This window comes from Streptomyces sp. 71268 (assembly GCF_029392895.1).
Lineage (GTDB): Bacteria > Actinomycetota > Actinomycetes > Streptomycetales > Streptomycetaceae > Streptomyces.
Genome location: NZ_CP114200.1, coordinates 5,054,337 through 5,111,471, shown reverse-complemented (window position 1 = coordinate 5,111,471; position 57,135 = coordinate 5,054,337). Strand labels below are relative to the sequence as shown.

The window sequence follows — 57,135 nt, the reverse complement described above, 5'->3', positions numbered from 1 at the left end:
GCGGCACCTCGCCGAGCGGCTCGGCACCAGCCCCGACGAGCTGGCCACCGGCCGCTCCCCACGGGCCGCCACCGAGCTGCGGATGGGGCTGACCGACGCCCGCCGCACGCTGGCGACCGGCGCCGCCCGCGACGCGGCCGACGCGTTCGCGTCTCTGCTCGACCGGGCCAGAGACCTCGTTCTCCCCGCCGAGCAGGCCACGGCCCTGCTCGGGCTCGGCGACTGCGCCCTGGAGAGCGGTGAACTCGCCACCGCGCGACAGCGGTTCGAGGAGGCCGAGCGGCTGTTGGCGGACGAGCCGCTGCCGCGCCGGGTGCCGGCCATCCGGGGCCGGGCCACCGCGCACCTGCTCGCGGGCGAACTGCGCTACTCCTGCTACCTGTTGGAGAGCGCGCTGGACGAGCTGAACGCCGCCGGGCTGCACGACCCGGACGCGCTGCTCCTCCTGTACACCGCCGCCATCGCCCCGTACATGGACATGGGCGCGCACGCGCGGGCCGCGCAGGCCGCCGAGCTGGCGCTCGCGCTGGCCCCGCGCGTCGCCGACCCGGTGCTGGTCGCCGGCATGCACCGGGGCGTGGCCCGCACCCTCATCGCGGAGGGGCGCACGGCCGAGGCGGACGCCTCGCTCGCCAAGGCGCAGGAGCTGTACCAGCAGTTGCGCATCCACACCGACCTCGCGCACTGCCACTGGATGCGCGGCTACGTACACGCCCAGGACGGCGACCTGCCGCGCGCCGAGGAGGAGTTGCGCACCGCGCGCTCGATGCTGGCGTCCAAGCGCGCCGCGCTGTACACCGTGCAGGTGGAGGTGGAGCTGGCGGACGTGCTGCGGCGGCGGGGCAAGACGGACGAGGCCCGGGACCTGCTGCGCCCCCTGCTCGCCACCCCGGGCCCGACCGACACCGCACCGGCGACCGGCCCGGGCGGCCCGGCGGCCGAACCGGACGGCGCGGCGACCGGCCCGGCGACCGAGGCCACCGGCGGGCTGACCGCGGAGCGGGGCGCCGTGCACGCGGGCGGCGCGCACCGGCTGCTCGGGCTGATCGCGGAGGAGCGCGGCGACCTGGAGGCGGCCGAGGAGCACTACTGCGCCGCCCTGTCCCTGCTTGAGCGCTCCGGCGCGGCCGGCGACCTGGCCGACCTGTGCCGACTCCTCGGCGACCTGCTGCGCCGCACGGGCCGGGTGGAGGCGGCGCTCGACGCCTACCGCACCGGCCTCGGCCACCGCGCCGCCCCCGGCACCACCACCCTCGGCCCCGCCCCCGCCGGCCCCCGACCCCCCCACTGACCGACCACGAGCGCCGCCGGAGGCGACGGGGAGCGGGGCGCGGGAGGGGCAGGCGCGGGGCACGGGAGGGGCAGGCGCGCCGGGCACGGCAGGGGCGGACGGCCGGCACACGGTACGTACGGGGCACGGGAAACGCACGAGGCGCGGGAGACGTTCAGGCCGCGTACGGGCCGTACGGGGCGTTCAGGGCGCCGGGAGCGGGGGCCGGGCCCCGGCGTCCGCGCGGCCGGGGCGGGCTCCCCCGGGCGGGGAGCCGTCGCGCGGAACCGTCACGCGGAGAGCGGCTCGGCGCTCTCGTCGGTCGCGGTGTGCAGGTCGGGGTAGACCTCGAAGAGGCGGCGTACGCCGAGGGCGGCGAGCACGCGGTTCACGTGGGAGCCGTCGACGGCGCCCTGGGCGGGGAGGATCAGCCGCAGCCGGCCGGAGCACGAGCGCATCAGGCGACGGGCGGCGATGAGCACGCCCACGCCGCTGGAGTCGCAGAACCGCACCTCGCCCAGGTCGAGCACCAGACTTCGGCGCCCCTCGGCCACGGCATCGTGCACGTGCTGCCGGACGGCGGGCGAGGTCACCAGGTCCATCTCGCCGGCGACCCGCAGCACGGCCCACTCCCCCTGCTCGACCTCCAACACCTTCAACGTCACGCGCCCGAAGCCCTTCGCTCGTCCGCCCACCGGAAATCCGTGAACCGGAATTAGCTGCTCCTGAAAGCGGCTGCCCGAGCGCCGCGCCACGAAACCCGGAACCCATGCCAAACCGGCCAACCCTCTCGACCCTATGCCCCGCTACGGCACATCAGCCCCAAAGATCCGGTCACACGCCCATAACACATCGACACATTCGGACGTGAGCATTCGACACCGATCGAAGTCCCCCACCCTTCGTTGGCCCAAAGTGACCGTCCCCATACCATCCGCCACCATCCCGCCGACGGAGCTTGCGGCAAACCCCCGTTGCCACCGAAGCTCCGGACTACATTCGAGGGAGCAGTGGCAATACGACCGGAAGATCGGCACGGGAACGGGAACGTTGGGGGCCCGCATGACGCAGCAAGCACCGCTTCGCTGGGACCGCAAGATGCAACAGCGGCTGGCCCGTGGAGAGGCGGCGGCGCTCGGCGAGCTGTACGACCGCTTCGCGTCCCTGGTGCACCACCTCGCCTACCGGGTGCTCGGCGAGGAGGAGGCCGCCGACCGCGTCACCCGCGACGTCTTCGCCCACGTCTGGGAGAACCCGGACTCCTTCAACCCGAAGCAGAGTTCGCTGCGGTCCTGGATCGCCGCCCTCACCCACCGGCAGGCGGTGCACCGGCTGCGCCAGTCCACGGAGGCCGGCGTGGACGAGGGCGCCGGCGAGGTCAGCCCGGCGGACGTCGAGTCGAAGATCCGACACGCCTCCGCCGCCGCCCGCGCGGACTACATCGTGACCGCCATGCCCGCGCCGCTGCGCGACGCCCTCGAACTCGCCTACCGCGAGCGGCGGGACTACCGGGAGGCCGCCGCCGCGCTCGGGGTCACCGAGGACGAGGCCAGACGGCGACTCCGGCTCGGCCTGCAACTGCTCTCCACGGCGCACGACGCCGCGCCGCGGGTCAGTGCGCCCCCGAAACCCAGGCGCGCCCGGTGAGCGGGCCCGGTGAACCGGGCCGTACCGGCCCCGACGACAGCGACGCCCCCGGCCCCGCCGGGCGGCCGCGCATACCCGCGCCGCGCCCGCCCGCCGAGGACGGCGGGCACTGGCCCGGGCCGGCCCCGACCCGGCCGCGCGGGGTGCCGGCGCAGGGCCGGTCGCCCGAGGCCGCGGAGGCCGAGAAACGACACACGGAGTCCGAGACCGATGCACTTAACCCCACGACAGCGCGACCAGACGAGGAGCCGGCGGCGGCCGACGCCCCTCCCGAACCCGGCGCGCGAGGGGAGGGCGGCGGCGTGAGCGCGGACTCCGACGTGATCGGCGCGCCCGACGCGCCCGCCCCGTCGCACCACGTACTCAAGTCGATGCTCGGCGCCTGGGCGCTGGCCGCCTGCTCGGCCGAGGAGATCGCGGTCGTCGACCACCACCTGGGCCAGTGCCCGACCTGCGCCGAGGAGGCCGTCCGGCTGCGCAGGGCGGTCGGGTTGCTGCACGTCGAGGAGAACCTCGACCTCAACCCGCAGCTCAGATCCCGGGTCCTGGCCGGCTGCCTCGGCCGCCGCCCGGCCCGCATCCCGGTGCCCGAGTGGGCCGCGCCGTACGACGCGGAGGCCGCCCGACTCGACGCGCTGATCGGCGACATGGGCGAGGCCGAGTGGCGCGCCCCGGTGGCGCTGCGCTGGTTCGACGGCGAGCGGGCCCGGCTGCGTGACACCACCGTGGCCGGCGTCATCGGCCACCTGCTGACCGTGGACGGCGTCGTCGCCACCGCCGTCGGGCTGCCCGACCCGCTCGGCCCCGGCGCGCCCACCGGGCCGCTGGCGCGCACCGAGGCGTACTGGCGCGCCGAGCCCGCCCACGTCGCCCAGCTCACCCGGTACGGCGAGCGCCCGCACGGCGTCCGGCCGCCACGCGCCGCCTCCCGGTCGGCCGCCCCACGGCCGCCGGAGTCCCCGCGGGCCGGGCCGGGGCCGGAAGCGATCCGTGGCCCGTGGCGCGACCAAGGGCACGCGCTGCTGCGGACCGTGTCGTTCGCCGGCCGCGGCATCAGCCAACTCTCCGTACCGTACGGCGAGTTCGCGCTGCCGCTGCGGGACGCGCTGCTCGACCGCGCCTTCGAGTGCTGGGTGCACGGCGTGGACATCGCGGAGGCGGTCAGCTACCCGTACCGGCCGCCCGCCGCCGCGCACCTCAACCTGATGATCGACCTGTGCGCGCGGCTGCTGCCCCGGGCGCTCGCCGAGCGGCGGCAGGCCGGGCTCGCGAGCCCGCCGCGCCACCTCGGGCGGACCGGAGTGCCGAGCCGCGCGCTGCACCTGGAGGTCGAGGGGCACGGCGGCGGCCACTGGTACATCGCGCTCGACTCGCCGACCGCGACGGCGTCCCCCGACGAGCAGGTGGCGCACCTCGCGCTGGACCGGGAGGAGTTCTGCCGGTTGGTGGCCGGACACGTACCGCCGCTGGACGTGGTGGCCGGGCAGCTCGGCGACCCCGAGGCCATCCGCGACGTGCTCTACGCGACCGCCTCGCTCTCCCGGCTGTGACCGGCCGGCGCCCGGGCCGCCCGCATGCGGGGCGCCGCGAGCCGCGACCGGCCCCCGGCCCCCGGCCAACGGCCCCCGGCTACCGGCCCCGGCTACGCGAAGACGACCGTGCGCCGCCCGTTGAGCAGGACGCGGTGCTCGCTGTGCCACTTCACGGCGCGGGCCAGCGCCTGGCACTCCACGTCCCGGCCCACCGCCACCAACTGGTCCGGGGTGACCTCGTGGCCGACCCGCTCGACCTCCTGCTCGATGATCGGGCCCTCGTCGAGGTCGGCCGTGACGTAGTGCGCCGTCGCGCCGATCAGCTTCACGCCGCGCGCGTGCGCCTGGTGGTAGGGCTTGGCGCCCTTGAAGCTCGGCAGGAAGGAGTGGTGGATGTTGATGATCCGCCCGGAGAGCCGCTTGCACAGGTCGTCCGAGAGCACCTGCATGTACCGAGCGAGCACCACGAGTTCGACCTCCTCGTCCCGTACGAGTTCCAGGAGTCGCGCCTCCGCCTCGGCCTTGGTGTCGGCGGTGACCGGGATGTGGTGGAGGGGGACGCCGTACGAGGCGGCGAGTTCGGCGAAGGTGGGGTGGTTGGAGACGACGGCCGCGACCTCGATCGGCAGGGCGCCGATGCTGGAGCGGAAGAGCAGGTCGTTCAGGCAGTGCCCGAAGCGGCTCACCATCAGCACGACGCGCATCTTCTCGTCGGCCCGGTGGATCTGCCAGTCCATCGCGAACGAGTCGCCCACCGCGGCGAAGCTCGCCCGCAGCTTCTCCACCGTGACCGGCGGCTGCGCCGGCGCGGACCCGTCGGCGCCCTCGCCGCGGCGGCCGCCGGTGAAGTGCACCCGCATGAAGAACAGGCCCGTGTCGCGGTCGCCGAACTGCTGGCTGTCCTCGATGTTGCAACCGGTCATGAAGAGGAAGCTGGAGACGGCGTGCACGATGCCCTGTTTGTCGGGGCACGAGAGCGTGAGCACGAACTGCTCGGGGGCGTGCCCCGCGGCGTGCTCGGGGGCGGGCGGCGGCGCGGGCTGCGAGGCGTTCATAACCCAATAGCCTCGCACACCGTGAGCGCGGCGGCTCAGGCCGTCTGCGTGAGCCGCGCCAGCGCCTGGAGCGAGTGGGGCGGCACGTCCGGGTCCTCGCCGTCGGCCGCGGCCAGGTGGACGTGGGCCTCGCGCGCCGCGTGCACCGCCTCTGGCCAGCCGGGGTGGCCCATGTACGTGGAGACCGGCGCGTCCGCCCCGACCTCGTGCATGATCCGCAGCACCCGGAGCACGGCCGCGTCCACGAGCGCCGCCTCCTGCGCGTCCCGGAAGATCGTCCCGACGTACTTCTCGGCCGACCAGTTGTCCAGCCAGGTGTCCTCGACCAGCCGGTAGACGGCGTCGGTCACGTCCCCGTAACCGTCCTGGCCCGCGAGCCAGCAGTCCCGCTGGAAGGCGGGGTCGGAAAGCATGTGCAGCGCCGAGCGCACGTTGCTGCGCCAGCGCCACCACGGCATGTCAGTGAGCGGCATAGCGCCCATGGTGGTCGAGCGGCGACCGCGACGGGAAGTCTTCTCCGAACCTTGCACAGTAATCGATCATACGTTCCGCACATCAGGCCCTCCCCACACCCCCGTAATTCACCTCCAATACACCTTTCGTTACGCAGACAACTCTCAGGCGTTCCGGGCGGGACGCAAGGGTCTGTGCCTATGAACGGTCGGCGACGTCCCTTCCTCCGTCCTACCCCTACCGCGCGAGTGGCGGCTTGTGCGGCGGCCGGCACGCTGCTGATCAGCGGCTGCGGCATCCTCTCCGGGTCCTCGAACGGCTCCCGCGACGAACCCATCACCATCATGACCTGGGCCCCCGACGACACCAACGCCACCAACATGCCGGGCATGCCGGCCATGGCGCAGGCGTACGCCCGCTGGGTCAACGACAAGGGCGGCATCCACGGCCGCGAGCTCCGCGTCCTCACCTGCAACGAACGCAACGACGCCATCGCCGCCGCCCAGTGCGCGCGGCGCGCCGCCGACGAGAAGGCCGTGGCCGTCGTCGGCTCCTACAGTCAGCACGGTCGCTCCTTCATGTCCCCCCTGGAAGCGGCCGGCATCCCCTACATCGGTGGTTACGGCCTCTCCGAGGAGGAGTTCACCAGCCCCTTCTCGTACCCGGTCAACGGCGGCCAGGCCGCCCTCCTCGCGGGCAACGGCCGCCAGTTGGCGAGCGTGTGCGGCGCGGTGTCGCTGGTACGCCCCGACACCATCGCCGGCGACGAACTGCCCGAACTCCTCGACGCCGGCCTCGCCGAGGGCAACCGCAGCCCGGCCGCCGACATCCGCGCCCCGGAGGACGCGAGCGACTACACGCGCCAGGCCCAGCAGGCGCTGTCCGGCGCCGGCAGCGGCGGGGGCACGTCCTCCGACGCCAGCACCGGCACGGGCGTGAGCGACGGCACGGTGGCGGACACGACGGGCGGCGGCCCGGGATGCGTGACCGCGGCCCTCGGCAAGCGCACCAACACCTTCTTCGACTCCTTCCGCCGCGTGCAGGAGGACGACTCGCGGGTGCGCATCGCCTCGATCCTGGGCAGCGTGCGGCAGTCGCTGGTGGACAGCACCGGCGGGCGCGACAGCGCCCTGGAGGGGACGTACGCCACCGGCTGGTACCCGGTCGCCGAGGATCCGCGCTGGAAGCCGATGCAGAAGATCGTTCACGACTACGCCTTCGACGACAACCGCATCGACATCGCCGACCCCGGCGTGCAGACCACGTGGATCGCGTACACCGTGCTCAGGTCGGTGCTCACCTCGCTCGACCCGGGCAAGATCAGCGCCCACGCGGTCCGCACCACGCTCGACCGCGGCCACGCCACGGACACCGGCGGCCTGACCCCCAAGCTCCGCTGGCGCTTCCAGGACCTGCTGCCGATCCGCGACTACCCGCGCATCGTCAACGCCAACGTGACCTACCAGGTGGTGAAGGAGGGCAAGTTGGTGGCGGTCCGCCAGGGCTTCGTCGACGTGGGCCAGACGCTGGTCAACCGCAAGGCGGCCTAGCGCTCCCCGGCTCCCCCGGTCGGCCGGTGCCCGCGCGGGCGCCGGCCGACCGGGTGCGGGCCGGTCAGAGCTGCGCGGCCTGGCGCTCCGTCAGCCTGAACTTGCGCGCGACCGGGTTCCACAGGTCGGCCGCCTGCTTCTTGGCCGCGCTCGCCTCGCCGCTGGCCCGGTTGCCGGAGGCCGTGTGGCCGGTGGCGCGGGCCTTGCCCTTGACGCAGCCCTTCTTCTTGGCCGCCTGGTCGGCCCATGCCGCGTAGTGGTTGTCCGCCGACGCGGAGGAGCGCCACGCCTTGGTCAACGCCCGGATGAGTTCGGTGTGTTGCGGGATCTTGTCCAGCTTCAGCTCGCCGAGCCGGGTCACCAGGGCGTTGCGCTGCTGTGCCGCCGACCGCAGGTCGGCGGCGGCCTTGGGGAGCGCCTTGCAGGTCTTGATGTTGTTGACCGAGGCGATCACGCTGGCGCGGCTGTTGCCGCTGTCCTTGAGCAGCGCGTCGAGCGCCTTGGCCTGCGGCTCGGCGGGGTCCGTCGTCTTGGTCGGCGTCGGGGACGGGGACGCCGAGGGCGCCGCCGACTCGCTGGCCACGACCTCCTTGCCGGGGTCGGTGGACTTGTCGCCCTTGTCCTTCTTGTCGTCGTCGCCCATGCTCATCGCGGCACCCGCCGCGAGCCCGGCCACGGCACAGGCCGCGACCACGGCGCCGATCACCACGCCGCGCCGGGAGCGCCGCCGCCCCCCGTCGTCACCGGCGTAGCCGACGGCACCGGGCCCGTCGTAGCCGGCCGACCCGTCGTGGCCCGGGCCGTGCCCGTACGAGCCGTGCGACGGGGCCTGTTGCGGGAGGTGCGGGCCCGGGTCCTGCTGGTAGAGCGGCATCTGCTGGGTGGAGTCCGGGCCGTCGGCCGCCCCGTCCGCCCGGAACAGCCCGTCGAACTCCGCGGGCGGCTGGCGGTCGCCGGGCGCCCCCGGGCGCACCCCGTACGGCGCGCCGCCCGGGTGCGGCGGCTGGCCGGCGGCCGGGATCGGGCCCGGCAGCACCTGCGTCTCCTCGCCCGCGCCCGGACGCGGCGGGCCGGCGTCGAAGTTCGGCCGGCGCAGCATCGTGGTGGACTCGGCAGGCGACTCGGGGGGCTTGCGCAGCTCGGGCTGCGGCTGCCGGTGGCCCGACCGCGGCTGCTCCCCCGGGGCCGGCGGCTGCGGGCGCAGGATCTGGGTGTGGCCGCCCTGCTCGGCCGCGGGGGCCGGCGGCTGCGGGCGCAGAATCTGGGTGTGGCCGCCCTGCTCCGCCACGGGGGCCGGCTGCTGCGCGCGCAGGATCTGGGTCTGCGGCTGCGCCTCGGGCTGCTGGTACGGCGCGCTTGGGCCCCCCGGGCCGTTCTGGCCGGGCTGGCCACCGTGCCCGCCCTGGCCGTTCTCGCCCGACTGGCCCGGCTGGCCGCCGTACGGGCTGAACTGTCCCGACTGGGCTGGGTAGCCGGGGGCCTGGCCGGGTTGCTGGGGCTGGTCGGGGTACGGGCCCGGGTGGCCGGGCTGCTGGGTGTGGCCGGTGGGCTGGCCGGACGGCTGCGGGTAGCCGTAGCCCTGCTGGGGGTAGCCGTAGCCCTGTTGTTGGGCCGGGTAGCCGGGGGCCTGGCCGGACTGCGGGTAGCCGTAGCCCTGCTGCGGCTGCGGCTGCGGGTAGCCGTAGCCCTGTTGCGGCTGGCCCGGCTGGTGGGCCTGCTGCGGCGGGAGCGCGGGGAACGCCTCGCCCTCGGCCGGCAGCGGGGTCCTGGAGCCGCCGTAACCCTGCGCAGGCGCGGCCTCCGGCGCGGCGCCGGACGCGCTCTCGGCGGGCAGCGGCAGCGCGCCACCGGGCAGCGGGGCGCCCGGCATCGGCCCGGGCAGCGCGCCGGGCGGGGGTCCGCCCGGTATGGAGCCGCCGACCGGCGGGATGAGCTGGGTCGCGTCGGAGTCGTGACCGGGGGCCTGCCCGTGCCCCACGGGTGCGGCGGGCGGCAGCGGCTGCCCCGCCTCCGGCTCCCGGGGCATCAGCGTCCCGGCCTGCCCGGCGGGGGCGCCGCCGGGCGGCGGGCCCTGCGGCGGGCGCTGCGCGTCGGGGCCCCAGGGGTCACCCCACGGCTGGCCTTCGGCCGGGGCCGCCTGCTCGGGCGAGGGCCAGTTGTACGGAGCGCCCTGCCCTCCACCGTGGCGGAGGCCAGCGGAGGGCAGGACCACGCCCTCGTGCGCGGGCGGGGCCGCAGGAGGCTGCGGCTCGTTTCCCTGTCCGCTCTGCGTCACCGGGACTCCTATGCGTTATGCGGAAGTACGGAACCGCCCGTCACGCTACCGGGTCCCCGCGCCTCACGGGCCGCGGGCAGCGCTCCAGGGCCCGCCCCGTGGGGGCCGCTGGGGGCGCGGACCGGTACGGATGGGGGCGGGCCCCGACAGCCCACGCAGCACGCCACAAGATCCCGCACAACGCCCATGGCGCCAGGGGTGACCGCGCCCCCGGCGAGCGCCGCGACGAGGCGGGGTCGCCGAGGTCACGGACCTCCCGGTGGGCACCGGAGGGCGTCGGCGGGGGCCCGCACGCGCGCGGTGCCGGGCCCCCGCCGGCCCCGTGCCGGCAGCGCCATCCCCCGCCTCCCCCCGGTGCGGCGCCGCGCCCTCCCCGCACGGGTCCGGGCCCCTCCGCCCCGGCTCATCACCCCCCGTCCACCGCTCACGCGGCCGCTGGTCCCGCTGTTACCGCCGCCTCCGCTGTTCCTGGTCGTGTCGCGCCGCCCGCCGGGGGCCGCGCCCGCTGCTCCCCCCGCTCCCCCTGTCCGGTCGCTCCCGGGCGCGCGCCGGGGCGCGGGGGCGGCGGCCGGCCGCCGGGTCCGCTACGCCGCCGCCACCTCAAGCCGGGCGCCGAACTCGCGGACCACGGGCTCCTCCCGGAAGGGCTCGAGCCGCTGCTGGAGGTCGTCCAGGTACTCCGCGCCACGGTGTGAGCGCAGTTGGCCGAGGAGTTCCAGGGCGCGGGTCCCGGTCTGGCACGCCTCCTCGACCTCGCGCTGCTGCACGTGCGCCGCGGCCATCAGCAGCAGGCCGATCGCGCGCCGCCTGGCGCGCGTGTCGGGGTGGCCCTCGACCGCCTCCCTGGCGCGCTGCCCGGCCGCCTCGCCCTGCCCCAGGTCGCGGTGGCAGTGGGCGAGTTCGTCGGCGAGGTAGGCGTGGTCGAAGTACTGGATCCAGGGTGGGTCATCCCCGGAGTCCGGGGCGGCGTCGGCCTGTTCCAGGGCGGTGCTGGCCTGGTGGGCGGAGGTCTGGCAGGCCCTTGCGTCGCCGAGCAGCGCGTGCCCGCGGGCCTCCGCCGCGTGGAACATGGCCCGGGCCCGCGGCGTGACCTGCCCCCGCGCCCCCTCCTGCGCGGCCCGCGCCAACTGGGCGATCTCGCGCGGGTTGCCCAGCGCCGCGGCGAGATGGCTCATGCTCGCGGCCAGCACGTACCCGCCGTACGCCCGGTCGCCCGCGGCCTGGGCCAGCCGTAGCGCCTGGATGTAGTAGCGCTGGGCGAGCCCGGGTTGGCCGGTGTCCACGGCCATGTAGCCGGCGAGTTCGGTGAGCCGGGCGACGGCGGCGAACAGGTCGCGGCCCACCGACTCCCGGTACGAGCCGGCCAGCAACCCGGAGACCACGCTGTTCAGATAGTGGACGACGACCGGCCGCACGTGGCCGCTGCCGTACTGGTGGTCGAGGGTGACGAGCGCCTCCGTGGTGGCCCGGACGGCCGCCACGTCGGCTTTGCCGACCCGGGCCCCCGCCGTGCGCGCCACCTGCGGGTCGGCGCTGGTGATGAGCCAGTCCCGGCTGGGTTCGACCAGCGCGGAGGCGGCGACCGTCGAGCCGCTCAGGAAGTCGCGCCGGCCCACGTCACTCCGCCACAGCTCGCAGACCTGCTCGATCGCGCCGACCACGGTGGGCGAGAACTGGAGGCCGACGCCGGAGGCGAGGTTTTTGCCGCCCGCCATGCCGATCTCGTCGATGGTGACCGTCCGCCCCAGCTTGCGCCCCAGCGCCTCAGCGATGACGGCGGGCGCGCGCCCGCGCGGCTGCTGGCCCCGGAGCCAGCGGGCCACGGACGTCTTGTCGTAGCGCAGGTCGAGGCCGTGCTCGGCGCCGCACATGTTGACGCGGCGCGCCAGGCCCGCGTTGGAGCAGGCCGCTTCCTGGATGAGCGCCTGCAACCGTTCGTTCGGCTGCCGCGCCACGAGTGGCCTAGCGGCCATGGTGTACCCCCTGTTACTGCGGTGCGTTCACCTCGTGAACGCCGGTCTTTCGCGATCGCCGCCCGCCCACGGGGCGGGAGGCCCAGTACGTGCCCGCGTGGCGCACGCACGACGGCCACCGGCCCGTACGAGCCCGTCGGCCGCGCGGCCTTCGGGGTCCGAACCGTGTCCCGTCACGGATGGTGGTTACCCGCACACGGGCTGAGTCCTCGTACGCGCCCCCACCCATGCATCCATGCGCCCCGCGTGCCGTAGTGATGCTCCCCTCCCCGGCTTCGGCCCAGCCGTAACCCTTGGTGACAGCGGTAGTTGAGTGAGCGTGGAGAAGACCTTGGACGTCACAGCAAGTGCGCAGATCCCCCAGCAGCGCGGTGAGTCGCTGCTCGACGCGGCGGTGCGGTACGCGGAAGAGCGGCATTGGGATGTCCACCCCGGCACCTGGCTCCAGGTGGTCGAGGGCGGCGAACGGTGCTCGTGCCAGCGGGCCGACTGCCCGGCGCCCGGGGCGCACCCGGCGCGGGCGGACTGGGCGGGCGCGGCCAGCGGCAGCCCCGTCGCCGCGCGTCGGATGTGGGAGAAGACCCCGCGGGCGTCGATCCTGCTGCCCACCGGGCGCACCTTCGACGTGCTCGACGTGTCCGAGTCGGCGGGCTGCCTGGCGCTGGCCCGGATGGAGCGGATGGGCGTGCCGCTCGGCCCCATCGCCTGCACGCCGGGGCGCCGGATGCTGTTCTGGGTGCTGCCCGGCGGCGCGCTCAAGGTCCTCGACCTGGTCCGCAGGGTCGGCTGGCCGCCCGCGGCGCTCGACCTGGTCCCGCGCGGCGAGGGGGACTACGTGGTGGCGCCGCCCTCGCGGGTCGGCTCGCGGGGCCCGGTGCTGTGGGCGCGGCAACCCACGTCGGCCAACCGCTGGCTGCCGGAGGTCGAGGAGTTGGCGAGCGCCCTGGCGTACGCGTGCGGGCGCGAGGCCAGCGTGGCCCGGCGCGGCTAGTCGACGCGCGGCCGAATTCCGCCGGCCCGCCGACCGATCAGCAGGTCAGGGCCACCGTCAGCGCGCTCGGGTGCGGTCTCGCCCCGGGCGCGCGGTCGTAGGGTGGACGTCACGCGGGGGCGATTCGGACCTCCGTGCGACAGCGGAGGGCGAGATCGGTGGCATCGGAGGCAGCGCACACCAGCTCGGGGGCGGCGAAGCAGCCGCTTGACGACACGACGGCGGCGGCGACGGCCGCGGCGGGGGCCGGGAACACGGCCGGGGCCGCGGCGGTCGGCGCCGGGCAGCGGGTTCCCGGGGGCGCGGGCGCCGAGCGGCCGCCCGCGGTGCGCGTGTCCGGGCTCTGGAAGCGGTTCGGGGAGCAGGTGGCCGTCGCCGGCATCGACCTCGAACTCCCCGCCGGGCAGTTCGTCGGCCTCGTCGGCCCGAACGGCGCCGGCAAGACCACCACCCTGTCGATGATCACCGGCCTGCTCCGGCCCGACCTCGGCCAGGTGGAGATCGCCGGGCACGACGTGTGGCGTGACCCGGTCGCCGTCAAGGCCCGGATCGGGGTGTTGCCCGAGGGGCTGCGGCTGTTCGAGCGGCTGTCGGGGCGCGAACTCCTCGCGTACACCGGCCGGCTGCGCGGCCTGGACGGCGACGAGGTCGACAGCCGCGCCACCCAGCTCCTGGGCGTGCTCGACCTGGCCGGGGCGCAGCACAAGCTGGTGGTCGACTACTCGACCGGCATGCGCAAGAAGATCGGGCTCGCGGCGGCGCTGCTGCACAACCCCGAGGTGCTCTTCCTGGACGAGCCGTTCGAGGGCGTGGACCCGGTCTCCGCGCAGACCATCCGGGGCGTCCTGGAGCGTTACACGGCCTCGGGCGCCACCGTCGTCTTCTCCAGCCACGTGATGGAGCTGGTGGAGTCGCTGTGCGACTGGGTGGCGGTGATGGCCGGCGCGACCATCCGCGCCCACGGCCCGCTGGCCGAGGTACGGGGCGCCGCGCCCACGTTGCAGGACGCGTTCCTGGAGCTGGTGGGCGCGAACGACCGTCAGCAGGGCCACGACCTCGACTGGTTGGGCGGCGCCCGATGATCTACCCATCGCCGGGGCAGCCGCGGCGCCCGCTGGAAGCCGGGAGCCCCTCCGTGGCGCGGCCCGCTGTGCCACAGCCTGCCGCCCCGCGACCCTCCATCCCTCCGGCGGACGGTGAAGGGACGGCGGGCCGCCTGGCCGGGGCTGGTTTCGCGGCCCCCGCGCCGGCCTCGGTCGCCGTGCTCGTCCAGGTCTTCGCCGCGCTGAAGCTGTCGCTGCTGCGCAACGGGCTACGGCAGTCCAGCGGCCGGCGCGCCGCGTACATCGCCTCGGTCGTCCTCGTCGGCCTGTTCGCCGTCCTCCAACTCCTCGGCCTCATCGCGCTGCGCGGCCACGAGCACGCCGCGGCCCTCGTCGTCACGCTCACCGGGGTGCTCGCCCTCGGCTGGGCCGTGATGCCGCTGTTCTTCCCCGGCGGCGACGAGACGCTGGACGCCACCCGGCTGGTGATGCTGCCGCTGCGGCCCCGCACGCTGACCGTGGCGCTGCTGACGTCCTCGCTGATCGGCATCGGCCCGCTGTTCACCCTGGCGCTGGCGGTCGGCTCGGTGGTGGCCGTGGCGCACGGCGCCGCGGCGACGGCCGTCGCCGTACTCGCGGTGCTGCTGACGATGCTGGTGTGCGTGGCGCTGGCGCGTATGGTCGCGACCGCCAACATCCGGCTGCTGACCAGCCGCAAGGGCCGCGACCTGGCGCTGCTGAGCGGCCTGTTCATCGCGGTGGGCGCCCAGGCCGTCAACCTCGGCACGCAGAAGCTCTCCGACGCGGGCGGCCTCGCCACCCTGGAGCCGGCGGCGGACGTGCTGCGCTGGGTGCCGCCGGCCGCCGCCGTGGACGCGGTGTGGTCGGTCGGCGACGGCTCGTACGGGACGGCCGCCGCGCAACTCGGCCTCACCGTCGCGGCCCTGGCCGGCGTCCTGTGGTTCTGGCAGCGCTCCCTGAGCACGCTGATGACCTCGCCCGACTCCTCCACGATCCAGGCCGCCCGGGAGCGCGCGCGACCCACGGACGCACGCGGCCCGGCCCGCTGGCTGCCCGCCGGCCGCACCGGCACCGTCATGCTGCGGACGCTGCGCTACGCCTGGCGCGACCCCAAGACCAAGGCCGGCTGGGCCACCGCCCTGGGCATCGGCCTGCTGCTGCCGGTGGTCATGGTGGCGCAGGGGGGCGGCAGCGTGTACTCGGCGTGCTGGGCGGCCGGGCTGCTCGGCATGCAGATGTACAACCAGTTCGGGCAGGACTCCTCGGCCTTCTGGATGGTCGCCCAGACCATCGGCACCCCGCGCGACGCCTACCTCGAACTCCGCGGCCGGGCCCTGGCCCTGGTCCTGGTGGCACTGCCGTACGTCACGCTGGTGGTCATCGGCGCGGCGGCCCTGCTCGGCGACTGGGCGGCCTTCCCGGAGACCCTCGGCCTCTCGCTGGCCCTGCTCGGCGCGCTGCTGGCCACGGGCGCCCTCGTCTCGGCCCGCTACCCGTACTCCATCCCCCAGGACAGCGGCTACAAGAACGTCGTCCCCGGCCAGGTGGGCCTGGCCTGGATCTCCATCCTCGGCGGCATGCTGGTCGGCGCCCTGCTCTGCGCCCCGGTCCTGGGCCTGACCATCTGGCTCCACGTCGCCGACCACCACGGCCTCCTGTGGCTCATCCTCCCCGTCGGCGCGGCCTACGCCTACGCCATCACCCACGCCGGCCTCCGCCTGGCCGCCCCCCGGACGGCCGACCGGCTGCCGGAGATCCTGGCGGCGGTGAGCAAGGGGTGAGGGCGGGCCCCCGCCCTCGGGTGGGCTCAGTCCACCTGGGGCGGGGGTTCGATGGGGCGCCGTTCGGGCAGCGGGAGCGGAGGTCCGACCGCGACCGGCAAGCCGTCGGGGTTGGACCCGCCTTTCGTTGCCATGACTTCGAGTTGGGCGTGAATGTCGCTCGGCTTGCCTGTCACCTTCAGCACGATCCACGAGCCGTCAAAGAACCGGATGCGGAACCTGTCGGTTTCCAACCGGCCGATCAACGGGTCCTCGATGACGGCCTGATCGCCCGGAATCTCGTACAGGACGTCCGACTCGTCGAGCGCTCCCAGCGTCACGCGCTTGGGCGGGCCCGCCAGTACGATGCGCCCCGGGGCGATCAGCACCAGGCGCTTCGGGTGCGACGACTGGCTGTACCAGCGCAGGAGCAGCTGGCCCGCCGCGGCGTTCCAGTCGCCGTCGAACACCTCGTTCAGCCCGTGGGCCGCGATCTCGGCCTTCCGCTGTTCGGCCTCCCTGTTCAGCCTTCTGTTCTTCTTGATGGTGAAGACCCCGAAGACCAATTCGAAGAGCACCTCTATGGCGCCCCAGGCTGCGACGACGAGCCAGACCGGGGCGGCCAGTACGTATCCCGCGATGCCGAGTGGGCGCACGAAGGCCGGCCGCAGGGGCCCGTTACCGGCCGCCGCGTGAACGTCGGGCGGCGGCTTGGGCAGCGAGCCGATCTCGCACCAGTCGGCGGCTGCCAACCCGCCGCCGATGAGCCCGGACAGGTGCTGCTCGTCCTCGAACTTCAACATGTCTCGTCCAGCCTGTCCGTCGAAGTCGTCAGTTCGCCGTAGCCCGCCCCACGTCCCCCCGCCACGTCGGCAACAGTTCGTCCAACAAGGCCTCCGTGCGCGGCGGGAGGCCGCGGGCGCCGCCGCTGAGGGTGGCGTTGCGGTCCAGGAGGGCGGTGGCAGTCGTGGTGAGCTGGGCCGTGTCGCCGGTGGCGTGGGCGGCGCGGAGCAGTTCGTTCCACAGGCGCTCGTCAGCCGGGGCCGAGGCCAGCGCCGCCTCCAGGGCGGCCATGGCCTGGCGCGGCCGATCCGCCGCGCCGTGGTGGGCGGCCAGGGCGAGGGCCACGTCGGCGACCAGGAGCGGCAGTTGGGCCTCGATGATCTCGTGGGCCAGCCAGCCGTAGCGGCCCTGCGGGCGGCCCGCCAGGAGGGGACCGCGGGCCAGGGCGAGGGCGTCGGTGAGGAGGCGTTCGCGGGTGCGGAGGTCGTTCGCGCCCCGGCCCTGGGTGGCCTCGTGGTGCAGGGTGCGGAGTACGTCGAGGTCGGAGACGACCGACGTGGCGAGGGTGAGCCGGCCGGTGGCGTCGCTCCGCAGTCGGGGCGCGCTCGCGCCGGCCGCGCCGCCGCCGGGGCCCGGCTCGGGGCCCTGGTCCTCGCCGAGCCACTCCCGTAGCCGCTCGATCAGCGCGTCGCGTACGTCCTCGGTGGCGCCGCGCGGCCACAGCGCGGAGGCCAGGACGCGCGGGTGGACGCCCTCGCGGTGCAACAACAGCAGGGCCAGCGCCTCGTGCAGCAGCGCGCCGCGCTCGTCCTCCGGGGTCTCCAGGCCCATGATCTCGTAGTCGCCGAGCAGCCTCGCGTACACCGCCGGCCGGCCCGCCTCGCTGATGTCGACCAGGAACGGGGCCCGCTGTCCGTCGGCGCGGCCGGTCGTGGCGACGCCGTCCGGGTCGGCGGCGGCGAAGAGTTCGACCACGGCCCGGTGTTGCTCGGCCGGCAGTCGCTGGGCGGTCAGTTCGAGGCCGAGCAGCGGGGCGCGCAGCGTGCCGTCGGGGGTGATGTCCAGTTCCCAGGTCGCGCCCGGGAACTGCTGCTGGGTGGTGCCGATGAGGTAGCCGATGCCGAGCCGGCCGGAGTCGGCGGCGAGTTCGGCCAGCCGTGTCGCCTGCTCGCCGTCCGGCTCGGCCGCGAGCAGGACCAGGTGCGGGGCGCGTTGGGTGTGCTGGGCCTGGCCGGTGCGGCCGGTGAGTACCGAGTCGTGGCCGGCGACGCTGAGCGCGGCGCGCCGCTGTTCGGTCTCGGCCGTCATGGTCTCCACCAGCGCGGCCACGTCGTCCAGGTGCCGGATGCGGGTGGGGGCCAGCGCGCCGAGTTCGGCGCCGAAGCCGACCAGGGTCAGCGTCAGCCGGTCGGACCAGCCGCTGGTGGCCAGTTCGGCGGCGATCGAGGCGAAGACCGCGGTGCGGTCCGCCTCCGCGCCGGTCAGCGAGACGATGCCGGGCACGGCCTCCAGGTTGAGCAGCAGTCGCGCCTCGTCCAGCGTGCCGAGGCTGACCAGGCCCGGATAGGGGGCGGCGGTTCCGTCGTCCGCCTGCTCGGTGATGGCCGAGCGGCGCAGCCGCCAGAACGTCTCGTCCTGGCCGGGCTGCCACGGCCGTGGCGGCTCTCCGGCGGCCGCGGAGAGTTGGAGGTGCAGCTCGGTGCCGGTCAGCCACGCGGCGTAGACGACGGGCAGCTCGCGCCCGTCGGCGGCCAGCGCCGCCGACAGGCCGCGCAGCGCCCGGTCCAGGTCGCTTACGGCCACGGGGTCGGCGCCGACCAGCAGCGCCTCCTCGACGCGGGCGGCCGGGCCGGTCGGCGTGAGGTCGATGCCGAGGCCGAGCGCCGACATGGCCGACTGCCACAGCGCCGCCCTGCGCCGCCGGCCCAGCGCGGCCAGCAGCCCGGCGGCCAGCAGCGGCGCGCCGATCAGCGCCTCGGAGAGGCCGAACGCCGACTCGTCGGCGGACGTGGCGGAGTCGGCGGAACGCCTGTCGTCCGGGGTGGCCGGGGCCGGCTCGGGGACGCTGGGGCGGGCCGGCTGGTCGACGGAGACGTCCCGTGCCTGGTCGGCGCGGCCGGGGTCGACGTCGCGGTGCGGGGTGCGGCTGGACCTGTCGTACTCGCGGATCTGCTCCCGCAGGTCCTTGGTGATCTCCGGCGAGTCCTCGGGCATCTCGACCAGTTCGCCGCCGTGCGCGTCGGCGGGCATCTCCATGATCCAGCCGGGGCGGATCAGGCTGGCCTGGGAGAGTTTGGAGCCGTCGGGCTGCACCCGGTCCTTGTTGAGCTGGTAGATCTCCTTGTAGCGGCGGCCGTCGTCCAGGTGCCGTTCGGCGATCTCCCACAGCGAGTCGTGGTGGCGGCCCTCGGGCGGCTGGATGCGGTAGAACTTCGTCTGCCGCCGCTCCTCGCCCACGTGCGCGCTGCCCGTGCCGGGCCGTGTGGGGTCCACCATCCGCTGCTGGTGCGGCTCCAGGTGGCGCTGGCCGTCACCGACCTTCTCGCCCGCCTGGCCCGGGGTCTGCTGGGCGGAGGCCACGGTGCCGCGCGCGTTGTCCTCGTACGCGTTGCCGATCTGGGACAGCCCGGGGGTCAGGCTCGCCGCCGACGCGCCGACCAGCAGCAGCGCGGCCACCAGTTGCCGCGCCAACAACTGGCTCGGCCCGGCGCCCGGCACCCGCGACGGCATGCCGACGCCGGAGATCTCCGCCTTGCCCTCGACGATCACGCACGCGGCGAACTGCGCCCAGGCCAGCCACACCACGACGGTCAGCACGTCGACGAAGACGCTCGCGGTGATCGGCTGCCGCACCGTCTCCAGCGTGGGCGCCTCGTGGGGCAGCGGCCAGCCGACGAAGTACGCGAGCGCGCCGGGTACGCCGATGAGCAGCGCGGACAGCGCGATGAACGCGAAGAACGCCTTGACGAAGTCGCCCACCGTACGGGTACGCACGGGCAGCGGCTGCGGCTGCCGTCGCGGCTGCGAGCCGGACGGGCCTGGGGTGGGGCGGGCGGTGCGCGCCATGGGCGGGATTCCTCAGCCTCGGGTGGGGTCGTCGGACGGGTCGGCGTGGCGCGTGCGGCGAGCGACGCGGGACGACGGGTGCGGACGGGGGTTCAGCGCCGGGGCGGCCCCGGCGGCGGACGCCGTCTGCGACGTCCGGTCGGTCGCGGGAGCCCCGGGGCCCCCGGGGGCCCGGCTGACGCCCGGGGGCGTACGCGTCCCGGCGGCCGTACGGCGCGCGCCGGGCGTACGGGCTCCGCTCGTCGTACGGGCTCCGCTCGTCGTGCGGACTCCGCTCGTGGGACGGGCTCCGCCGGACGTACGGGCTCCGCTGGTCGTACGCGCCCCGCCAGTCGTACGGGCCGCGGCGGGCAGGGGTCAGCCGACATGGGACTCCGCCTTCGACGAGCCCCGCACCGTGAAGGAGCCGTTGTAGAACAGGCCGGTCAGCACGGGTTCGTAGGTGAGTTGGATCTCGACCTCGACCTGTTCGGCGTTGGCCGACACGCAGCGCGACGCGGCGACGTCCGGTCCGGAGAGTCCGGCCTCGCGGGCGAACTGCCGCACCCGGGCGCCGCAGTTCTCGTAGTTGATGGGCGCGCTCGTGCCGCCGCTGGCGCGTAGCGCCGCCTCGTCGATGTCCTGCGCGGCGTACCGGGCGGCCTGCTCGGCGATGTCGGCGGCCCGCTCGCGCTGCGAGATGGACATGCCGCCGTCCACGACGAACGCGGCCAGCGCCAGGAAGAGGAACGCGAAGAGGATGACGGCCGCCGCGCCCGCGCCCCGGTCGTCCAGGCGCCCGGCGTACCGGCGCTCGACGGCCCGTGCCCAGCGCGCCGCGAGCCGGGCGCGCGCCGGCTGTCGCCTCACGCGCTCGGCCGGCCGGGTGGGCGGGGCGCTCATGAGGCCCTCCGGTAGGGGTCGATGGGCGAGCTGCCGGTGGCCTTGACCGTGCTGCCGATGTCGAGGCCGATCATGCGCAGGCCGCGCACCTCGCAGCTCACCTCGACCTTGAAGAAGCCACCGGGTTCGAAGCGGGAGCCGGTCATCCGGACGTTCACCGAGCCCACGCACACGTCCTTCAGGTCCGCTGCCGCGGCCTTGCGGGCCTCGCGCATGGCGACGCCGTAGTCGTGCTGGATGGAGCCGGCGCGCGCGGCGTCGCGGGCGGCGCCGTCCACCGCGCCCCGGCCCTCCACGAGTTGCCCGAAGCCGACCAGCACCAGGATGAACAGGATCATCACCGGCGCGAGGATGACCACCTCGATGGTCGAGAGCCCGGCGTCGCCGGCGCGGGCCTCGCCACCGGGCGCGCCGGTAACGCCGTCGGCCGCGCTCCCGGACGCCTCGGGCGCACGCCCGGCGCGGGCCCGGGCCTCCCGGACCGTCGTACGTCGCTCAGCACGCCACACCGCGCTCAGCCCCTGTCCACGACGAACCGCTCGATGGGCCCCTGCGACCGCGCGTGCACGGTGAACCGCATGCCGGGGAACACGGTGGGCACGTCGGCCTCGACCTGCACCCCCACCGTGTCGGCGCGCGGCGTGAGCAGCGTCACCTCCGGCTTGATGAGCAGGTTCGGGCCCAGTTGCCGGATGTAGCTGTCGGCCGTGGAGCGCGCCTTGCCGCCCCAGCCGCCGGGGTTCTCGTCCGCCTCGGCGCGCGCCTTGCGCGCGCCGGCCTGCGCCGCCGCCTGGGCGACGTGGTCGGCGAAGAAGTACAGCGCGAACTGCACGGTCGCGAAGATCAGGAAGAACAGCACCGGCGTGAGCAGCACGAACTCGATGGCGGTCATCCCGCTGTCGCTCGTCCGGCCGCCGCTGCCGCGTGCCCGGCCCGGTGCCGCGCCCGCCCGGTCGCGGCCGTCGCCGCGCATGGCGTCCACCCTGCGCCGCGCCGCGCGGTGCAGCGCACCGCCCCCGGTTCGTCTCATGCCGTCATCCCCGTTGTCTCCTCGGTCCCTGGCGCCGCCGCCCCCACGGGGCGACCCGGTGGGGCCGGCGCCGCGGCGATCGTCACCCCGTACGGGCTCCGCCCCGGCACACTCCCCCGGCCGGTCGCCCGCCGGCCACGTGAGCCGACCGGTCGCCCGCCCGCCGGTCACCCGGCGGGCCCGGCGCGCGCGGTGGACCGCTCGCCCCGGGTCGGCTCCGGGGCGCTCGGCCCGTGGCCCGGGTGGCGGCGCGTCAGCGCGTGGTGGCGTCACCGGTTCCGCTGGCGTCAGCGGGTCTCGCGGGCGTCCGCGGGTCGTGCCACGCGTCAGCAGGTCTTGCTGGCGTCCGCGCCCTTGATGCAGTCGCCGACCTTGTCCGCGCCGTCACTCAGGGCGGCGTTGATGATCGCGGCGACCACGCCGACTATCGCGACCACGACGGCCGAGATGATGACCCACTCCACCGCGGAGGCGCCGCGGTCGAGTTCGCCGGAGCGGGCGCGCTCCACTCGGCCGCGTACGAAGGCGAGCAGGAAGTCGAGCGCCGGGTGGCTGATGCGAGGGCCTGTGTTCATGGTGATGAGTGTCCTCTCAGGTGGTGGGGGGAGTAGCGAGGGAACGGTGACCGTTGGAGAAGGGCTGTGTCGGCGGTGTCGGCACGGTCAGACCTCGAAGACGCGCATCGCGGCCGGAAAGATGAGGAAGACCAGGAACCCCGCACACAGCAGCAGTTGCGCCACCAGCATCGACTGCGACTTTTCTCCAGCGCTCCCTTCGATCTCCGCCAGCTCTCGATGCCGCATCGTTTCCGCGCGCGACCCGAGTGATTCACGTACCTTCGCTCCGTCGTCCGCGACGAGCGCGAGGGACGACGAGAGGTCCTTGAGTTCATCGACGCCGAGTTCCTCGCCGAGGTTCCCGAGCGCCTGCCACTGGCTGGTCCCGGTGATCCGGGCGTCAGCGAGCGCGTTCCTGATCCGCCGCAGCGCCCAGCCGTCGCTGACGTCGGCCGCGGCCATCAGCGACTCGGGCAGGCCGCGCCCGCCGGCGAGGTTCATCGCCACCAGGTCCAGGTACGCGCCGATCACCCGGCGCAGGTCGCGCCGCTTGTCCGCGGCGTCCCGGCGTACCTCCAGGTCCGGCAGCATGAAGAAGACCGCGCCGAACAGCAGCGCCATCCACACCGGGATGATCGGGCTGCTGCCGAAGCCGAGCGTCCAGACGATGACGAAGACGAACGGGCCGAAGACCAGTCCGGCCGCGCCCAGCAGCACCTTCGTCGCGAGGAACGACTCCCAGCTCCGCTCCAGCACCGCCAGGTCGGCCCGCAGCGACCGCTGTTCCCAGCCCTGTTGCAGGTAGAGGTCGGCGACCCGCTGGCCGATCCGGCCGCGGGCGGCCTCCAGTCGGCTCTCCCGGGCCGCGCCGCCGGCCTGGCCCCGGTCGGCCTCGTACCGGCCGGCGTGCGCCGAGCCGCGCGCCCGCAGCGCGTCGATCTGCGCGACCCGCGCCACCGCCCCGCGCCGGCCCGGCATCAGCGCGCGGACCAGGGTGTAGACGCCGAGCCCGAAGACGGCACCGACCAGGACCGGCATCGTGATAGCGCTGTTCATCGGGGGGTCACCTCATCGCCGTAGACGGGGGACTGCACGGTGCCCGCGCCGGGCTGCCGCACCGCGTGCGCGCCGGCGCGCGCCGGTACGGACCGCTCCGGCGTGGCGTCGCGGGTCAGGAACCGGTCCGGCGTGTCGATGCTGGACAGCTTCCGCAGCCACCAGAAGCCCATCGCGAACAGCGCGCACACACAGGCCAGCACGAGCTGCCCGACCGGCGTCCCGTACGGCTCGACGAAGTCCCGGTTGAAGATCGACAGGCCGAGCACGAACGCGATCGAGACGCCGACCACGATCTGCACGCTGCGCCGGGTGCTGGCGCGCTGCGCCATGACCCGCTGCCGCATGTCGACCTCCTCGCGCGCCGACTTGGCCAGCGCGCCCAGCACCTCGCGCAGGCCGGGGCCGCGCAGCCGGGAGTTGAGGATGAGGGCGGCGATGATGATGTCGGCCGACGCGTCGTCGATCTCGTCGGCGAGTTGTTGCAGCGCGTCCGGCAGCGGCGTGCGCGCCCGCAACCGGTCCACCAGCGCGTCCAGGTGCGGGCGCAGTGCCGGCGCGGCGGCCCGCGCGGAGGACGGAATGGCCTGCTCCAGGCCGACCGCGCCGGCGATGGTGTCGCGCAGCGACTCGGTCCACGCGGCCAGCGCCTCGACCCGGCGCATCGCCGAGCGCTCCTCGGCCGCGCCACCGAACAGCCGGTCCCAGACGAAGACCAGCACGCCGGCCGCCAGGCCCGCCACGATCCAGCGGGTCAGCAGTAGGACGGCCAGGCCGACGCCGATCGCGAGCGAGCCGCGCCGGCTGGCGAACCGGGCCAGTTCCGCGGCGCGCTGCCCGGCCTTGGCCTTCTCGTGTTCCGGCTTGGGCGGCAGCCCCCGGACGGCGATGATCAGCAGCGCGACGCCGCCCCCGACGACCACGCCGGACAACAGCGCGAACAACGTGGGCAGCGAGAAGAACCCGCCCATCGACGTGACTTGATTCATACGGCCCTACCCCCAGGCCCCGGACGGGCGGTAACCGAACGCGGCCAACTCGTCCAGGCAGGTGACCGGCGCGTGCGGCACGACGCGGCCGTCGGCCGTCTCGATGAACACCTCGCTGGAGAGCACCCGCCCGTCGACCCCGTTGACCTCGCGCACGGATGTGACGCGGCGGCTGAGCGAGCCGCCGCTGGCGTAGTCGTTGCGGCGCTCGACGAAGACGACGAAGTTGACCGCGCCGGCGACCAGCATGTGGCTGGCCTCGATGGGCAGTCGTTCGTTCGCCTGGAGCGCGTAGGTGGCGATGCGGTTGAACACCTCGCTGGAACTGTTGGCGTGGATGGTGGAGAGCGAGCCGTCGTTGCCCTGCGACATCGCGTTGAGCATGGTGACGATCTCGTCACCGAGCACCTCGCCGACGATGACCCGGGAGGGGTTCATGCGCAGCGAGCGGCGCACCAGCTCGGCCATGCTGATCGTGCCCTGCCCCTCGGAGTTGGGCAGCCGCTCCTCGAACGCCACGACGTTGGGGTGCAGGTCGGGGAACTGGTCGAGGCCCAGCTCAAGCGCCCGTTCCACGGTGATCAGCCGCTCGCTGGGCGGGATCTCGTTGGCCAGCGCCCGCAACAGCGTGGTCTTCCCGGCGTTGGTGGCCCCGGCGATCATGATGTTCTTCCGCGCCCGCACCGCGCAGGCCAGGAAGTTGCCCAGCTCCGGGGTGAGCGTGCCGTTGCCCACCAGGTCGGCCATGAAGACCTTGCCGAGCCGCGCCCGGCGGATGGACAGCGCGGGCCGCCGGGTGACGTCCATGACGGCGGAGAGCCGGGAGCCGTCGGGCAGCCGCAGGTCGAGCTGGGGGTTGGCGGTGTCGAACGGCCGCGACGACAGGCCCGAGTACGCGCCGAGCACCTGGATCAGCTCGATCAGTTCCTCGTCGCTCTCGGCGACCGGCTCGCCCTGCTCCTCGCGGCCGTCCGCGTAGCCGATGAAGACCCGGTCGCAGCCGTTGATGTCGATGTTCTCGACCTCGGGGTCGTCGAGCAGCGGTTGCAGCCGGCCGACGCCGAACAGCGCGGCGTGTACGGCCGCCGCGTAGCTCTCCTCGCTCTCCGCGTCCAGCGGGGTGCGCCCGAGGTTGATCTCGGCGCGCGCGTAGTCCTCCAGGATCTGCGCGATGACGGCGCGCGCGTACTGCCGCTCGTCCTCGGGGGTCATCGGCGTGGCGCCGGCGACCTGGTCGATCCGGCGCTGCTCGGCGATCCGGTCGCCGGCCTCCTGCCGGAAGCGCTTGACGAGCTGGTGGTCGACGGTGCTCACCAGCCCGCTCCCCCTCCGGCCCCACCCGCACCACCGGCCGCACCGGGCCGCTGCTCGGGCTGAGCCGCACCACCGTCGTACGGGCTGCCGCCGTCGTACGGGGCGTTGGCACCGAGCGGGGCGTTGGCGCCGTACGAGGTCTGTGGGTCGTACGAGGACGAGGTCTGTGGGTCGTACGGGCCACTGCCGTCAGGCGCGGCCTGGCGTTCGTACGCGCCGCCGTCATACGGGCTCGCGCCGTCGTACGGGCTGCCGCCGTCGTACGTGGCGGGCGGCTGGGGCTCTGGCTGTGGCTGGGCCCGCCCGGGGCGCGGCATCTGGTGGATCTGCTGGGTGCGCTCGTTCTCGCGGGTCTGGTCGCGCGGCGGGCGCGGCTGTGCCGACCCCGCGCGCTGGTCCCGCTGCTCGTGCGGTGGCTGGGCGTGCCGTCCCGAGGGCTGCTCGCCGGTGCCCGAGGGGTTGCCGTGCCCGTGGTGCGGGGGCTGGGCACCCTGCGGGGGCTGGGCACCGGGGCCGGGGTGCGGGGCGTGGCCCGACTGGCCCGACTGGCCCGGGAGCGGCTGGGCCGGACGGCCGGCCTGGCCGGGTTGCGACGGGGCGGGCTGGGCGCCCGCCCGCGGTCCGGTGACCCGCCCCGCGCCGCCGACGCCACCGCGCGCCCCGCCGGGGGTGGACGCGCCGGCGGGCGCGCCGGCGAACGCCGCGCCGAACTGCTGGTGCAGGTCGCCGACGACCTTCCGCGCCGAGCGGATGAGCAGCGACTTGTCCAACCGCCCGCGCTTGCGCCCGGCCAACTGGTCCGCGCCAGAGGTGTCCCGCGCCACGACGCCCACCACGCGCGCCCCGGCCTGCGCCGCCACGAGCATGTCGTTGACCTGTCCGACGAGCCGGCTCGCGCTCCCCACGTCGGCCACCAGGAGCACGCCGATCAGCGGCGTTCCCAACTGCGCCGCGCCGCGCTGCCCGCCGTGCAGCCGGGCCGACAGCGCCGCGGCCCGGTCCCTGACCCGCGCGAGCTGCTCCGGCTCCGTACCGGCGACCAACAGCACGATCGACGCGTACGGGAACATCTCCACGGCCACCGCGTCCGCCCCGACCCGGCCGCAGTCGGCTATGACGTCGGCGGGCCCGTCGGGCGAGTCGCCGAGCCCGGCGAACGCGCGTCCCAACATCGGCCACAGCCCGGCCAGTCCGGCCGACTGCTCGGAGCTGCCGAGCCCCACGAGCACGTCGAGGCCGCCCAGCATGGGCTGCGCGTGGTCCCACAACTGATCGGGCACCAGGCCACGGCGGGCGGTGGCACCGATCGAGAGCATGCCGGTGTTCGGGTCCAGCGGCCCGCCGTGCGCCGCCGAACCCCGGTAGACGAGGTCCCCGCCGGCCGGGTCGACCTCGGCCAGGAGCACGCGCCGGGGCCAGACGGCCGCTATCGCGACGGCGGCCGTGGTGACCCCCGGCGAGCCCTTGTCCGCGGCGAGAGCGATGAGCGCCATATTTCTACGTTCCCTGTCCCCTGGCCCCGCGGTTCAGTTGCCGCTGTTGGTGGACAGCCGCACGACGGAGACCGCGCCGTTGGCCGCCGCCTGGGTGAGCGCGGGCGCCTCGTCCTGGTTCACCACGACCGCGACCGGCAGGTCCCCGCCGCCGATCCCGTCGTTGGTGCCGGTCACCGTGTCCACGGTCGCGCTGCGGACCAGCAGGGCGTCACCGCCGCCCGACTCGCCGCCGTCCCCCGAGGAACCGCCGGAGCCGCCCTTGGCGTCTCCCACCCGGTACGCGGCGACCACGTCGCCGGCCTTGAGGCCGCGCGGGTACTGCCCGTCCTTGAGCGAGAGCCCGACCACGACCTTGCCCTCGGGCAGGCCCTTCTTGTCGGTCAGCATCGAACCGACGAGAAGCGAGCCTTTCGTCAGGTCGGCGGCGGCCCGGTAATTGGACAGCGCATTCCGCTGTTCCCACTTCACGTAATCGATACCGGAATCCTCGGCAACCATCACGGATTCAATAGCGGAGTCCGGGATCGGCTTGCCCGCACTCACCTTCTCCGTAATCTTCACCACTTCAATACGATCACCGGCGCGCAACACCAGGACGGTCGCGCCCAACGCGCCCACCAGGATGAGGAGTACGGCGAGCGCGGCGAGCGCCGGTTTCCGTTCACGAGGCGCGGAAGGGAGCCTCTCCCCCGCTGGCTGACCGGGTGCGGTACCCCGGCCACTGCCCGCGCCCGTGCGCTCCTGAATCTTCACGCCACTGCCCCCGAAGTTATGTCCGTATTCAGGCATTTGCCCGCTACAGCCACTGTCGCACGCTTAAACCGCAGACTAAGAAGCTGTCAAGTCATCGCACCGTATCAGCAGCCTATAGCGGCCTCAAGGCGCGGCAGCGGCACTCGCCACTCCCTGGTCTCACCGTTATCCACACGCAAGGGAACCGTCGCCATTGCCGCGCGCATCCATGTCATCATCGGTGGCGTTTCTCATCGAACACCCACGGGAGTTACGTACGTTGAACACACAGACACGCTTCGGCGCAGGCATCGTGCTGCTCGTGGCCGCCTCGATGACGCTCACGGCATGCGGAGGTGACTCCGACTCAGGCTCCGACAGCAAGGACAAGATCAAGGGCGCCGAGAGCTCCTCAGCACCCGCGCCCGACACGGCCAGCCCAAGCTCAACCCCCATGGACGACGGAATCGACCGGCCGGAGATCAAGCTGCCGGCGGATGTGAAGAACGTCTTCGAGGACGGCAAGACGGGCGATCCGAAGAAGGACGCGGTGCTGGCGGACAGCGAGCGCGGGCTCAATGCGATGGACGAAGCCATCACCAGCGGTAACACGAAGCGGCCTGCGTTGAAGTTCTACTTCAAGGACATGGGCCTACTGTCGGCCCTTGAATACATCAAGTCCTACTATGACGCCGGGGTCACCTTCACCGGAACCACTCGCTACTACAACCGCAAGGTCACCTTCATGAAGGATGGCTCCGCGGTTGTCAACTACTGCTCAGACGAGACTAATTCTCACAGCGTCAACAAGAAGACCGGCAAGGTCAAGAAGAACGTGCCTGGCCCAGGAAACTTCGGCTATTACACAGAGAACCTCAAGAAGAACGACCTGGGAGTTTGGCAGACGACCAAGATCATGTCGACGGACGGGGGGAAGAAGTGCCCAGCCTGACGCATCAGATAAGGGTTAGCGGTACCGGTGTCATAGCTATCGCCGCCTTGGCAGTCACGTTGCCCACGGCAGCCCATGCGGAGGATGAGCAGGGTGGGCGTAGGCCAGCCGGCCGAGTCGGAAGCGTCAATCCCTCCGGCACCAACCAGAAGGTCGCCGTGGGCGTCGAGTCGTCGGGCGTGGAAGTTAATGTCAACGGCAGCAACGGGCAGGGAAAAAAGGGTACGCTGACCCCGCGGAATTCCAATTGGAAGCCGCCGGCCTGCTGGTACGAGCCGAGGATCACGCCCAAGGAGCTCAAGGGCACGATCGAGGGCCTGGAGAAGATGCCCGGCTTCTTCGGTATCGGGCCCACGTTCGCTCAGGTCTACAAGACCATCTTCCAGACCCACAAGTACGACGACTACAACATGAAGAAGCAGGGCAAGGGCCAATTCTGGGTAGCGGTCGTCAACGAGAACCGTAAGGACGAACCCGAGGCGCAGTCCTGTAACCGACTGCCCTTCTGGGTCGACGAGGGCGACACGCCGGACGAACCACTCGCCATCTCGACAAAGATCCTCGCCGAGTACGCCTACGACGAACTCCCCGTGCCGGACACGGACATCACCATGAACCCGTCCGGCAAGCAGACGGTCAACCTGGACACCTGGATCTGGCTCGACAAGTCAAGGTTCAAGCCCGTCTCCGCGACCGCCAGCCTGCCCAGCATCGGCCTCTCGGCCACCACCACGGCCAAGCCGGTCTCCCTCACCATCGAGCCCGGCACCCAGGACGCCAAGGTCCACCCCGCCTCGGGCGAATGCCGCATCGCCGCCGACGGCAGCATCGGCACCCCGTACAGCGACGACAGGAAGAACCAGGCTCCGCCGTGCGGCGTGACCTACCTCCGGGCCACCAACCAGACCGGCCCGCACCCGCTCAAGGCGACCGTCACCTGGGAGATCTACTGGACCAGCTCCGACGGCGACGGCGGCGCCCTGCCCACCGGCACCTACGGGGACACCACTGACGTGACCGTCGGCGAAGTGCAGTCCATCAACCGGTGACGCCGCGCCGCGAGCCGGCTACCGCCCACAGGGCGGCAACCGGCCGCGAACGTCCAGCGGGTGAGCGCCCGACGCGCTCACCCCGCGCCCTCGCCGCTACGAGGCGACCGGCCGCGACGGCGATGGCCCGTCCGCGTCGGCGGACGCGTCATCGTCGCCCTGCGCGCGCAACTCGGCGGCCATCGCGTCCGTACGCTCCCGCAGCGCGCGGACCCGCTCCAGCGCCTTGTCGTCCAGCGCCGCGGGGTCGGCCGGGATCACCGGCACGCCGGCCGCCTGCGCCGTGACCACCAGGCTGTAGGCGACGTCCGTCTGGTGCGCCAGGAGCGCGGTCGTGAACAGGTTGGCCCGCAGCGTCTTCTCACGGCCCAACGCGCCCTTGTACGTCACCTCGCAGGCGACGTTGACGCTGTCCAGCCGCTGCTCGCTGGCCTGCTCCAGGGCCGCGAGCACGACCGTGGCCAGGCCCTCGACCACCTTCGTCACCGCCCACTTGCGCCCCGGCAGCGGCGGCAGCACCTCACGGATGCGGTCCACCTCCGCGTCGAGGCCCTCGGTGGTCATGGCGTCGAACGCGTTGTGCAGCCGCAGCCCCGTGACCTTCTTCCACGGGATGTCCTCACCCTCGAAGCCGACCGACTCCGGCCCGAAGCGCAGCGCGCCGAGGCTGTCCAGGGCGCGCAGCGCCTTGGCGGTGATGGCGGGCACGCGCGGGTGCTGGCAGATGAGGGTACCCAGCGAGAACTCCCACTCCCGCTCGGCCGGCGCGGCCGGCGGCGGCAGCGCGCCGAGCACACCGAGCACCCACTCACCGGAGGCGTTCGCTCCGGTCCGTCGCGCGTCACTCCCCCGATTGACGACCTCCCGGCCGACGTTGGCCGCGGCCGAGGTCACCGCCTCACCCACGCCTCGTATGCGATCCCGTACCCCCACGGGTCCCCCTTCGCTGCTCCTACCGCATGTGCGCATGCCACCGCGCTCACGGACTGGCCTCGCCATCTTCGACCCGACTCGCGGGTACGGACCCCACCTCGCGTCCCGGACGACCGGGCGTACCAGACTCTGCGCACTCAATCCGCACATCTATACCACGCCAACAACGCTCGAGAGTTAGGACGCGACAGAGCTCGTAGAACCCCCCGAAGGGAAACAGCGGGGCACATAGCAAACCGACAGAGGTTCGTCATACGGAGACCGGAAACCCACCGGACACATTTCGCAAACCGGAGCGCGAGATGGTCACGCTCCTAAGACACGGCGATCCCGCGCACAGGCGCGAACCGCCTCCGCGATCGCCCCGAAGAGGAAGTATCCGGAGCAGCGGGGAGGCCGGTGATTGGCTGAACCGTACTGTGGAGGCCAAGCGAACCACGACCGGGTGGGCGTCGACGTTGAAACGGAACCAATGGGACGGAAAAGACCGAAGCGGGGCGGGCCTGACTGGCAGCGGCCTCCCCGGTCGAGCCACCTGATGGCGATCGAAGAAACGAGACGACGCGAACTGCACGCCCTGCGTATACGCCGGAAGCTGCCCCAGCGCAGGCTGATCCTCTGCCTCCTCGCCTTGGCGGTGCTGACGTGCTCGGTGTTCCTGTTCTTCTTCTGGATTCCCTCGCAGTCACTGGTCGATGACCTGCGATCGCGGGGCATTGTCGCGGCGGCTGAGGTCACCGACTCCCCCAAGGACCGGTTCGGGAGCGCGGGCAATGTCATGGTGCGCTTCGAGGGGCCCGACGGCCCCCTGCGCGAAGCCCTGAGCGAGTGGGGTGGCAAACGCCCCGAAGGCCTGCCCCAAGGCTCCGTTGTACGCGTCGTCTACGATCCCCACGACCCGAGTCGCGTGCTGACCCAGAAATGGGTCGACAGTCCCCCGACGCTCACGCTGCCCATGGTCGTGTGTCTCGTCCTGTGCCCACTCTTCCTGGCAGGCGCCATCGCCCTGACGCTACGGCGACGCACCCTACTGCGCCTCATCGACAGCACCTCGTGATCCCCAAAAGCCCGCGGTGACAGGCTTCCCGGCGCGGCGGCCTCGTCGCGACAGAGGGGTCACCCATCTACCTGCCCAGACATCACGGCACAAACGTTCTGAGGGGGCGACGCCCCTACGCACACTGATCGGCTACGAATAAGAGGTTGGACGTGTCGTCATTTTCTTTCGAGCTTCTGCCGTTCGCGCATCCGGACCGCGAAGGTTGGACAGGGCAGATCGGCGGCTACGGAATTGTCACTGTGCACCATGAGCTGACCAAGTCCCGCAAGGAGAGGACTGGTCAAGCGCGCCTTTACGGGGACGGTTTTCCTGACGGGCTCTTCCGTGGGCTGGGCCCCGGCAAGCCTTCGCTGGACGAGCCCTACATGTTCATAGGGGGCGAGCGGGTCGAGGTCACCTACAACGCCAGAGGGCTACGCCCCAGAGACCGAGCCCTGCGGCTGACGCAGGGCGAGCGCGGGTACACGTACACCTCTCTCGGCTTCGGGAAGTCAGCGGAGTTGCGTAGGGCCGATGTACGCGTTTCCGTCGGCCCGGGGCGGCGCGTCGAGGAGCCAACCAGTGGATTCGTGTGCGCCGGAGAGGTGAGTGGCCCAGCCGACGCCACAGATCTGGCCTTCGCGCTCCTCTTTGAGGCCGTGGACACCGCTTCCCTGACGCTCGGTGGGGCGCTGGTTTCCGCGCCGCTCAACTTCCTGCAGCGTCGCCCCGACGGCGGAGTCGTGTAGCGAGACGAGCGCGACCAGACGTGAATCACGGCGGAGAAGTGGCCCGCCCCGTTCGCGACAAAGAGTCAGCGTGCGGTCACGAGGGCGCGTCCGCCGAGGCGCGGTTCCGTTTCAGCTTCGGGCGACTCTCGCCCGGAGCCAATCGTCTACTGCCAGGCCGCTCGTCACCGACGCCAACTAGCGCGTGACCTGCCGTAGTTCCGCGTCACCAGATGGGCACAAGCCCAGACTCGACGGCCCTCTCTCCGTTCGCCTGTGACAGCATGCTGGTCATGAGCGTGGCCTACACATCCAGTCATCCGACCGGAACGGTTGCGCTGAACAAAGTATGGGGTGCGAGAACGGAAGGAGATCGCGGTGGCGTACGGCAAGGGCGCAGCCGGGCAGGAACCCGCGTTGCCCGCCGTCGACTGGGCGAATGTCGGCGAATTCACCATTGGCGGGGTAGAACGGCCCATTACGCCACACCGTAAGCGTGCCGTGCGTGGCCCACGCGCCATCCGCGTGCCCTCCGGCGGGAAGAACTACCGCGTGTACGCGCCGTGTGCCTACTGCGCACCGCCTTCGGTGTCCACTCCGCCCGGCGTCACCGGCCCCTGTCTGTACGAGGACGAGGCGGCCGAGCGGCTGCTCTGCTCCCTGAACGACGTCGGGGAGTCGGACGGAGAGCGGCGGCACCAGGTCAGGGATGGCCACGGTGAGCTTATCGGCTCCATCACCCGCATTCCTCCGTCAAAGCGCATGTTCAAACACACCTGGCGCATTGAGCAGGTCGGCCAACCCGAGATCGTCGGTCGCAATCAGTGGGCCAGCGGTGACACCAAGAACATCGTGGAGAACGGCGTCAGCAAGGTCGTCTTCGGCGCTCTCAAATCGGCCGTGACGTCCTTGGGCGCAGAGGAAAGCGACCACCACGATTCCCGTGAGCGGACGCTCGAATGGCGAGCAGAGGGAAACGTGGTCATGGTCTCGCAGGGCAGTAAGTGGGTGACCGTCAAGGCCGGCTGGGTCGACCGTCGACTGGCGTTCGCGTTCGCTCTACTGGGCGACCGTTAGCGCTGCCGCCGACGCGACGCCCTCGGCGAGGTCGGGGCTTCCCGGCGCGGAGGGCACTCGCTGACTCCTTGAGCACGTGCAGGAACGAACACGGGGGTGCGCATCGTGCGCAATGTCAATCCGGGAGATCTGGAACAACTGGCCAAGCTCATCGACGGTAAAGGCGGCGTCGGTGATCGACTCCGCGAAGCCTTTACCCGAGCTTCCACACTGGGAGTGACCGACAGGCTGACCGCTCTCAAGCCCATGACGTCGTGGGTCAACCATGCGGGAACGGATCTCCGCAAACGCGCTGCGATCGCCCGCTTGGAAGACGGCGACCCCGAGGCCGGCCTGCGGTGGGCCGGCTTCACTGACGAGGATCTCAAGAAATACAAGGGCGAGGGTCTTACGCCCGATGTCCTGCTGCTCGCCAACTCCGTCGCGTCCAGTCAGGATCCTCAGGCCAAGGTTTTCGAGCGACAGTCCAACGAGTCGCTGGCTGACTGGCTGGACCGTATCAAGGCACACGCCGTGGGCAAGATTCCCGGACTCGCCCCACACGAGGCCACGATCCAGACCATGATCGGCCTGTATGGCGACTGGATGTCGGTGAGTGGCACCACCGCCGTGGTCACCATTCAGTCGGCGGCCCTCACCAAGGTGTTGGTGGGTAACTCCTTGGCCAAGGGACCCTTGCGGACCTGGAAGACCCGCATTGGCGTCGCGATGCGTGGCAGCGGCAATGCCCGCATCCAGCAGTGGGGCGGCAACCTGATCCGGATGAAACTCCCGATGCGTTCGCTGAGCGCACCGGGAAGTTGGCTGCCGAGCAAGCTGACACAGTTCGCGAACCGTGTTCCAGGAACGTCCGGAATGATCGCTGACCGCACAGGTCAGGCTTTCGACGCGGCGCGGCGGTTGCCGTTCATGAGGTCGCCGATATGGCGCGGACTCACCGCCAACAAGGCCATCAACGCCATCGTCGGCTCCGACACGTTGGCGGCCCGGTTCGGCGGGCTCACGCATTCTGGGCAGCCCGTCGCGCGAGCTGCCAACGCGAGCCTGTACAAGGTCACGAAGAACATCGCCACTCGAGGTCGGGCCGTTGGATGGTCGCGCAGTACCGCCCTACTCAAGGGGCTGGCCGGGGCCGGGAAGGTGTCGGGCGCGCTCCGCGGCCTCGGCCTGGTCGGCGGTGTCGCCTCCACGGGCTTCAGCGCGGCGAACGTCATTTCGCAGGGAAACCCGGTCAAGGCGTTCCAGAGAAACGGCGCCGGTTACGTCGCGGATGTCGCAGAAGTTGGTTTCCATGCCTCGTTGACAGCGTCCATGGTGGCACCCAACCCGTACACGATCGGAGCAGCCGTCGTCTTCGGCGGAATCTACGTCGGTGCGAAGGTCGTCGAGCACTGGGACGACATCAAAAGCGGGGCGACCAAGGCAGTGGCGTGGACAGGCAACAAGGCCAAGGAACTAGGCTCGGCCGCCGTCAACAAGGGGAAGAGCGTCGCCAAGAAACTCAATCCGAAGAACTGGTTCTGACGCCCTGGCCATCGCGGGCCCTACCCGTAGGAAGTAGGGCCCGTCTCGGCTTGGCCCACGCCGACCCCGCCGCCGCACCCACCGCGGCACTTCAGGTGCGAGCCCACCCGGCCCATGACCGACGCGACTCCTCTGACCAGCGGAGTCGCGCCCGTCGTCGGCGGCCAACGATACGCGGGGGAACCCTTCTCGGGGCGCTTGGAAGAGGTCGTAACCCCCGTTACGGCGCCGCGGCCAGCTCGTGCTTGTCGGGCAGGAGGTCGGTGATGCGTTCCCATACCCGGCCAGGTGACACACGCACGAGCTTCAGCGCGCTGTCCGGTCCCACCTGTCCCTCCAGAATGGGTTCCTCGGGCTTCTCGCGCACCCAGTATCCGCGGGGACCGCAGTCCCATACGGCGAGTGCGCGCACCATCGCCGACCGCTCACCCTCGTGCTCACCGTCCCACACGGAGGTGATGCGCCACATGGAGTTCATACTCAGGATGAGTTCGCTCAGCGCCTCGGACTCGACGGCCGGCAAACCCCCAACCCTCGTCAGGGCTTCACGCGTCAACTCACCCGCCTTGGCCTCGTCCCCCTCGGCCTCCTCCAGCGCGCTGAACGCCGCGTCAAGCGCGCCCATGGTGGTTTCGACGCTGGCGACCTTGAAGTCCTCCGCGTCGCCACGCATGAGGTTCACCATGCGGGCGAGTTCCCAGACGATCGTGGTGCCGTCGATCGGCACGTACTCGGACTCCTCTTCGCCGGGCCAGCCGTCGTGCACGAAGACGTCGTCCTGGCCCACGATGATGCCGTGGTTCAACGTGCCGTGTTCGCCGGTGACCTCCGCTGTGATGAGCACCGTGGGGTTGGCCATGGCGGTGAGCAAGGGCGCGAGCGCCGGGGCGAGTTCGCCCTCCTCCCCCACCAGGCCGATGCCCTGCAACTCGGTCAGGGAGTCCCACAGTTCCTCGACCGGCGTTTCGCCGTCGACGAGGTGCGCGAAGACGGCCATGTGTCGGTCCGCCAGCCGGAAGCGCGCCCTGGAGCTGTCGTAGGAAGGCATTTCTCTCACTTCTCCCGGTGAACTCGGCAAGCTGGCCGACTCACTTGTCCTTGGGCTTCCTTGCTTCTTCAGCGCTCTTGTCGCACTCAGTCGCCATTTCGCGCAATTTGGTGGCAACTGTCCCGCATTTCGTGTGCCACGTCTTCAGGTCACCGCGCACCTTGTCGGCATTGGGGCCCGCCCACTTCTTCATCTGGTCGGTGCTGTGTGTCTTCGGCCTCTTGACCAGTGAATCAATGTGGTCGGCCAGCGACCGGAGTTGCGTCGCCCGCTTGGTCAGGTTCTCGATTTCCGGGTCGGCCATGCTGCTCTCCCCCTATCACACGACCTCTTCAGCATAGCCTCACACCTTGTCGCTCGGATCAGGGCCACATAGCTCTGAGTGGACATTGCATCAGGTCCGTTACAAGGGACGATGCCGGTTACACCATGGTCAGGCGGTGCGATAGCGTCCAGGCGTGCGGACGGAACGTCCGTCTGCTTCTGTCATACGGGGAGGATCGCTATGTCCGGTGACATGGACCGCGGTGCAAGTCTTGAGAAGCTCAAGTCGCTCTACGAAGACTTCGACAAGAAGGCGGGCGAGCTCGCCGCCCTCGTCAAGGCACTGAACACCAAGACGACCGGTAGCGAGAGCTACTGGAAGGGTCCGAAGGCGAACAGCTTCCGTGACGAGTGGGCCAACGTGAAGCCGACGTTCGACAAGTTCGTGGAAACGCTTCACAGTGCCAGCAAGTCGGCCAAGACGAGCCACGACAACATCGAGCGCGCTACCTGAGCCGCGCGCTGCTGGACGGCGCTATGGCCAGAGTGTCTGGGGCGTTCACCTCACGGGTGGACGCCCCAGTCGCATGTCCACGTAATCACAGCGTATTTGGCTGCGTGGTGACGAGCGGCTACTCGTCCACAACCCCCTGTATGGGCATCATTCCGCCGCCTCGTATCAGCAGGCCGCTGCCGGGGGCACCGGTGTTGCTATTGGCCGGCAACCGAATATTGAACAATTCACCGTCGGAGGAGCTCTGCGGCGTCAGAAGGACACCGTTGCGTGTCTTCCGGGCCTCCGTCACAAAGCCGCGGTACTGCGATGACAGGGTGTCAGTCGTGCCCGCCGCCACCAGGCCGTGGTCTCCGTCCATTCCGCTGCGGAGGACTGCCTCCAGCGCATCGTCCAAGGGCTCGTCGTACAACAGCTCGGCGTCATCGATCAGCACGACATAGGGACCGTTGGCCCTGCCGGTGAGTTCCTCCAGGTCCTCGGCCTTGGCATCCGAGCCGAGCAGGCCCAAGACGCCGGGTTGGCCTTCCAGTTCGCGTAGCGGCGAGCGACGGGGCGTGATCAGGATGATGGGGGTGCGCTGATGTAGGAGAGAGCGGGCCGCTCCGAGGAGCATGGCCGAGCGACCCGACTTCGGTGGCCCGGCGATGACGATGCCGGGGCCCGTCTCACGCAGGTCGACGCCGACTGGCTGGAGCTCGTCACCCCCCACACCCAGCAGCGTCCACAACGGGGATGGTGCGGCGAACTCGGGATCGAGCGCGAACGCCTCCCGTGCGGTGATGCGGGTCGGAAGAGCATCGACCCGCATCGGCCGCAGCGACCTGGGGAGACGAGGCTGGCGCGCGGTGGCCTCGGCGCCGATCCGACGCAGCGCGGCGACCTGTGCCTGTCCGGACGGGTCCGGATCGAGCAGTCCCAACTGCGTCTCCTCCACGCCGTTGTCGGCGAGTCGCAGGGCGCGTCCCGACGGCATGTGCTTGGGGACGTCCTTGGCACGGAATCCGGCGGTGGAGTAGTCGCTCGGGTCAGCGAGGCGGAGCACGAGGCGCTCTCCGAACACCGATGCCACCTGGCCCGTCAGACCGCTGCGGTCGGCGGTCATGACGACCCGTAGGCCGACAGCGGCACCCTCGCGGAAGATGCGCTGCATGGCTTCGATGAGCTGCCCGTAGTTGTAGCTTTCGAACGTCGAAACGAACCCCTCCCACGCGTCCAACAGCAGGACCATCCAGGGCAGTCGCTCTGCTGGGTCGGCTGTGGCCCGCTGCTCTGCAGCGCTGGAGGCGCCTTGCAGGGCGAGCATCTGCTGACGCTTGGAGATCTCGGCAAGCAGGCGGTCGATCAGGCGGCGGACCCGGTCTGGTTGGTCGCGGGTGACGACGGCACCCACGTGAGGCAGTCCCACGAGCGGGAGGAGGGCGTTGGAGCCACAGTCCACCGCGTAGACGTGCACGTCTGCCGGTGATGTGCTGCGGGCCAGCGACCCGGCGAGGGTTCGCAACGCGGTGGAGCGGCCGGAGCGGGGGCCGCCCACCAGCAGCGTGTGGTCTCCGTCCACCAGGTCCAGCGCGAACGCCGCCCGGGCCTGTGCTGCCGGCAGGTCTGTGAGGCCGAAGGGGGCGGGGCTGACATCGGCACCTGCCTCTCCCGTAGCGGTGCCGGGCAGTTCGTCCAAGGTGACGAGGTCGGGCAGCGGCGGCAGCCACGGGCTTCGTGGGGGTGCGAAACCCATGGATTCGGCCCCGGCCCGTACGGCGTCGACCAGCACGGCGAGGTCGGTGACCATGGTGCCGTCGTCGTCCGCCTCCACGGGTTTTGGCATCGGACGTCCGTACGCTGTCCACGCGAGAGCGTGCAGCGTGGCTTTGGGGCCGACCTGGCCCGTGCTGGGGCGCCGACCGCCGATGCGTGCGGACTGCACGCCGACCAGCGACTGGGCCCCGGACCGCACGTAGGCGCGGCCTGGTGTGGACTTGGATATGGCGCCCGCGTCCGGAGCGTCGATGACGTCCGAGGACTCGGAGCCGTCGGTGACGCGCAGCGCGATCCGCAGGTTGGTGTTGGCGCGGATGTCGGCGCTGACCACGCCGGCGGGCCGTTGGGTGGCGAGGACCAGGTGCACGCCCAGCGAGCGGCCTCGACGGGCGATGTCCACCAGGCCCGCGATGAAGTCCGGAAGTTCGGCGACCAGCGAGGCGAACTCGTCGATCACGAGGACGAGTCGGGGCATCGGCTCCAGTTCCGGCTGGAGCTTGCGGGTGTCGTTGTAGTCCTCGATGTCCTTGGTCCCTGTGTTGAACAGGATCTCCTCGCGTCGGTGCAGTTCGGCGGCCAGGGACGCCAGCGCACGCTCGGTGAGGTGGGCGTCGAGGTCGCTGACCATGCCGACGGTGTGCGGCAGCCGGGCGCAGTCCATGAACGCACTGCCGCCCTTGTAGTCGATCAGGACGTAGTTGAGGGCGTCCGGCCGGTTGGCCACGGCGAGGGAGGCGATGATCGTCTGGAGGAGTTCGGACTTTCCGGCGCCGGTGGTGCCAGCGACCAGTGCGTGTGGTCCGTCGCGACGGATGTCCAGCACGAAGGGCCCGTCGGCGGCGATGCCGATGGGGGCCTGTGTGGTCGCGCCTCCGGAGCGCCAGACGCGTTCGATGTCCGCGCCGGTGGGGTCCGGCATGCCGAGCAGGGCCAGCAACCGGGCGGCGGTGGGCAACGAACTGTCGGCGTCGTCGCGGCTCACGTCACGTACGGGGGCGAGGGAGCGAGCCATCAGTTCGCACCACTCCAGCGTCACCTGGTCGACGAGCACCGGGCCGAGGGACTCGAGTCCTGACCCGCGCAGGTAGGCACGGGTGGCGGACTCCGCTGACCAGGACAGCGCCGTGCTGCACTCCTCGGGGAGCAGTCGCTCATCAGCATCGAGACACAACGCGAAGATCCCGTGGCGCGGCCCCTCCTGGAGGAGCTGAGGCACGCCAGGCATGCGGCGCAACAGGCGGGCGCCGTCAAGGAGGACGAGTACGTACGGGTCGGGGCGCAGGGCGCCGGTGGCGCTGTGGTGCTGGCTGGCGGCCTTGCGTCGCTCCAGTTCGTTGAGCAGCTCACCCACACGGCGGGCCACCGTCTCCGAGTCCGAGCCGAGCAGGGCGACGCAGTCCTGACCCTGTTGCGGCGCGGTGTGGGGGAGCCAGTGCGCCCAGCTCCAGTCCGCCCCGGCAGTCGGGCTGTCGCAGAGCACCACGAGGGACAGGTCGCGCGGGCTGTGCAGGGAAGTGGCCTGGACGGCGAGCCACCGCGCCGTACTCAACGCCCGCGCCCGGTCACCGGCTATGCCGACGACACCGAGTTCGGTGTAGGCCAGGGGGACGGGCACGTCGGTGATGACAGGAGGCTCCGGCCTCTCGTCGTCGTAGCCACCGCCGCGTGCCATCACCAACTCGATGTCGGCGGGCTGGTCCGCGACACCAAGTCGCAACTGCATGACGTCGGGATCTGTGATCCGGCGCTCCCACAGTCTGCGCCGCGGACCTGTGGCGAAGAGGAGTACCTCAGCGGGGTCGGGGTGCGCGATGCGCCGGTTGCGCTGGTCTTGCTTGCCCACCTCGCGGAGTCGCACGGCGTGCTCGGCCATCTCGGCCTTGTACTGCTTCATCGACTTGCGGTGCTGCTTGCGCCCGTACCGCGCGTCACTCACCCACTGGCTGATCATCATCAGGGGGCTCATCAGGCAGAACAGGAGCATGTAGATCTGCTTGGTGACGAAATACATGATCAGCCCGAAGGCCAGCGGTACGAGCGAGGAAAGGATCTGGAAGCGGGTGGTCTCTCCCTTGCCCGGCAGCGCGGGCACCACCAGGCGGGCACGCGGCCGCAACGGTGACAGTCGGGGCGGGCGGTTGTACGCGAGGCCCCCTTCGCCGGTCGCGGCCAGGTGAGCGTCGGGCTCGGCCGGCTCGTCGAGCACGAAGAGCGAATCGCCGGTTCGCAGCATGCCGCCGCGGGGCCACTCCGTCTCGCGCTCTACCGGCTCATCGTCCAGGAGCACGGGCACGTCGGGGTGTGGGGCGACGAGCACTGTGCCGTCGGCGTGGACCGTGACCCTGACCGCCGTCGGTGGCAGTTCGGGATCGGCCACCGGCAGTGTGCAGGACGCGTGCGTACCGATGGTCGCCACACCCGCTCCCAGCCGCACCACGCGGCCCGCCCCGGGTCCCCCTGCCACTCGCAGTTCATAGCGCCCACTCGGCTCCCCCGCCCGCATCAGCGGCCCGACCGTGTCGTCGACGGAGACCCGCATGCCGTCGCGGAGGACGGACTTGGCGCTCTCGGTGGGGTGGCACGCGCGGCCGTCCGCCCACAGGGTCGGGCCGGTGGACTGTGCGTCCGGGCGGTCCTTGGCGCTCCAGGTGAGGGGGACGACCGCGCCGGGAGGTGTCCGCGGGCCGGGCGGGCGGGGGGTATCGGTCGTGTTCGCCAGTACCGCGGCGATGTCGGCCACCGTGGCCGAGTCGTCGGCCGTGACCAGCACGTCCTGGGGTTCGGCCCCCGCCCGCACAGCCGTCACCAGGACACGCATGGCTGCCTTCCTCCCCGCCCGCGGCGTTGCGTGGCTCTCAAGTCGTTCGTCCCGAGGCTATCTGTTGGGTGTCTCATCGAACGGATGGCCTGTGGATAACTCGGCGCCGCGTGCGATGTGCGCGGTATGCCCTTGATTGCCAGGGGACTTCGCGGCGCGTGGACGTCATGGGTCTCCACGGCGGGCGGGCGGCCCGTGGTTCCGTACGGCACGGTTCCGCACCTCGTGGGTGCGTACGGCGGGGTCCCGTACCGCGTGGTTGCGTACGGCGGAGGCCCGTACGGCGTGTGATGTGGGCCGGGCGGGAGGCGGGTGGGGTGCGCGGGGCGCTGGGTGCGGGGGCTCGGTCTCGGGGCTACGCCTGGTGTTGCAGGGCGAGTGCGCTGGCCAGGGCCGTCAGGAACGCCTCGGGGGCGCGGGTGGGGATGTTCAGGCCCTCGCCGCGCCGAGTGGCGATGGTGACGCTGTCCATGCCCATCGGTACGGCCCAGCCGCCGCCCACCAGTCGGGGCGGGCGTTGGCCCGCCCGGTGGGCCGTGTTGGCCGCGGCGAACGGGCGCCCCGGGGGCTGCTGGGCGCGGTGCAGGGCGGCGGTGACGGAGGCCGGGTCGAGGTCGGTGAGGGCGAGGCGTTCGCGGCCGACCCGCAGGGTGGTGTGGTCCAGGTCGATGCGGTTGTAGAAGTACTTGGAGACCGGGACGCTGGTGAACGCGAGGAGCAGGAGCAGGAAAAGCGCCGAGACCGCGAGCCATGGCCCCAGGTCCTCCGGGAGCGAGTCCACGCCCATCCAGGCGACACCCGCGACGTAGAGGGTGACGCAGATCAGGGACCAGACCTTCGAAGGGCGCTCGCGATACATGGCGTTGATCATCCGAGACGGGTTCCGCGTCTGGCAAGCGCTCGCCCACCGCCGGCGCGATGAGTCGAACCACACCGGCCGCCCCACCGGCCCGTACGGCCCCGGGACCGCCCCGGCCTCGCGCCGCACGGCCCGGCGTACCCGCGCGGCGCACCTGCCACCTCGTACGCCCCGCCCACCTCGTACGCCCCGCGCGCCCGCGCGCACGGCCTGCTGACGGCGGTGCCGCGTACGGCAGTTACCGCACCTGGCGGTGACCGCGCGCGCCGGGCGGCGCGTACGACGGGGAAGAGCGAAGGCGCGGCTGGACGGTGGGGGGGTCGGCCGAGAACCGTCCGCCCCGGCTGAACGCCGTCAGGCCGGGAGGGCTGTCTCCAGGAAGGGTTCGACCGCGCGCCGCCAGCCCTCGGGCTGGTCGTAGTGGACGAGGTGGCCGGCGTCCGCCACCTCCGCGTATATGCCGCGGGGCAGTACGCGCACCATTTCCTGGGCCTCCGCCCGGCCCAGGTCGCCGTCCAGGCCGCGCACGACCAGGGTCGGGCACTGGACGTGGGCGAGGTCCTCCCAGTGGGCGTCGTGCACCCAGGTCTCGCGGGCCGTCAGCATCTGGCGGCGGGAGAAGACCGGGCGCCAGCCGTCGGTGCGCTCGGCCATCACCTCGGCGAAGAACTCGCCCCGGGTCGGGCGCGGGCGCTCCAGCCAGGGGTCGCCCTCGCCGAACCACTTGCGGACGTCGGCCAGCGTGGCGAAGGGAACCGGCCAGGACTTGAACCACTCCGACCACTCGCGCTGCGAGGCCGCGCCCAGTGCGGATGCCCGCATGTCGCAGATGACCAGGGCGCGCACGAGGTCGGGGCGGCGGGCGGCGAGCTGCCACGCCGTCAGGGCGCCCATGGAGTGCCCGATCAGGGTGACCGGGGCGAGGCCGAGCTGCTCGACGGCGGCCTCCGCGTCCGCCACGTACGCCTCGCGCGTGAACGGGCCGCCGGAGGGCTTCTCGCTGCGGCCGTGGCCCCGCTGGTCGAGCGCGACCGCGCGGTACCGGGTGGAGAGCCAGCGTGCGGTCTCCGCCCAGTGCGCACCGCGGCCCATCAGCCCGTGCAGCAACAACACCCCGGGGACCTGCTCGCCGGCCCTGCCGCTGACCGCCTTGGGCGGATCGGCATACTCCCAGGCGGCGAGCCGCACCCCGCCAGCTCCGGTCACGTCCGTGCGCCGCACCATGTGTCCTGGCACCTCCATCCCTCCCTAGACCAGCTCCACAGTATCGAACTCGTATTCGAACAAGCGGGGGTCAACGGCAATACCCCTCGTTCGAGTGACCGGCCTCGGGGATTGTTCGCCGTCCCCGAGGGGAGACAGCTACACGGGGGCGGACTGCTCGGGGAAGGGAGTCCGCCGCGGCGCACCTTGGGAGCTCGGGGCTCCAGGTCGCCACTGGGGAACGGGGAGGCAGGGCCCCGGCGGCCACGGCAGCCGGGGCCCTTGTGTCGCGCAGCTCGCGGCGCGCGGCCCATGGCGTACGGGCGCGCCACCCACGACCTTGACGGGCCCATCGGCCCCCCTCCTCAGCCCCGGTAGATACCGGGGCCCGTGTGCCCGCATCCCCGGTTCTCAACGCAACTCCGCGCATATGCGTCAGCGACAGCGTTGCACGCCGGGCGCCCGGGCGCGCGGTTTCCCCCAACTCCGGCGCGGAAAAACCGCGTTGCCGCAGGAGGTCGTCACGGCCGGCGCACGGGGCCGGAAGCGTACGACGCGCCCCCGGCGCGGGCCACGCGCGCCGCGCCCCGCGCGCCGACTCGTCGCGCCCGCCCTCGCTCCCCCAACCTCACAGGGCGATACAGCCAGGGCGGCGACCACACGGCCGGAAATCACACCGTCGGCGACCCCGCCCGCCAGCGCCCCCGAGACCGACCACACGGGCGTGGCGCCGTCCCCCACTGTGGGGGACGGCGCCACGGTGATCCGAAAAGCCACCCGGAAGCCGTCCGAAAGCGATCCAGACGCGATCCGAAAGCGAGCCAGGAGCGATCAGAAGACGGACCGACGACGGTCCACGGACGATCCGGAACACGCACGAGAACGCGGTCCGAGGACGGTCGCGCGAAAGCGGGCCGAAGAGTCCGGGAGAAGGGCCCGGAAGGCGGTTGTTCCGGAGGGCGGTGCCAGCGAGTGCTAGCGCTTGGCCACGAAGACGTGCGACGCGATGGCGGACTCCAGCTCCGCCGCCTCACCGCTGCTGCCGATCATGACGCCCCCGGCCGACTCGGTCACGCTGACCACCGCGCCGGGCTGCACTCCAGCCCGCCGCAGCGTGTACATGAGCTGGGCGTCCGTCTGGATGGGCTCGCCGATGCGACGCACCACGACGGTCTTGCCCTCCGCGCCCGGCTCCAGCTCCAGCAGGCTCACCATGCTGGAGTCCAGGAACGGATCGGCCTCGGCCGGCTCGCCCAGCTCCTCCAGGCCGGGGATGGGGTTGCCGTACGGCGACTCGGTGGGGTGCCGCAGCAGCTCAAGCACACGCCGCTCCACCGCCTCGCTCATCACGTGCTCCCAGCGGCACGCCTCGGCGTGCACCTGCTCCCACTCCAAGCCGATGACGTCGACGAGCAGGCACTCGGCGAGCCGGTGCTTGCGCATGACGCGCGTCGCCAGCCGGCGCCCCTCGTCGGTCAGCTCCAGGTGCCGGTCGCCGGCCACGGTCACCAGGCCGTCGCGCTCCATTCGCGCCACCGTCTGGCTGACCGTGGGGCCGCTCTGGTCGAGCCGCTCCGCGATCCGAGCGCGCATCGGGACCACGCCTTCTTCTTCGAGCTCCAAGATGGTGCGGAGATACATCTCCGTCGTATCGATCAAACCGGACATGTGCGTGCCCCTCGATGTGTCGTGCGGTGGCCCTGGACTCAATTCTGACGCATCCCACTGACAACCGGGACTCGCGCGCGTGATCGGCTGGTGTTCGACCGAGTACGGCGTATTGACAGGGCACTGGTCCAGACCGCAACGTGATCCGCGCCACGCACACCACGGACACGACAGCACAGGCCGGAGAAGCGGGCGCAGCCGTGCGCGCTCCGGAGCGAAAACACCCGAATAACGAAAGAAAAACGAAGGAAAGGGCCCCTCGTCGATGAGCGAGAGCACGCGGTCAGTCCCTGCCCCCCTGGCCGAGCGGTACCTCGACGCGGCCATCGCGCTGCTACGCGCCGTACGGGACGAGGAAGCCGGGCCCATCGCCGAGGCGGGCACGATGATCGCGGACACCGTACAGGCGGGCGGGCGGCTCTTCGCCTTCGGCGCCGGGCACTCCTCGCTGCCCGCCCAGGACGTCGTGTACCGCGCGGGTGGGCTCGCGCTGATGAACCTGCTCCAGGTGCCCGGCGTGATCGGCGTCGACGTGCGGCCGGCCACCCTCGGCAGCGCGCTGGAGCGGGTGAACGGGCTGGCCGGTGTGGTCCTGGACACCAGCCCCGCCGTGGCCGGCGACCTGCTGGTGATCATCTCGCTGTCCGGTCGGAACTCGCTGCCCGTGGAGATGGCGATGAACGCCCGGGCGCTCGGCCTGAAGGTGATCGGCGTGACGTCGGTGGCGTACGCGTCGGAGACCAAGTCGCGGCACGCGTCGGGGACCTTCCTGAAGGACCACTGCGACCTCGTCCTCGACAGCAAGATCGCGGTCGGCGACGCCGAGTTGACCGCCGACGGCGTCGCCGCACCGTTCGCGCCGGCGTCGACGGTGGTGACCAGCGCCGTGATGCAGGCGGTCCTGGCGTCGGCGGCCGGCGAGTTGGCCACGCGCGGCATCAATCCGCCGCTGCTGCGCTCGGGCAACGTCGACGGGGGCCACGAGTGGAACGGGCGCGTGATGGCCGAGTACGGGGACCGGATCTTCTACCGGCACTGAGGTTCCACCGGCCCCGATCCGCACGCCCCGTACGCCCAGCCGGCCCGCTTGCCCCGGCCCACCCCGATCCACCCTGGCCACGGCAGCCCCGACCGGGCCCGGTCAGCCCGCCCCGACCTGACCCGACCCGGCCAAGCGCCCAGCACCCAGCACCCAGCACCCAGCACCCAGCACCCAGCACCCAGCACCCAGCACCCAGCGTCAGCGCAACCGCTGGGCCAGGTCGATCGCCGCGGCGACGCGGACCGCCACGTCCTCCGCGTACGCCGCGTCGGCGCGGTCGAAGGCGCGGCGGCTGGCGCCGCGCAGGAAGGAGGCCACGCCCAGGGTGCGGCCCCGGCTGCGGAGTACCGCGCACAGGCCGTGCACCGTGCCGCTCGGCCACTTGCGCGCCGCCGCCCACTGGGTGCTGATCTCCTCGTCGGCGCGGCTCGCGCTGGCGCGCACGGAGCCGCCGCGGTCGGCGGCCTGGAGCGCGGGGTGGCCCGCCGCGTACGCCACCGGGATGCCGTCGGTGGTGCCGGCGGGGGCGTTGGGGCCGATGCCGGTGGCGGCTCCGGCGGGGGCGGCCACCGCGCGGACGAGCACGATCGGCGACCGCTCCGGCAACGCCGAGCCGGCGGCCTCGGGGTCCCCGGCCGACGACCGGCCGGCCCCCGTCCCGTCCGCGCCCGCGCCCGGCTGCCCCGGCCGGCCCGGTGACGGCTCGCGGACGAGGTCGATCAGGGCGTGGTCGGCGAAGCCGGCGAGAGCGAAGTCGAGGTAGACGGTGGCCGCCTCGAACGGGTCCTCGCACTCGGCGGCGGCCCGCGCGGCGCGGTGCAGTTGGTTGCTCCGGAAGCGCGTCCTGGCCCCCTCCTGCTCGGCCCGCTTGGCCTCCGTCACGTCGCGGAAGATCCAGGCCACGCCGAGTGGGACCGCCTCCTCCGTGAGCGGCGAGGCCAGCCGTAGGAAGCCGCTGCGCCAACAGCGGCGCGGGGGCGGCTGGCCGAGGTCGGCGCCCTCGCCACGGACGGTCACCCAGATCTCGGTCGGCTCGGGCGGCGCGCCCTCCGCGAGCACGTGCTGGAAGGCGCTCTCCACCTCTTCCACGCCCTGGTCGAGGAGTTCCCCGAGCGGGCGGCCGAGCAGCGTGGCGCGGCCCGCGCCCAGCGAGCGCGCCGCGTGGCCGTTGACGACCGCGGGGCGCAGGTCGGCGTCGACCATGACCACGCCCCAGGACGCGTCCTCGAACAGCGCCTCGCTCAGCGCGATGGAGCGCTCCAGGTCGATCTGGGTGTGCACCTCGCTGAAGGCGCAGTACACGCCGGCGGCCTCGCCGTCCGCGCCGGGCACGGCGGCGGACTGGGTGCGGACCAGGACCCGGCCGCCGTCCTTGGTCAGCAGCGCGAACTCGTGCACCTGGCGGCCCTGTGCCCGCATCGCGCCCAGGAGCAGCGCCTCGACCTCGGCCGCGTCGGCCGCGCGTACCGCCCAGCCGGCCAGGCCGCGCCGGCCGACCGCCTCGTCGGCGGACCAGCCGAGCATGCGTTCCGCCTCCCGGTTCCAGTGGGTGACGGTGCCGTCGGCGTCGAACGCGCACAGCGCGGCGTCCATGCCGTCGAGCAGAGCGGCGAGCAGGTCGGAGTCGTCCCGGTCGGCCGGGCAGTCGGGGCCGACGCCCCGTGGGTCGGCGCCGGACGGGTCGGGTGCCGGGTGGCCGGCGGGGTCGACGGCGTCGGGCGCGGGTGGGGAACCCGAGGAACGGGCGGGCTCGGAGCGTGGCGAAGCGGTCACCGGTCACCCCCTGCTGGTCGTGCTGAACGGGCGGGACGTGGCTCTCGGTCGGAAAGATCCGTAGGGATCCGTGGAGGTCTGTAAGGAACTGAGGAACTGGAAGAACCGAGGATCTGGGTGTTCGAGTATCCGAGGCGTGCCGTGCGGGCCGGAAGCGGCCCAACGACGGGTGGGGCGGGTGCGGCAGGCCGTGCGCGCGCGACAGCCACACGCCGAGATATTCAACTCGAACGTGACGCGCACCACACCACCTTCCGCGAAATCGTTGCCTGCCGGAAATTCGGTTGTGAGGCCGCGGAGGGGTTCTTAGGCTTGAGGTACACGAGAAGGGAGGTGGTTCGGCCGATGTACGAAATCCGGACGCGTGAGGTGACTGCGGGCTAGCGCCCGACGTCGCATCTCGCCTTCCCCCGACTCCGCGACGCGGAGCCCGGCGGGAACAGGCCGCGTAACGCCGGACGCGCACACGCAAGCTGTGTGCGGCTGGCCAATCCCAAGCAGTCACCCGACCCGCGAGTCGCCGGTACGTCCGACCGGCCCCGACGCGCCGCCAGGCGCTCCGGGAAGCGACTCGCGGGTCGTCTGTTTTCCAGGGGCTCCCCAGCAGACCCCCGTCCCCGTTCCCCGTGACCGTCCCCGTTCCCATGACCGTCCCCGGTTCCCCATGACCCGTCCCCCGCTCGCACGCGATCGGGGCCAGGCCCTGACGCCCGCCGCGTCGTCCTGGTTAGGGTGCGGCCATGGCCACCGCCCACGCCGACGAACCGGTCCTGCTCGACCCCAAGGGCCCCGCGATCACGGCCATCGCGTGCGCCGTCGGCGCCGCCCTGTTCCTGGGCGCGGGAGGGGCCTGCGGTTACGTCGTCGCCCGCACGGTCGCCGAGTTCGGTGAGACCGGCGGCGGGTGGACGTGGGCCGGCGCCGGTCTCGCCCTGCTCGCGGCGTTCGTCGCCAGTGTCGGGTGGTCCACGGCCGTCTCCGCCCGCGCGGAGCGGCGCGCCACGCTCCAGCTCGCCGCGCTCGGCGTCGACGCCTCAGCCCTGGTCCTGGCGGTCGCCTCCGCCCCGCCGACCAACGACCACCACTTCCAGGTCCGGCTGTTGATGCGCGTCAGCGGCCCCGGGTTCACGCCCTTCGAGTGCGGCGCCGAGGTTCCGCGGTACCAGTTCGGCGGGGCCACGCCGGGGACGGTGCTGCCGGCCCGGGTCAACCCGATCACCCGCGTGTTCACCATCGACCGCCCGCCGGCGCCCCCGCCCCCGGCCCCGGAAGTCTGAGGAGCCGGTGGGACCGGTGCGGCCAGTGCGGCCGGTGGAACCAGTGAGGCCGGCCGACCCGATGTGGCCCGGTGCGGCCCGGTGAGTGGCGAGCGCCGACCCGTCACGGGCAGAGGCGTTCGACGCGCCAGGAGTGCGCGGGGTCGGACTCGGACGTACGGACGTAGCGCAGGCGGTCGTGGAGACGGTTGGCGCGGCCCTGCCAGAACTCCACCGCGTCGGGGGTGACGCGGAAGCCGCCCCACTCCGGGGGCACCGGGACCTGCTCGTTCGGCGGGTAGCGGTCGGCGAGTTCGGCGTACATGCGGTCGAGTTCGGCGCGGGAGCCGATCACCTCGGACTGGTGGCTTGCCCAGGCGCCCAGTTGGGAGCCGTGTGGGCGGGTGCGGAAGTACGCCGCCGTCTCGTCCCGCCCGGTGCGCCGCACGGTGCCGGTGATGATGACCTGGCGATCGACCGGGTGCCAGGGGAAGAGGAGGGAGACCGCGGGGTTGGCGGCGAGGTGACGGCCCTTGCGGGAGCCGTAGTTGGTGAAGAAGACGAAGCCACGCTCGTCGTAGCCCTTGAGCAGGACGGTACGGGAGTGGGGGCGGCCCGCCTCGTCGACGGTGCTGACGACCATCGCGTTCGGCTCGTGCAGGCCGCTGGTGACGGCCTCTTCGAACCAGCGGGTGAACTGGGCGAAGGGCGTGGCGGCGAGGTCGGATTCGAGGAGCCCGGCGCCGCGGTAGTGCTCACGCATGGCGGCGGGGTCATGGACGCGCGGCTGCTGCGGGTCGGCATGGGACACGCGCATATCTTGCAGCATGCGGGACGGACCCCCGCACGCTGCCCCGGGGCGGGCCGCCGTAACCCTCTCGGGTGGAAGGGGGCAGTGTGCCTCTTCTCACGCTTCCCCGCAGGTGGCGAACCCACCAAAATCATCGACTGGCCCACTGTGGCCTCCGGACACCACCAACTATCGTGTCCGGTCCTGGACCGAGCCGCACCACTTCACCGTCCGGGCCGGCTCCGCACGCGACTGGATGACCGCCAGGTCGCGCGGGGCCGGCGCCGAGGGGCGGTCGTCGCGGATCGCGAGCCGCACCAGCGGCCGTGAAACCGCACCGACTCCCCCATTCCTTGACAACTTGGTCACAAGCCGCTTTGTCGACCACTCTCAGAGGAGCCGCCTGATGTCCGACTTCGTACCCGGACTTGAAGGAGTCGTCGCGTTCGAAACGGAGATCGCCGAACCCGACAAGGAAGGCGGCGCCCTCCGTTATCGCGGCGTGGACATCGAGGATCTGGTGGGCCACGTCTCGTTCGGGAACGTGTGGGGCCTGCTGGTGGACGGGGCGTTCAACCCCGGGCTGCCGCCCGCCGAGCCGTTCCCGATCCCCGTGCACTCCGGCGACATCCGGGTGGACGTGCAGTCCGCGCTGGCCATGCTCGCGCCCGTGTGGGGCCTGAAACCGCTGCTCGACATCGACGAGGAGCAGGCCCGCGAGGACCTGGCACGCGCGGCCGTGATGGCGCTGTCGTACGTGGCGCAGTCGGCGCGCGGCCAGGGGCTACCGATGGTGCCGCAGCGTGAGATCGACAAGGCCGAGACCGTCGTGGAGCGCTTCATGCGGCGCTGGCGCGGCGAGCCCGACCCGAAGCACGTGGCGGCCGTGGACGCGTACTGGACCTCGGCGGCCGAGCACGGCATGAACGCCTCCACGTTCACCGCCCGGGTCATCGCCTCCACCGGCTCCGACGTGGCCGCCGCGCTCTCGGGCGCGGTGGGCGCGATGTCGGGCCCGTTGCACGGCGGTGCCCCGTCCCGCGTCCTCGGCATGATCGAGGAGATCGAGCGCACCGGCGACGCGAGCGCGTACGTGAAGGGCGCCCTGGACCGCGGCGAGCGGCTGATGGGCTTCGGGCACCGGGTCTACCGGGCCGAGGACCCGCGCGCCCGCGTCCTGCGTCGCACCGCCCGCGAGTTGGGCGCGCCGCGCTTCGAGGTGGCCGAGGCGCTGGAGAAGGCCGCCCTCGAGGAGCTGCACGCGCGCCGGCCCGACCGGGTGCTGGCCACCAACGTGGAGTTCTGGGCCGCGATCGTGCTGGACTTCGCGGAGGTCCCGGCGCACATGTTCACCTCGATGTTCACCTGCGCCCGCACGGCCGGCTGGAGCGCGCACATCCTGGAGCAGAAGCGCACCGGGCGCCTGGTCCGCCCGTCCGCGCGGTACACAGGGCCGGGCTCGCGCGACCCGAAGGACATCGTCGGGTACGCCGACATCGCCCGCTGACCCAGCCCGCCCCCGTGGGCCCACGGGCCCGCCCTCCCCGCCTCCTCGCCCCGTCGTCCCGGCCACGCGCCGGGACCGCGGGGCGTTCGCGCGTCCCCGCCCGATCACGGTGCGCCGCTGTTTTGAAGCGACCGCTTCACAACATGCTAGGGTCCGGAGCGGCGAGAACGGGCACCTCGCGCCCCTCTTTTGAAGCGGACGCTCCACAACACGCCCGCCACTCCCCCGCCCCCACCGCACCAACCCCACCCGGAGGAACATCGTGCCGCTGCCGGTCTACGTCCTCGGCTTCGTGATCTTCACCCAGGGGACCTCCGAGTTCATGCTCTCCGGGCTGCTCCCGGGCATGGCCGACGACCTGGGCGTCTCCATCCCCGACGCGGGGTTGCTGATCTCCGCCTTCGCCATCGGCATGGTCCTCGGCGCGCCGCTGCTCGCCCTCACCACGCTGCGCTGGCCGCGCCGCACCGCGCTCGTCGCGCTCCAGGCCGTCTTCATCGCCGCGCACGTGGTGGGCGCGCTCGCGCCCGGTTACGGGGTGCTGTTCGCGACCCGCGTCATCAGCGCGCTCGTCTACGCCGGCTGCTGGGGCGTGGCCCTGGCCGCGGCGGTGAGCCTCGCGCCGGCCGGCGCCACCGGCCGGGCCGTCGCCACGGTGGCCGGCGGGCTCACGCTCGCGACCATCGTGGGCGTCCCGGCCGGCACGCTGCTCAGCCAGCACGCGGGGTGGCGGGCCGCGTTCTGGGCGGTGGCCGTCGCGACGCTGGTCAGCCTGGTCTGCACGGTGTTCGCCGTCCCCGCCGGGCGCGGCACGAACGTTCCCGCCGTCTCCGCCCGCGCCGAGCTGCGCGGCATGGCCAGGCCGCACCTGTGGCTCTCGTACGCGATCACGGCGTTCACCTTCGGCGCGGTCATCGTCACCTTCAGCTATCTGGCGTCGCTGCTGACGGAGGTGAGCGGGCTCGCCGAGGGGTGGGTGCCGGCCGTGTTGGCGCTGTTCGGGGTCGGCGGGTTGCTGGGCATCGCGGTCGGCGGCCGGCTGGCCGAGGCGTACCCGCTGCGCACGCTCGGTTGGGGGCTCGGCGGGCTGGTCCTCGTCTCCGGGGCGCTGGCCCTCACGGCGCGGCACGCGGCGGTCGCGGTCGGGCTGGTCCTCGTCCTCGGTTTCGTCGCCTGGGTGACCAACCCGGCGCTCCAGTCACGCGTTTTCGCCCTCGCGCCGGAGGCGCCGACGCTGGCCGGCGCCACCAACACGGCCGCCTTCAACGTCGGCAACACGCTGGCCCCGATGCTCGGCGGCGTGGTCATCGACGCGGGGTACGGCTTCACCTCGGTCGCCTGGGTGGGCGTCGCGCTGGCCGCCGCCGGCTGCGCCGGCACCCTGTGGGCGGCCCGCCTCGCCGCCCGTACCGCCAACCCTTCACCCGTACGTCCCGCCGACACCCTCGCCGCGCAGGACCGCACCCCCGCCCCGCTGCTCGGCTCCGACGCCTGACCGTACGGGCCACGGCCTCGACCACGGCCTCAACCACCAGCACCGAACCGAGGAGTCACACCATGTCTTCGTCTTCCCCCATCCCCCACACCACCCCCACCGTCCGCACCCGCGTCACCGCCGATCCCGACTGGTACGAGTCGGCCGGGATATCGCTGGCCGTCCGGGTCGGGGAGCTGGTCTTCACCTCGGGCCAGGCGCCCGTCGACGCGCACGGCGCGACCGTCGGCGTCGGCGACTTCACGGCGCAGGCCCAGCAGGCGTTCGCCAACCTGGCCACCGTGCTGGCCAACGCGGGCTCCGGGCTCGACCAGCTCGTCAAGGTCACGGTCTTCGTCACCGATGTCGCCCACCAGGACGCCTTCGGCGCCCTGCGCGCCCAGCACTACCCGACCGCACCCTTCCCCGCCGAGTCCTTCGTCCAGGTCGCCGCGCTCGCCGACCCCCGGTGGCTGATCGAGATCGAGGCGGTGGCGCTGGCCGGGGCCGGCCCCGTCCGGTGACCGCGACCACAGGGTTTTGTACGGGCGCTACAAAACCCTTACCGTGACGTCATGGCCAGGCCACGCGCGTTTGAGGAGGGCCGCGTCGTGGACGCGGCGATGGAGACGTTCTGGCGGCACGGGTACGAGGCGACCTCGACCCGCGAGCTGAGCCAGAGCACGGGGCTCGGCCCGTCGAGCCTCTACAACACCTTCGGCGGCAAGCGGCAACTCTTCGTACGGGCCCTGCGCCGGTACTGCGAGACCGCCACCGCCCGCCAGGTGGAGGTGCTCCAGCGGCCGGGCCCGGTGCGCGAGCGGCTGCGCGCGCTGATGGTGGAGGCCATCGACGCCGACCTGGACGGCGAGAGCCCGCGCGGCTGCTTCGCCGTCAACTCGGCCATCGAGGCCGCCGGCAGCGACCCGGAGGTCAGGGAGGCCGTGCGGGGCAACTTCGGGCGGGTGGAGGACGAGTTGTGCGCGGTGCTGGCCTTCGGCCAGAGCACCGGCGAGATCCGCGCCGACCGCGACGCCCGCGCCCTGGCCCGCCAGGTGCAGACCGCGTACTACGGGCTGCGCGTGCTGGCGCGGGCCAGTGACGACCGGGACGCGTTGCTGAGCACGGTGGACCTCACGCTGGCGGGGCTGTGAGCACGGGCCTGACCCGGGCATCACTGTGTGGCGTGGGTGGTGTTCGCGCTGGTCGGGGCCCTGCCGGGCGGTCGGCCCGGCAGGGACGGGTCAACCCTCGTCGGGCAGGCCGCCGCGCCACAGCACCGCCGACGTGTGCCGGCCGGTGAGCAGCGCGCGGAAGGCGTGGGCCAGGGCGACGCGGCCGACGTCGCGCATCGGCGTCCACACCGTGTGGGAGCGCCCGCACTCGTCGCAGGGCGGCGGCCCGTCGGCGGCCAGCCAGCCGCCGTCGAAGACCAGGCCCACCTGCTCGTCGTGGCCCGGTTCGGCCGGCTGCTGGTCGACGGCCAGCAGCCGCAACGGCTCCGGCACGCGAAGCCCCAACGCGGTCGCCACCCGCCCCACGGCGTACGGGATGGGTTCGCCGGGCCGCAGGATGACGCCCGGCGGCGCGGGCCGCTCGTCCTGGACGACCTGGAGCACGTGCGGCCAGGACCGGCTGACGTCGAGCGGGTTGGACGGGTCGGCGGGGCGCCACACCAGCAGGTGGACCCACGTCTGACGGGGCCGCGTCACGGCCCCGTCCCGCCCGCGATCTGGGCCATGCCGGCGCACTCCTCCGGGCTCCTGTCGTCGAAGGTGCACAGCCCGCACGTGTCCCTGCCGTTGGACCAGAACCAGCCCTCGACCGTGCTGTGTTCGACCCGGCGCGCGTTGGGACAGAGCACGTCCTTGCGCAGCGCGTCGGGGTCGAAGAGCGCGAGTTCGTAGGCGTGCTGGAAGTCGGTGTCGGTGACCGGCGACCACGTGTCGTCGGTCCGCAGGAAGAAGCGGAGCGCCACGCCGCGTACGACGACGCGGTGCGTGCCCTCGAAGACGCGACGGCTCAGCACGCTGAGTCACCTCGCTCGGCGCCACGCAGTCCCGATCCGGACCGCTCGGGTACCCGTTCGAGGGGATGTTCGCGAAGACGCTGGACACGCGAAAGCTCGATGGCCTTACGGTGCTGAATGGCGGCGCGGAACGTCTTGACCCGCTCGCCAACCATGCGGACGGCCTGGCAATTGCCACCTGCACGCCGGCTTTCCGCAAGCGAGTTGATCTCTTGGGCCACCAACACGGCTGCCTGCTGATCCGCTCGCGCCGCGCCCTCGTACGAGGCGACGGGCGCGGTCAACTTCTCATCGGACGGCGTGGGGGCAGGGGTGGAGGACATGGCGATACCGCTCCTCTCCGTAGCGACATCACTACCGGGGGGATTCAGCGTGACCCACAGCGCGTAACCCTTCAAATAATCCAAGCCGAAGGAAGAGTTGGAGTCGACCATGGTCAACCGCAAGGACCTGAACCCCGACAGCAGCCCGCGCGCCGCCTACGGTGCACGTTTACGGAGGCACCGCGAGAACCGCGGCTGGACCCAGGAGCAACTGGCCGACCGCCTGGGCCTGTCCAGCCAACACGTTTCGGCCGTGGAAACCGCACGGAAACCGCCAACCCTTCCGTTCTCGCGCAAGGCAGATGATGCCTTCGGCGTGGCCAACTCCGCCGAGTCGTTCGAGCGCCAGTGGCGCGACATCCGGCACGGGAACTTGCTGGAGGGGTTTCCGGAGTACGTGCTGATCGAGGGACGGGCGGTTGAGATCCGGCTGTTCGAGATCGGGATCATCCCGGGCTTGCTCCAGACGCCCGCGTACGCGCGTGCCATCGCGGAAGGTGACGTGCGACGGGGCCGCATCACGCCGGAACTGGCCAACGAGCGCGTCACGCTGCTGGCCGAGCGTCAGAGGGCACTCGTGCGGCCTCGTCCGCCCACGATGATGGCGGTCATGGATGAGAGCTGCATCCGTCGCCTCGTCGGGGGCGAAGAAGTGATGCGCGAGCAGCTTGCGTACCTGGAGGAGTTCGCCGAGCGGCCGAACACCATGCTCCAGGTTGCCCCATTCGACATTGGCGAGCGGAGGCCGTTCGATCTGCCAATCAACCTGCTGACCATGACGGACCGGTCCGTGGTCACGTATGCGGAGTCACACGCGCAGGGTCACTTGGAGCGCGAAAGCGGCTTCGTGCTGTCTGCGCTGGCGGACTACCATCAACTACAGGCTGAATCCCTGTCGCAGGCCGAGACTGTGGCCATGATTGAAGAGGTACGAAAGGGCGCCCCGTGACGACCGAGACCCCCCGCTGGTACAAGTCCTCCTACAGCTCCAACGGTGGCAACTGCGTTGAGGTCGCCGCCAACCTCGCCGCGCATGGCACCGTCCCCGTCCGGGACAGCAAGAACCCGCACGGCCCGGCCCTCACCTTCGACACGTCGGCCTGGTCGGCCTTCGTGGCAGGCGTCAAGGCCGGCGACTTCGACGCGTAACCACGTACGACGCAACAGGCCCCCGCAGCTCTTCGAGCAAGAGCAACGGGGGCCTTCGCATGCCCGGGCGCACGGCTACCCGTGAACGCTACGCATTCGCGCCGCCGGCACGCCTTCCGTGCGCCCCCGACCCCCGCTCTAGCCTCGAACCGTCCGGCGTTTCGCAGTTGTTGCGGCTCGCGGACCTGAGTGCAGGACGCCATGCGCCCCCCATCGAGAGAAGGGTACGGACATGCGCGGACAGCGCTGGGCAGCGCTATCGGGGGACCCAGACAACACCGACATTGAGGATGGCGACGGCGGCGGCTCCAATCTCCCGCAGTCCCCCGAATTGACCTAACCAGATGAACCGCAGCCCCGTGGTCGCTCGTTGGTCAGGCGGGCGCCCCCTCGACTCTAAGGTGCCCACCGGAGGCAACTACCTTGGAGAGTACGGGGCATGGCGCAACGCTTTACCGGAACTGGGCGGGTCATCGTCGCCCCCATCACCGTGCAGTGGAGGACTGGGCAGTGCCTGGTCGCCTATGCCCGTGAGGGTGACATGGCGATCGTGGCGACCGTCCCGGCGCCGGAGGTGCCTCATGGAGAGTCCAGCCTCTGGGATGTGGCCGCACGACACTTACCCACCAACGTGGTTGATCAGAACGAGTCCTATGGGCGCTGGATCATGAATGTCGGCTGGGGAATGAGCGTCATGCCGCCCAAGCGCGCCCTGTTCACCTCCGATGAGCCGTGGACCATGGACGTGATGAAGACCGCGCGCCTGAAAGCTCCCGCCTACAACTCCGTCGGGGTGCATGTTGGCCGCCTCACCTTCGACGACCCGCAATCCATGGCCCGCGCCCGCGCACTGCTGGCACCTGTCGACCAGTAAGGCAGCCCG

The 57,135-nt window shown here is 72.3% G+C and carries 50 protein-coding genes and 1 pseudogene (1 of these 51 cut by a window edge); 23 read left to right on the top strand and 28 right to left on the bottom strand.

What is annotated here, in order from left to right; genetic code table 11:
- Positions 1-1,291 carry the 3' portion of a helix-turn-helix transcriptional regulator gene (locus OYE22_RS20235; RefSeq protein ID WP_277324226.1) on the top strand. It extends 131 nt beyond the left edge of the window, so 1,291 of the gene's 1,422 nt are visible here — the last part of the coding sequence; its start codon lies beyond the left edge, outside the window; the stop codon is at positions 1,289-1,291.
- A 269-nt stretch (positions 1,292-1,560) separates the two neighbouring features.
- Here the strand turns inward: OYE22_RS20235 and OYE22_RS20230 are convergent, their stop codons facing one another.
- The gene (locus tag OYE22_RS20230; RefSeq protein WP_277321730.1) at positions 1,561-1,935 is read right to left on the bottom strand and encodes an STAS domain-containing protein; all 375 of its coding nucleotides are present in this window, start codon (positions 1,933-1,935) and stop codon (positions 1,561-1,563) included.
- A gap of 397 nt (positions 1,936-2,332) precedes the next feature.
- On the opposite strand from OYE22_RS20230, the gene OYE22_RS20225 reads away from it, so the two are divergent.
- Positions 2,333-2,917: a sigma-70 family RNA polymerase sigma factor gene (locus tag OYE22_RS20225; RefSeq protein ID WP_277321729.1), complete on the top strand. Its 585-nt coding sequence runs from the start codon at positions 2,333-2,335 to the stop codon at positions 2,915-2,917.
- On the top strand, positions 2,914-4,467 hold the full coding sequence (locus OYE22_RS20220) for a zf-HC2 domain-containing protein (RefSeq protein WP_277321728.1): 1,554 nt from the start codon (positions 2,914-2,916) through the stop codon (positions 4,465-4,467). Before OYE22_RS20225 ends, OYE22_RS20220 begins: the two co-directional genes overlap by 4 nt.
- Before the next feature lie 92 nt (positions 4,468-4,559).
- On the opposite strand, the gene purU is transcribed toward OYE22_RS20220, so the two are convergent.
- Together purU and OYE22_RS20210 are read right to left on the bottom strand one after the other, a co-directional pair.
- Positions 4,560-5,504, bottom strand: coding sequence for a formyltetrahydrofolate deformylase (gene purU / locus OYE22_RS20215; RefSeq protein ID WP_277321727.1), 945 nt, complete (start codon positions 5,502-5,504; stop codon positions 4,560-4,562).
- Between the two features lie 35 nt (positions 5,505-5,539).
- The gene (locus OYE22_RS20210; protein ID WP_176166143.1) at positions 5,540-6,040 is read right to left on the bottom strand and encodes a hypothetical protein; all 501 of its coding nucleotides are present in this window, start codon (positions 6,038-6,040) and stop codon (positions 5,540-5,542) included.
- Positions 6,041-6,157: 117 nt separating this feature from the next.
- Between OYE22_RS20210 and OYE22_RS20205 the strand changes: the two genes are divergently transcribed.
- A complete protein-coding gene (locus tag OYE22_RS20205) occupies positions 6,158-7,507 on the top strand; it encodes an ABC transporter substrate-binding protein (RefSeq protein WP_277321726.1) in 1,350 nt (449 codons plus the stop codon).
- Positions 7,508-7,571: 64 nt separating this feature from the next.
- Here the strand turns inward: OYE22_RS20205 and OYE22_RS20200 are convergent, their stop codons facing one another.
- Together OYE22_RS20200 and OYE22_RS20195 are read right to left on the bottom strand one after the other, a co-directional pair.
- On the bottom strand, positions 7,572-9,782 hold the full coding sequence (locus OYE22_RS20200; protein ID WP_277321725.1) for a hypothetical protein: 2,211 nt from the start codon (positions 9,780-9,782) through the stop codon (positions 7,572-7,574).
- 584 nt (positions 9,783-10,366) lie between these two features.
- Positions 10,367-11,755 carry a transcriptional regulator gene (locus OYE22_RS20195; protein WP_277321724.1) on the bottom strand — a complete coding sequence of 463 codons (1,389 nt, stop codon included), beginning with the start codon at positions 11,753-11,755 and terminating at the stop codon, positions 10,367-10,369.
- Positions 11,756-12,086: 331 nt separating this feature from the next.
- On the opposite strand from OYE22_RS20195, the gene OYE22_RS20190 reads away from it, so the two are divergent.
- From OYE22_RS20190 to OYE22_RS20180, 3 genes are all read left to right on the top strand, one after another.
- Positions 12,087-12,746 (top strand): bifunctional DNA primase/polymerase, encoded by a 660-nt coding sequence (locus OYE22_RS20190; protein WP_277321723.1) that lies wholly within the window; start codon positions 12,087-12,089, stop codon positions 12,744-12,746.
- Between the two features lie 326 nt (positions 12,747-13,072).
- A complete protein-coding gene (locus OYE22_RS20185) occupies positions 13,073-13,828 on the top strand; it encodes an ABC transporter ATP-binding protein (protein WP_277324225.1) in 756 nt (251 codons plus the stop codon).
- 179 nt (positions 13,829-14,007) lie between these two features.
- The gene (locus OYE22_RS20180; RefSeq protein WP_277321722.1) at positions 14,008-15,591 is read left to right on the top strand and encodes a transporter; all 1,584 of its coding nucleotides are present in this window, start codon (positions 14,008-14,010) and stop codon (positions 15,589-15,591) included.
- A gap of 26 nt (positions 15,592-15,617) precedes the next feature.
- Here the strand turns inward: OYE22_RS20180 and OYE22_RS20175 are convergent, their stop codons facing one another.
- The 11 genes and pseudogenes from OYE22_RS20175 to OYE22_RS20125 form a co-directional block, all read right to left on the bottom strand.
- The gene (locus tag OYE22_RS20175; protein WP_277321721.1) at positions 15,618-16,373 is read right to left on the bottom strand and encodes a hypothetical protein; all 756 of its coding nucleotides are present in this window, start codon (positions 16,371-16,373) and stop codon (positions 15,618-15,620) included.
- Between the two features lie 28 nt (positions 16,374-16,401).
- A complete protein-coding gene (locus OYE22_RS20170) occupies positions 16,402-19,419 on the bottom strand; it encodes a BTAD domain-containing putative transcriptional regulator (protein ID WP_277321720.1) in 3,018 nt (1,005 codons plus the stop codon).
- 357 nt (positions 19,420-19,776) lie between these two features.
- Positions 19,777-20,301 carry a pilus assembly protein TadG-related protein gene (locus tag OYE22_RS20165; protein ID WP_277321719.1) on the bottom strand — a complete coding sequence of 175 codons (525 nt, stop codon included), beginning with the start codon at positions 20,299-20,301 and terminating at the stop codon, positions 19,777-19,779.
- The gene (locus OYE22_RS20160; RefSeq protein ID WP_277321718.1) at positions 20,298-20,810 is read right to left on the bottom strand and encodes a TadE/TadG family type IV pilus assembly protein; all 513 of its coding nucleotides are present in this window, start codon (positions 20,808-20,810) and stop codon (positions 20,298-20,300) included. Before OYE22_RS20160 ends, OYE22_RS20165 begins: the two co-directional genes overlap by 4 nt.
- Positions 20,811-20,815: 5 nt before the next feature.
- Positions 20,816-21,331 (bottom strand): TadE family protein, encoded by a 516-nt coding sequence (locus OYE22_RS20155; protein WP_277321717.1) that lies wholly within the window; start codon positions 21,329-21,331, stop codon positions 20,816-20,818.
- A gap of 326 nt (positions 21,332-21,657) precedes the next feature.
- Entirely contained in the window at positions 21,658-21,906 is a 249-nt protein-coding gene (locus OYE22_RS20150; RefSeq protein WP_176162165.1) for a hypothetical protein, read from the bottom strand.
- Between the two features lie 87 nt (positions 21,907-21,993).
- On the bottom strand, positions 21,994-22,944 hold the full coding sequence (locus tag OYE22_RS20145; protein WP_277321716.1) for a type II secretion system F family protein: 951 nt from the start codon (positions 22,942-22,944) through the stop codon (positions 21,994-21,996).
- The gene (locus tag OYE22_RS20140; RefSeq protein ID WP_277321715.1) at positions 22,941-23,933 is read right to left on the bottom strand and encodes a type II secretion system F family protein; all 993 of its coding nucleotides are present in this window, start codon (positions 23,931-23,933) and stop codon (positions 22,941-22,943) included. The genes OYE22_RS20145 and OYE22_RS20140 overlap by 4 nt, the downstream gene beginning before the upstream one ends.
- 6 nt (positions 23,934-23,939) lie before the next feature.
- Complete coding sequence (locus OYE22_RS20135; RefSeq protein WP_277321714.1) at positions 23,940-25,247, bottom strand: ATPase, T2SS/T4P/T4SS family; 1,308 nt, start codon at positions 25,245-25,247, stop codon at positions 23,940-23,942.
- Positions 25,248-25,939: 692 nt separating this feature from the next.
- Positions 25,940-26,740, bottom strand: a pseudogene (locus OYE22_RS33455) (hypothetical protein); the annotation flags it as partial.
- Positions 26,741-26,773: 33 nt separating this feature from the next.
- Entirely contained in the window at positions 26,774-27,496 is a 723-nt protein-coding gene (locus tag OYE22_RS20125) for a hypothetical protein (protein ID WP_277321712.1), read from the bottom strand.
- Positions 27,497-27,716: 220 nt separating this feature from the next.
- Here OYE22_RS20125 and OYE22_RS20120 point away from each other — a divergent pair, with 220 nt between their 5' ends.
- Together OYE22_RS20120 and OYE22_RS20115 are read left to right on the top strand one after the other, a co-directional pair.
- On the top strand, positions 27,717-28,427 hold the full coding sequence (locus tag OYE22_RS20120; RefSeq protein WP_277321711.1) for a hypothetical protein: 711 nt from the start codon (positions 27,717-27,719) through the stop codon (positions 28,425-28,427).
- A 158-nt stretch (positions 28,428-28,585) separates the two neighbouring features.
- Positions 28,586-29,476 carry a hypothetical protein gene (locus OYE22_RS20115; protein ID WP_277321710.1) on the top strand — a complete coding sequence of 297 codons (891 nt, stop codon included), beginning with the start codon at positions 28,586-28,588 and terminating at the stop codon, positions 29,474-29,476.
- A gap of 96 nt (positions 29,477-29,572) precedes the next feature.
- Here the strand turns inward: OYE22_RS20115 and OYE22_RS20110 are convergent, their stop codons facing one another.
- On the bottom strand, positions 29,573-30,382 hold the full coding sequence (locus OYE22_RS20110) for a hypothetical protein (RefSeq protein ID WP_277321709.1): 810 nt from the start codon (positions 30,380-30,382) through the stop codon (positions 29,573-29,575).
- A 565-nt stretch (positions 30,383-30,947) separates the two neighbouring features.
- Between OYE22_RS20110 and OYE22_RS20105 the strand changes: the two genes are divergently transcribed.
- From OYE22_RS20105 to OYE22_RS20090, 4 genes are all read left to right on the top strand, one after another.
- On the top strand, positions 30,948-31,466 hold the full coding sequence (locus tag OYE22_RS20105; protein ID WP_277321708.1) for a DUF3592 domain-containing protein: 519 nt from the start codon (positions 30,948-30,950) through the stop codon (positions 31,464-31,466).
- Positions 31,467-31,612: 146 nt separating this feature from the next.
- Positions 31,613-32,197 carry a hypothetical protein gene (locus tag OYE22_RS20100; protein WP_277321707.1) on the top strand — a complete coding sequence of 195 codons (585 nt, stop codon included), beginning with the start codon at positions 31,613-31,615 and terminating at the stop codon, positions 32,195-32,197.
- 357 nt (positions 32,198-32,554) lie between these two features.
- Positions 32,555-33,253, top strand: a complete 699-nt coding sequence (locus OYE22_RS20095) for a hypothetical protein (RefSeq protein ID WP_277321706.1) — start codon at positions 32,555-32,557, stop codon at positions 33,251-33,253.
- 105 nt (positions 33,254-33,358) lie between these two features.
- The gene (locus OYE22_RS20090; RefSeq protein WP_277324224.1) at positions 33,359-34,777 is read left to right on the top strand and encodes a PE-PGRS family protein; all 1,419 of its coding nucleotides are present in this window, start codon (positions 33,359-33,361) and stop codon (positions 34,775-34,777) included.
- Positions 34,778-34,997: 220 nt separating this feature from the next.
- Here OYE22_RS20090 and OYE22_RS20085 read toward each other — a convergent pair whose 3' ends face one another.
- Together OYE22_RS20085 and OYE22_RS20080 are read right to left on the bottom strand one after the other, a co-directional pair.
- Positions 34,998-35,825 carry a hypothetical protein gene (locus OYE22_RS20085; RefSeq protein WP_277321705.1) on the bottom strand — a complete coding sequence of 276 codons (828 nt, stop codon included), beginning with the start codon at positions 35,823-35,825 and terminating at the stop codon, positions 34,998-35,000.
- Between the two features lie 40 nt (positions 35,826-35,865).
- On the bottom strand, positions 35,866-36,129 hold the full coding sequence (locus OYE22_RS20080) for a hypothetical protein (protein WP_277321704.1): 264 nt from the start codon (positions 36,127-36,129) through the stop codon (positions 35,866-35,868).
- Positions 36,130-36,330: 201 nt separating this feature from the next.
- Here OYE22_RS20080 and OYE22_RS20075 point away from each other — a divergent pair, with 201 nt between their 5' ends.
- Positions 36,331-36,603 (top strand): WXG100 family type VII secretion target, encoded by a 273-nt coding sequence (locus OYE22_RS20075; protein ID WP_277321703.1) that lies wholly within the window; start codon positions 36,331-36,333, stop codon positions 36,601-36,603.
- Between the two features lie 118 nt (positions 36,604-36,721).
- Here the strand turns inward: OYE22_RS20075 and OYE22_RS20070 are convergent, their stop codons facing one another.
- From OYE22_RS20070 to OYE22_RS20055, 4 genes are all read right to left on the bottom strand, one after another.
- A complete protein-coding gene (locus OYE22_RS20070) occupies positions 36,722-41,179 on the bottom strand; it encodes an FtsK/SpoIIIE domain-containing protein (protein WP_277321702.1) in 4,458 nt (1,485 codons plus the stop codon).
- A 355-nt stretch (positions 41,180-41,534) separates the two neighbouring features.
- Entirely contained in the window at positions 41,535-42,038 is a 504-nt protein-coding gene (locus OYE22_RS20065; protein ID WP_277321701.1) for a hypothetical protein, read from the bottom strand.
- Positions 42,039-42,392: 354 nt separating this feature from the next.
- Positions 42,393-43,262, bottom strand: a complete 870-nt coding sequence (locus OYE22_RS20060) for an alpha/beta hydrolase (protein WP_277321700.1) — start codon at positions 43,260-43,262, stop codon at positions 42,393-42,395.
- 954 nt (positions 43,263-44,216) lie between these two features.
- A complete protein-coding gene (locus OYE22_RS20055) occupies positions 44,217-44,909 on the bottom strand; it encodes a metal-dependent transcriptional regulator (protein ID WP_277321699.1) in 693 nt (230 codons plus the stop codon).
- A gap of 265 nt (positions 44,910-45,174) precedes the next feature.
- On the opposite strand from OYE22_RS20055, the gene OYE22_RS20050 reads away from it, so the two are divergent.
- Positions 45,175-45,948 carry an SIS domain-containing protein gene (locus OYE22_RS20050; RefSeq protein WP_277321698.1) on the top strand — a complete coding sequence of 258 codons (774 nt, stop codon included), beginning with the start codon at positions 45,175-45,177 and terminating at the stop codon, positions 45,946-45,948.
- A gap of 201 nt (positions 45,949-46,149) precedes the next feature.
- Here the strand turns inward: OYE22_RS20050 and OYE22_RS20045 are convergent, their stop codons facing one another.
- The gene (locus OYE22_RS20045; protein WP_277324223.1) at positions 46,150-47,568 is read right to left on the bottom strand and encodes a PAS domain-containing protein; all 1,419 of its coding nucleotides are present in this window, start codon (positions 47,566-47,568) and stop codon (positions 46,150-46,152) included.
- Between the two features lie 896 nt (positions 47,569-48,464).
- Between OYE22_RS20045 and OYE22_RS20040 the strand changes: the two genes are divergently transcribed.
- Positions 48,465-49,001: a hypothetical protein gene (locus tag OYE22_RS20040; protein ID WP_277321697.1), complete on the top strand. Its 537-nt coding sequence runs from the start codon at positions 48,465-48,467 to the stop codon at positions 48,999-49,001.
- Positions 49,002-49,104: 103 nt separating this feature from the next.
- Here the strand turns inward: OYE22_RS20040 and pdxH are convergent, their stop codons facing one another.
- A complete protein-coding gene (gene pdxH, locus OYE22_RS20035) occupies positions 49,105-49,743 on the bottom strand; it encodes a pyridoxamine 5'-phosphate oxidase (RefSeq protein WP_277324222.1) in 639 nt (212 codons plus the stop codon).
- Between the two features lie 433 nt (positions 49,744-50,176).
- Here pdxH and OYE22_RS20030 point away from each other — a divergent pair, with 433 nt between their 5' ends.
- The 4 genes from OYE22_RS20030 to OYE22_RS20015 all read left to right on the top strand — a co-directional run bounded on the left by OYE22_RS20030 (position 50,177) and on the right by OYE22_RS20015 (position 53,905).
- A complete protein-coding gene (locus OYE22_RS20030) occupies positions 50,177-51,277 on the top strand; it encodes a citrate synthase 2 (RefSeq protein ID WP_187063568.1) in 1,101 nt (366 codons plus the stop codon).
- 262 nt (positions 51,278-51,539) lie between these two features.
- Positions 51,540-52,772, top strand: coding sequence for a Cmx/CmrA family chloramphenicol efflux MFS transporter (locus OYE22_RS20025; protein WP_277321696.1), 1,233 nt, complete (start codon positions 51,540-51,542; stop codon positions 52,770-52,772).
- A 62-nt stretch (positions 52,773-52,834) separates the two neighbouring features.
- The gene (locus OYE22_RS20020; RefSeq protein ID WP_277321695.1) at positions 52,835-53,275 is read left to right on the top strand and encodes a RidA family protein; all 441 of its coding nucleotides are present in this window, start codon (positions 52,835-52,837) and stop codon (positions 53,273-53,275) included.
- A gap of 51 nt (positions 53,276-53,326) precedes the next feature.
- The gene (locus OYE22_RS20015) at positions 53,327-53,905 is read left to right on the top strand and encodes a TetR/AcrR family transcriptional regulator (RefSeq protein WP_277321694.1); all 579 of its coding nucleotides are present in this window, start codon (positions 53,327-53,329) and stop codon (positions 53,903-53,905) included.
- Between the two features lie 90 nt (positions 53,906-53,995).
- Here the strand turns inward: OYE22_RS20015 and OYE22_RS20010 are convergent, their stop codons facing one another.
- Genes OYE22_RS20010 through OYE22_RS20000 form a run of 3 tightly spaced genes read right to left on the bottom strand, consistent with a single transcriptional unit; the run spans position 53,996 to position 55,214 of the window.
- Positions 53,996-54,463: a hypothetical protein gene (locus OYE22_RS20010; protein WP_277321693.1), complete on the bottom strand. Its 468-nt coding sequence runs from the start codon at positions 54,461-54,463 to the stop codon at positions 53,996-53,998.
- Entirely contained in the window at positions 54,460-54,780 is a 321-nt protein-coding gene (locus tag OYE22_RS20005) for a hypothetical protein (protein WP_277321692.1), read from the bottom strand. The genes OYE22_RS20010 and OYE22_RS20005 overlap by 4 nt, the downstream gene beginning before the upstream one ends.
- Positions 54,774-55,214: a hypothetical protein gene (locus tag OYE22_RS20000; RefSeq protein WP_277321691.1), complete on the bottom strand. Its 441-nt coding sequence runs from the start codon at positions 55,212-55,214 to the stop codon at positions 54,774-54,776. The genes OYE22_RS20005 and OYE22_RS20000 overlap by 7 nt, the downstream gene beginning before the upstream one ends.
- Between OYE22_RS20000 and OYE22_RS19995 the strand changes: the two genes are divergently transcribed.
- The 3 genes from OYE22_RS19995 to OYE22_RS19985 all read left to right on the top strand — a co-directional run bounded on the left by OYE22_RS19995 (position 55,213) and on the right by OYE22_RS19985 (position 57,126).
- Positions 55,213-56,052 (top strand): helix-turn-helix transcriptional regulator, encoded by an 840-nt coding sequence (locus OYE22_RS19995; protein ID WP_277321690.1) that lies wholly within the window; start codon positions 55,213-55,215, stop codon positions 56,050-56,052. The genes OYE22_RS20000 and OYE22_RS19995 overlap by 2 nt on opposite strands.
- Positions 56,049-56,252: a DUF397 domain-containing protein gene (locus tag OYE22_RS19990; protein WP_277321689.1), complete on the top strand. Its 204-nt coding sequence runs from the start codon at positions 56,049-56,051 to the stop codon at positions 56,250-56,252. The genes OYE22_RS19995 and OYE22_RS19990 overlap by 4 nt, the downstream gene beginning before the upstream one ends.
- 439 nt (positions 56,253-56,691) lie before the next feature.
- Positions 56,692-57,126, top strand: coding sequence for a hypothetical protein (locus OYE22_RS19985; protein ID WP_277321688.1), 435 nt, complete (start codon positions 56,692-56,694; stop codon positions 57,124-57,126).
- The last annotated feature ends 9 nt before the right edge of the window (positions 57,127-57,135 follow it).

What these genes read in the sequence shown, in the direction of transcription:
- OYE22_RS20225 (WP_277321729.1), top strand. Translation starts at nt 2,333, where the DNA reads ATGACGCAGCAAGCACCGCTTCGCTGGGACCGCAAGATGCAACAGCGG.
- purU (WP_277321727.1), bottom strand. Translation starts at nt 5,504, where the DNA reads ATGAACGCCTCGCAGCCCGCGCCGCCGCCCGCCCCCGAGCACGCCGCG.
- OYE22_RS20205 (WP_277321726.1), top strand. Translation starts at nt 6,158, where the DNA reads ATGAACGGTCGGCGACGTCCCTTCCTCCGTCCTACCCCTACCGCGCGA.
- OYE22_RS20195 (WP_277321724.1), bottom strand. Translation starts at nt 11,755, where the DNA reads ATGGCCGCTAGGCCACTCGTGGCGCGGCAGCCGAACGAACGGTTGCAG.
- OYE22_RS20175 (WP_277321721.1), bottom strand. Translation starts at nt 16,373, where the DNA reads ATGTTGAAGTTCGAGGACGAGCAGCACCTGTCCGGGCTCATCGGCGGC.
- OYE22_RS20170 (WP_277321720.1), bottom strand. Translation starts at nt 19,419, where the DNA reads ATGGCGCGCACCGCCCGCCCCACCCCAGGCCCGTCCGGCTCGCAGCCG.
- OYE22_RS20165 (WP_277321719.1), bottom strand. Translation starts at nt 20,301, where the DNA reads ATGAGCGCCCCGCCCACCCGGCCGGCCGAGCGCGTGAGGCGACAGCCG.
- OYE22_RS20155 (WP_277321717.1), bottom strand. Translation starts at nt 21,331, where the DNA reads ATGAGACGAACCGGGGGCGGTGCGCTGCACCGCGCGGCGCGGCGCAGG.
- OYE22_RS20150 (WP_176162165.1), bottom strand. Translation starts at nt 21,906, where the DNA reads ATGAACACAGGCCCTCGCATCAGCCACCCGGCGCTCGACTTCCTGCTC.
- OYE22_RS20145 (WP_277321716.1), bottom strand. Translation starts at nt 22,944, where the DNA reads ATGAACAGCGCTATCACGATGCCGGTCCTGGTCGGTGCCGTCTTCGGG.
- OYE22_RS20140 (WP_277321715.1), bottom strand. Translation starts at nt 23,933, where the DNA reads ATGAATCAAGTCACGTCGATGGGCGGGTTCTTCTCGCTGCCCACGTTG.
- OYE22_RS20105 (WP_277321708.1), top strand. Translation starts at nt 30,948, where the DNA reads ATGGCGATCGAAGAAACGAGACGACGCGAACTGCACGCCCTGCGTATA.
- OYE22_RS20085 (WP_277321705.1), bottom strand. Translation starts at nt 35,825, where the DNA reads ATGCCTTCCTACGACAGCTCCAGGGCGCGCTTCCGGCTGGCGGACCGA.
- OYE22_RS20080 (WP_277321704.1), bottom strand. Translation starts at nt 36,129, where the DNA reads ATGGCCGACCCGGAAATCGAGAACCTGACCAAGCGGGCGACGCAACTC.
- OYE22_RS20075 (WP_277321703.1), top strand. Translation starts at nt 36,331, where the DNA reads ATGTCCGGTGACATGGACCGCGGTGCAAGTCTTGAGAAGCTCAAGTCG.
- OYE22_RS20070 (WP_277321702.1), bottom strand. Translation starts at nt 41,179, where the DNA reads ATGCGTGTCCTGGTGACGGCTGTGCGGGCGGGGGCCGAACCCCAGGAC.
- OYE22_RS20065 (WP_277321701.1), bottom strand. Translation starts at nt 42,038, where the DNA reads ATGTATCGCGAGCGCCCTTCGAAGGTCTGGTCCCTGATCTGCGTCACC.
- OYE22_RS20060 (WP_277321700.1), bottom strand. Translation starts at nt 43,262, where the DNA reads ATGGTGCGGCGCACGGACGTGACCGGAGCTGGCGGGGTGCGGCTCGCC.
- OYE22_RS20055 (WP_277321699.1), bottom strand. Translation starts at nt 44,909, where the DNA reads ATGTCCGGTTTGATCGATACGACGGAGATGTATCTCCGCACCATCTTG.
- OYE22_RS20050 (WP_277321698.1), top strand. Translation starts at nt 45,175, where the DNA reads ATGAGCGAGAGCACGCGGTCAGTCCCTGCCCCCCTGGCCGAGCGGTAC.
- OYE22_RS20040 (WP_277321697.1), top strand. Translation starts at nt 48,465, where the DNA reads ATGGCCACCGCCCACGCCGACGAACCGGTCCTGCTCGACCCCAAGGGC.
- pdxH (WP_277324222.1), bottom strand. Translation starts at nt 49,743, where the DNA reads ATGCGTGAGCACTACCGCGGCGCCGGGCTCCTCGAATCCGACCTCGCC.
- OYE22_RS20030 (WP_187063568.1), top strand. Translation starts at nt 50,177, where the DNA reads ATGTCCGACTTCGTACCCGGACTTGAAGGAGTCGTCGCGTTCGAAACG.
- OYE22_RS20020 (WP_277321695.1), top strand. Translation starts at nt 52,835, where the DNA reads ATGTCTTCGTCTTCCCCCATCCCCCACACCACCCCCACCGTCCGCACC.
- OYE22_RS20015 (WP_277321694.1), top strand. Translation starts at nt 53,327, where the DNA reads ATGGCCAGGCCACGCGCGTTTGAGGAGGGCCGCGTCGTGGACGCGGCG.
- OYE22_RS19995 (WP_277321690.1), top strand. Translation starts at nt 55,213, where the DNA reads ATGGTCAACCGCAAGGACCTGAACCCCGACAGCAGCCCGCGCGCCGCC.
- OYE22_RS20000 (WP_277321691.1), bottom strand. Translation starts at nt 55,214, where the DNA reads ATGGTCGACTCCAACTCTTCCTTCGGCTTGGATTATTTGAAGGGTTAC.
- OYE22_RS19985 (WP_277321688.1), top strand. Translation starts at nt 56,692, where the DNA reads ATGGCGCAACGCTTTACCGGAACTGGGCGGGTCATCGTCGCCCCCATC.